Annotated in this window: 56 protein-coding genes, 5 tRNA genes and 1 pseudogene (2 of these 62 running past the window's edge); 19 read left to right on the top strand and 43 right to left on the bottom strand. The window is 62.5% G+C overall.

Annotation, left to right across the window (positions count from 1 at the left end):
- The 8 genes from pabC to JV241A_RS07420 form a co-directional block, all read right to left on the bottom strand.
- A protein-coding gene (pabC, locus tag JV241A_RS07455) for an aminodeoxychorismate lyase (protein ID WP_134061784.1) crosses the window boundary here: on the bottom strand, positions 1-436 show its 5' portion. Its footprint begins 380 nt before the window's first position; only the first 436 of its 816 coding nucleotides appear in the window; it begins with the start codon at positions 434-436; the stop codon falls past the left edge of the window.
- Positions 436-1,680, bottom strand: a complete 1,245-nt coding sequence (fabF, locus tag JV241A_RS07450) for a beta-ketoacyl-ACP synthase II (protein WP_115085927.1) — start codon at positions 1,678-1,680, stop codon at positions 436-438. Before fabF ends, pabC begins: the two co-directional genes overlap by 1 nt.
- A gap of 104 nt (positions 1,681-1,784) precedes the next feature.
- Positions 1,785-2,021: an acyl carrier protein gene (acpP, locus tag JV241A_RS07445; RefSeq protein WP_003175607.1), complete on the bottom strand. Its 237-nt coding sequence runs from the start codon at positions 2,019-2,021 to the stop codon at positions 1,785-1,787.
- 196 nt (positions 2,022-2,217) lie between these two features.
- Entirely contained in the window at positions 2,218-2,958 is a 741-nt protein-coding gene (gene fabG / locus JV241A_RS07440) for a 3-oxoacyl-ACP reductase FabG (RefSeq protein WP_134061782.1), read from the bottom strand.
- Positions 2,959-2,974: 16 nt separating this feature from the next.
- The gene (gene fabD / locus JV241A_RS07435; protein ID WP_134061780.1) at positions 2,975-3,913 is read right to left on the bottom strand and encodes an ACP S-malonyltransferase; all 939 of its coding nucleotides are present in this window, start codon (positions 3,911-3,913) and stop codon (positions 2,975-2,977) included.
- Positions 3,914-4,042: 129 nt separating this feature from the next.
- Complete coding sequence (plsX, locus tag JV241A_RS07430) at positions 4,043-5,053, bottom strand: phosphate acyltransferase PlsX (protein WP_115085924.1); 1,011 nt, start codon at positions 5,051-5,053, stop codon at positions 4,043-4,045.
- 3 nt (positions 5,054-5,056) lie between these two features.
- Entirely contained in the window at positions 5,057-5,239 is a 183-nt protein-coding gene (gene rpmF / locus JV241A_RS07425; protein ID WP_010223221.1) for a 50S ribosomal protein L32, read from the bottom strand.
- Between the two features lie 13 nt (positions 5,240-5,252).
- On the bottom strand, positions 5,253-5,780 hold the full coding sequence (locus tag JV241A_RS07420; RefSeq protein WP_115085923.1) for a YceD family protein: 528 nt from the start codon (positions 5,778-5,780) through the stop codon (positions 5,253-5,255).
- Positions 5,781-5,875: 95 nt separating this feature from the next.
- On the opposite strand from JV241A_RS07420, the gene JV241A_RS07415 reads away from it, so the two are divergent.
- Positions 5,876-6,454, top strand: a complete 579-nt coding sequence (locus JV241A_RS07415) for a nucleoside triphosphate pyrophosphatase (protein ID WP_134061778.1) — start codon at positions 5,876-5,878, stop codon at positions 6,452-6,454.
- A 104-nt stretch (positions 6,455-6,558) separates the two neighbouring features.
- On the opposite strand, the gene JV241A_RS07410 is transcribed toward JV241A_RS07415, so the two are convergent.
- The 3 genes from JV241A_RS07410 to rluC are packed head-to-tail and all read right to left on the bottom strand — an operon-like array spanning position 6,559 to position 9,173.
- Positions 6,559-7,542: a S49 family peptidase gene (locus JV241A_RS07410; protein WP_115085921.1), complete on the bottom strand. Its 984-nt coding sequence runs from the start codon at positions 7,540-7,542 to the stop codon at positions 6,559-6,561.
- Positions 7,535-8,227, bottom strand: coding sequence for an HAD family hydrolase (locus JV241A_RS07405; protein ID WP_115085920.1), 693 nt, complete (start codon positions 8,225-8,227; stop codon positions 7,535-7,537). The genes JV241A_RS07410 and JV241A_RS07405 overlap by 8 nt, the downstream gene beginning before the upstream one ends.
- A complete protein-coding gene (gene rluC / locus JV241A_RS07400; protein WP_115085919.1) occupies positions 8,217-9,173 on the bottom strand; it encodes a 23S rRNA pseudouridine(955/2504/2580) synthase RluC in 957 nt (318 codons plus the stop codon). Before rluC ends, JV241A_RS07405 begins: the two co-directional genes overlap by 11 nt.
- A gap of 745 nt (positions 9,174-9,918) precedes the next feature.
- On the opposite strand from rluC, the gene rne reads away from it, so the two are divergent.
- Positions 9,919-13,065 carry a ribonuclease E gene (gene rne, locus JV241A_RS07395; RefSeq protein ID WP_240047840.1) on the top strand — a complete coding sequence of 1,049 codons (3,147 nt, stop codon included), beginning with the start codon at positions 9,919-9,921 and terminating at the stop codon, positions 13,063-13,065.
- 164 nt (positions 13,066-13,229) lie between these two features.
- Here rne and murB read toward each other — a convergent pair whose 3' ends face one another.
- The 8 genes from murB to JV241A_RS07355 all read right to left on the bottom strand — a co-directional run bounded on the left by murB (position 13,230) and on the right by JV241A_RS07355 (position 20,061).
- Positions 13,230-14,249, bottom strand: coding sequence for a UDP-N-acetylmuramate dehydrogenase (murB, locus tag JV241A_RS07390; RefSeq protein ID WP_134061774.1), 1,020 nt, complete (start codon positions 14,247-14,249; stop codon positions 13,230-13,232).
- Complete coding sequence (locus JV241A_RS07385) at positions 14,246-14,710, bottom strand: low molecular weight protein-tyrosine-phosphatase (RefSeq protein WP_115085916.1); 465 nt, start codon at positions 14,708-14,710, stop codon at positions 14,246-14,248. The genes murB and JV241A_RS07385 overlap by 4 nt, the downstream gene beginning before the upstream one ends.
- Entirely contained in the window at positions 14,710-15,474 is a 765-nt protein-coding gene (gene kdsB / locus JV241A_RS07380) for a 3-deoxy-manno-octulosonate cytidylyltransferase (RefSeq protein ID WP_115085915.1), read from the bottom strand. The genes JV241A_RS07385 and kdsB overlap by 1 nt, the downstream gene beginning before the upstream one ends.
- Entirely contained in the window at positions 15,471-15,656 is a 186-nt protein-coding gene (locus JV241A_RS07375) for a Trm112 family protein (RefSeq protein ID WP_038994143.1), read from the bottom strand. The genes kdsB and JV241A_RS07375 overlap by 4 nt, the downstream gene beginning before the upstream one ends.
- 38 nt (positions 15,657-15,694) lie before the next feature.
- A complete protein-coding gene (gene lpxK / locus JV241A_RS07370) occupies positions 15,695-16,705 on the bottom strand; it encodes a tetraacyldisaccharide 4'-kinase (RefSeq protein WP_115085914.1) in 1,011 nt (336 codons plus the stop codon).
- A complete protein-coding gene (locus JV241A_RS07365) occupies positions 16,705-17,136 on the bottom strand; it encodes a biopolymer transporter ExbD (protein WP_010223210.1) in 432 nt (143 codons plus the stop codon). Before JV241A_RS07365 ends, lpxK begins: the two co-directional genes overlap by 1 nt.
- The gene (locus JV241A_RS07360; protein ID WP_166675661.1) at positions 17,133-17,768 is read right to left on the bottom strand and encodes a MotA/TolQ/ExbB proton channel family protein; all 636 of its coding nucleotides are present in this window, start codon (positions 17,766-17,768) and stop codon (positions 17,133-17,135) included. Before JV241A_RS07360 ends, JV241A_RS07365 begins: the two co-directional genes overlap by 4 nt.
- Before the next feature lie 70 nt (positions 17,769-17,838).
- Positions 17,839-20,061, bottom strand: a complete 2,223-nt coding sequence (locus tag JV241A_RS07355) for a DNA internalization-related competence protein ComEC/Rec2 (protein ID WP_134061773.1) — start codon at positions 20,059-20,061, stop codon at positions 17,839-17,841.
- 143 nt (positions 20,062-20,204) lie between these two features.
- Between JV241A_RS07355 and JV241A_RS07350 the strand changes: the two genes are divergently transcribed.
- Complete coding sequence (locus JV241A_RS07350; protein WP_115085911.1) at positions 20,205-20,747, top strand: DUF2062 domain-containing protein; 543 nt, start codon at positions 20,205-20,207, stop codon at positions 20,745-20,747.
- On the opposite strand, the gene JV241A_RS07345 is transcribed toward JV241A_RS07350, so the two are convergent.
- The 3 genes from JV241A_RS07345 to JV241A_RS07335 form a co-directional block, all read right to left on the bottom strand.
- Complete coding sequence (locus tag JV241A_RS07345) at positions 20,715-21,494, bottom strand: ABC transporter permease (RefSeq protein ID WP_115085910.1); 780 nt, start codon at positions 21,492-21,494, stop codon at positions 20,715-20,717. The two genes, JV241A_RS07350 and JV241A_RS07345, sit on opposite strands and share 33 nt — an antisense overlap.
- Positions 21,491-22,423 carry an ABC transporter ATP-binding protein gene (locus tag JV241A_RS07340; RefSeq protein ID WP_115085909.1) on the bottom strand — a complete coding sequence of 311 codons (933 nt, stop codon included), beginning with the start codon at positions 22,421-22,423 and terminating at the stop codon, positions 21,491-21,493. Before JV241A_RS07340 ends, JV241A_RS07345 begins: the two co-directional genes overlap by 4 nt.
- A 139-nt stretch (positions 22,424-22,562) precedes the next feature.
- Positions 22,563-23,186, bottom strand: coding sequence for a glutathione S-transferase (locus JV241A_RS07335; protein WP_134061771.1), 624 nt, complete (start codon positions 23,184-23,186; stop codon positions 22,563-22,565).
- Between the two features lie 183 nt (positions 23,187-23,369).
- Here JV241A_RS07335 and JV241A_RS07330 point away from each other — a divergent pair, with 183 nt between their 5' ends.
- Together JV241A_RS07330 and JV241A_RS07325 are read left to right on the top strand one after the other, a co-directional pair.
- Complete coding sequence (locus JV241A_RS07330) at positions 23,370-25,817, top strand: acyl-CoA dehydrogenase (RefSeq protein ID WP_134061769.1); 2,448 nt, start codon at positions 23,370-23,372, stop codon at positions 25,815-25,817.
- Between the two features lie 68 nt (positions 25,818-25,885).
- Positions 25,886-26,293 carry a PA2817 family protein gene (locus JV241A_RS07325; RefSeq protein ID WP_045195203.1) on the top strand — a complete coding sequence of 136 codons (408 nt, stop codon included), beginning with the start codon at positions 25,886-25,888 and terminating at the stop codon, positions 26,291-26,293.
- Positions 26,294-26,400: 107 nt separating this feature from the next.
- Here JV241A_RS07325 and JV241A_RS07320 read toward each other — a convergent pair.
- The 5 genes from JV241A_RS07320 to JV241A_RS07300 all read right to left on the bottom strand — a co-directional run bounded on the left by JV241A_RS07320 (position 26,401) and on the right by JV241A_RS07300 (position 26,983).
- Positions 26,401-26,476 (bottom strand) — tRNA-Gly (locus tag JV241A_RS07320).
- Between the two features lie 92 nt (positions 26,477-26,568).
- Positions 26,569-26,644, bottom strand: a tRNA-Gly gene (locus JV241A_RS07315).
- 6 nt (positions 26,645-26,650) lie between these two features.
- Positions 26,651-26,726, bottom strand: a tRNA-Glu gene (locus JV241A_RS07310).
- A gap of 103 nt (positions 26,727-26,829) precedes the next feature.
- Positions 26,830-26,905 (bottom strand) — tRNA-Gly (locus JV241A_RS07305).
- A 2-nt stretch (positions 26,906-26,907) separates the two neighbouring features.
- Positions 26,908-26,983 (bottom strand) — tRNA-Glu (locus JV241A_RS07300).
- A gap of 336 nt (positions 26,984-27,319) precedes the next feature.
- On the opposite strand from JV241A_RS07300, the gene JV241A_RS07295 reads away from it, so the two are divergent.
- Positions 27,320-28,087, top strand: a complete 768-nt coding sequence (locus JV241A_RS07295; protein ID WP_115085906.1) for a hypothetical protein — start codon at positions 27,320-27,322, stop codon at positions 28,085-28,087.
- A 94-nt stretch (positions 28,088-28,181) separates the two neighbouring features.
- Here the strand turns inward: JV241A_RS07295 and JV241A_RS07290 are convergent, their stop codons facing one another.
- Entirely contained in the window at positions 28,182-28,664 is a 483-nt protein-coding gene (locus JV241A_RS07290; protein ID WP_115085905.1) for a GAF domain-containing protein, read from the bottom strand.
- A complete protein-coding gene (locus tag JV241A_RS07285) occupies positions 28,661-29,551 on the bottom strand; it encodes an ATP-binding protein (RefSeq protein ID WP_115085904.1) in 891 nt (296 codons plus the stop codon). Before JV241A_RS07285 ends, JV241A_RS07290 begins: the two co-directional genes overlap by 4 nt.
- Before the next feature lie 82 nt (positions 29,552-29,633).
- Here JV241A_RS07285 and JV241A_RS07280 point away from each other — a divergent pair, with 82 nt between their 5' ends.
- Positions 29,634-31,994, top strand: coding sequence for a response regulator (locus JV241A_RS07280; protein ID WP_115085903.1), 2,361 nt, complete (start codon positions 29,634-29,636; stop codon positions 31,992-31,994).
- Here JV241A_RS07280 and JV241A_RS07275 read toward each other — a convergent pair.
- Complete coding sequence (locus JV241A_RS07275; protein WP_115085902.1) at positions 31,987-32,472, bottom strand: glutathione peroxidase; 486 nt, start codon at positions 32,470-32,472, stop codon at positions 31,987-31,989. The genes JV241A_RS07280 and JV241A_RS07275 overlap by 8 nt on opposite strands.
- Positions 32,473-32,487: 15 nt before the next feature.
- Complete coding sequence (gene msrB / locus JV241A_RS07270) at positions 32,488-32,880, bottom strand: peptide-methionine (R)-S-oxide reductase MsrB (RefSeq protein WP_115085975.1); 393 nt, start codon at positions 32,878-32,880, stop codon at positions 32,488-32,490.
- Positions 32,881-33,047: 167 nt separating this feature from the next.
- Between msrB and JV241A_RS07265 the strand changes: the two genes are divergently transcribed.
- Complete coding sequence (locus JV241A_RS07265) at positions 33,048-34,259, top strand: pyridoxal phosphate-dependent aminotransferase (protein ID WP_010226289.1); 1,212 nt, start codon at positions 33,048-33,050, stop codon at positions 34,257-34,259.
- Positions 34,260-34,484: 225 nt separating this feature from the next.
- The gene (htpX, locus tag JV241A_RS07260; protein WP_036996500.1) at positions 34,485-35,372 is read left to right on the top strand and encodes a protease HtpX; all 888 of its coding nucleotides are present in this window, start codon (positions 34,485-34,487) and stop codon (positions 35,370-35,372) included.
- Between the two features lie 48 nt (positions 35,373-35,420).
- Here htpX and JV241A_RS07255 read toward each other — a convergent pair whose 3' ends face one another.
- Positions 35,421-36,071, bottom strand: a complete 651-nt coding sequence (locus JV241A_RS07255; protein WP_115085901.1) for a thiopurine S-methyltransferase — start codon at positions 36,069-36,071, stop codon at positions 35,421-35,423.
- 105 nt (positions 36,072-36,176) lie between these two features.
- Between JV241A_RS07255 and JV241A_RS07250 the strand changes: the two genes are divergently transcribed.
- Positions 36,177-36,944, top strand: coding sequence for a class III extradiol ring-cleavage dioxygenase (locus JV241A_RS07250; RefSeq protein ID WP_115085900.1), 768 nt, complete (start codon positions 36,177-36,179; stop codon positions 36,942-36,944).
- A gap of 313 nt (positions 36,945-37,257) precedes the next feature.
- Here JV241A_RS07250 and JV241A_RS07245 read toward each other — a convergent pair.
- Positions 37,258-38,953 (bottom strand): annotated as a pseudogene (locus JV241A_RS07245) (DEAD/DEAH box helicase).
- Positions 38,954-39,275: 322 nt separating this feature from the next.
- Positions 39,276-40,031, bottom strand: coding sequence for a spermidine synthase (locus JV241A_RS07240; protein ID WP_115085899.1), 756 nt, complete (start codon positions 40,029-40,031; stop codon positions 39,276-39,278).
- A 129-nt stretch (positions 40,032-40,160) separates the two neighbouring features.
- On the opposite strand from JV241A_RS07240, the gene JV241A_RS07235 reads away from it, so the two are divergent.
- A complete protein-coding gene (locus JV241A_RS07235) occupies positions 40,161-41,507 on the top strand; it encodes a 3-deoxy-7-phosphoheptulonate synthase class II (protein WP_134061765.1) in 1,347 nt (448 codons plus the stop codon).
- Here JV241A_RS07235 and JV241A_RS07230 read toward each other — a convergent pair.
- Positions 41,488-42,729 (bottom strand): crosslink repair DNA glycosylase YcaQ family protein, encoded by a 1,242-nt coding sequence (locus JV241A_RS07230; protein ID WP_134061763.1) that lies wholly within the window; start codon positions 42,727-42,729, stop codon positions 41,488-41,490. The genes JV241A_RS07235 and JV241A_RS07230 overlap by 20 nt on opposite strands.
- 58 nt (positions 42,730-42,787) lie before the next feature.
- Complete coding sequence (locus tag JV241A_RS07225; protein WP_345789712.1) at positions 42,788-43,018, bottom strand: DUF1127 domain-containing protein; 231 nt, start codon at positions 43,016-43,018, stop codon at positions 42,788-42,790.
- A gap of 97 nt (positions 43,019-43,115) precedes the next feature.
- Between JV241A_RS07225 and JV241A_RS07220 the strand changes: the two genes are divergently transcribed.
- Positions 43,116-43,970 (top strand): LysR family transcriptional regulator, encoded by an 855-nt coding sequence (locus JV241A_RS07220; protein WP_115085896.1) that lies wholly within the window; start codon positions 43,116-43,118, stop codon positions 43,968-43,970.
- Here the strand turns inward: JV241A_RS07220 and JV241A_RS07215 are convergent.
- Complete coding sequence (locus JV241A_RS07215) at positions 43,960-44,709, bottom strand: sulfite exporter TauE/SafE family protein (RefSeq protein ID WP_134061759.1); 750 nt, start codon at positions 44,707-44,709, stop codon at positions 43,960-43,962. The two genes, JV241A_RS07220 and JV241A_RS07215, sit on opposite strands and share 11 nt — an antisense overlap.
- A gap of 110 nt (positions 44,710-44,819) precedes the next feature.
- On the opposite strand from JV241A_RS07215, the gene JV241A_RS07210 reads away from it, so the two are divergent.
- The 3 genes from JV241A_RS07210 to JV241A_RS07200 all read left to right on the top strand — a co-directional run bounded on the left by JV241A_RS07210 (position 44,820) and on the right by JV241A_RS07200 (position 46,850).
- Positions 44,820-45,776, top strand: coding sequence for a LysR family transcriptional regulator (locus tag JV241A_RS07210; RefSeq protein WP_134062053.1), 957 nt, complete (start codon positions 44,820-44,822; stop codon positions 45,774-45,776).
- Between the two features lie 56 nt (positions 45,777-45,832).
- Entirely contained in the window at positions 45,833-46,294 is a 462-nt protein-coding gene (locus tag JV241A_RS07205) for a MarR family transcriptional regulator (protein WP_115085894.1), read from the top strand.
- Between the two features lie 127 nt (positions 46,295-46,421).
- Positions 46,422-46,850: an organic hydroperoxide resistance protein gene (locus JV241A_RS07200; RefSeq protein ID WP_115085893.1), complete on the top strand. Its 429-nt coding sequence runs from the start codon at positions 46,422-46,424 to the stop codon at positions 46,848-46,850.
- Between the two features lie 68 nt (positions 46,851-46,918).
- Here JV241A_RS07200 and JV241A_RS07195 read toward each other — a convergent pair whose 3' ends face one another.
- Both JV241A_RS07195 and earP read right to left on the bottom strand, forming a co-directional pair.
- Entirely contained in the window at positions 46,919-47,491 is a 573-nt protein-coding gene (locus JV241A_RS07195; protein WP_038994110.1) for an elongation factor P, read from the bottom strand.
- A gap of 48 nt (positions 47,492-47,539) precedes the next feature.
- Positions 47,540-48,673: an elongation factor P maturation arginine rhamnosyltransferase EarP gene (gene earP / locus JV241A_RS07190; protein WP_134061757.1), complete on the bottom strand. Its 1,134-nt coding sequence runs from the start codon at positions 48,671-48,673 to the stop codon at positions 47,540-47,542.
- Between the two features lie 122 nt (positions 48,674-48,795).
- On the opposite strand from earP, the gene JV241A_RS07185 reads away from it, so the two are divergent.
- A complete protein-coding gene (locus tag JV241A_RS07185) occupies positions 48,796-49,182 on the top strand; it encodes a hypothetical protein (RefSeq protein WP_134061755.1) in 387 nt (128 codons plus the stop codon).
- 4 nt (positions 49,183-49,186) lie between these two features.
- Positions 49,187-49,669, top strand: coding sequence for a transcription elongation factor GreAB (locus JV241A_RS07180; protein WP_115085890.1), 483 nt, complete (start codon positions 49,187-49,189; stop codon positions 49,667-49,669).
- Positions 49,670-49,804: 135 nt separating this feature from the next.
- On the opposite strand, the gene JV241A_RS07175 is transcribed toward JV241A_RS07180, so the two are convergent.
- Positions 49,805-50,737, bottom strand: a complete 933-nt coding sequence (locus JV241A_RS07175) for a LysR family transcriptional regulator (RefSeq protein ID WP_115085889.1) — start codon at positions 50,735-50,737, stop codon at positions 49,805-49,807.
- A gap of 123 nt (positions 50,738-50,860) precedes the next feature.
- Between JV241A_RS07175 and JV241A_RS07170 the strand changes: the two genes are divergently transcribed.
- The gene (locus JV241A_RS07170; protein ID WP_115085888.1) at positions 50,861-51,610 is read left to right on the top strand and encodes a 3-oxoacyl-ACP reductase family protein; all 750 of its coding nucleotides are present in this window, start codon (positions 50,861-50,863) and stop codon (positions 51,608-51,610) included.
- Between the two features lie 6 nt (positions 51,611-51,616).
- Here JV241A_RS07170 and JV241A_RS07165 read toward each other — a convergent pair whose 3' ends face one another.
- Positions 51,617-52,504 (bottom strand): LysR family transcriptional regulator, encoded by an 888-nt coding sequence (locus JV241A_RS07165; RefSeq protein WP_134061753.1) that lies wholly within the window; start codon positions 52,502-52,504, stop codon positions 51,617-51,619.
- Between the two features lie 106 nt (positions 52,505-52,610).
- On the opposite strand from JV241A_RS07165, the gene JV241A_RS07160 reads away from it, so the two are divergent.
- A complete protein-coding gene (locus JV241A_RS07160) occupies positions 52,611-53,804 on the top strand; it encodes an MFS transporter (RefSeq protein WP_115085886.1) in 1,194 nt (397 codons plus the stop codon).
- Here JV241A_RS07160 and JV241A_RS07155 read toward each other — a convergent pair.
- The gene (locus JV241A_RS07155) at positions 53,801-55,129 is read right to left on the bottom strand and encodes a TolC family outer membrane protein (protein WP_166675667.1); all 1,329 of its coding nucleotides are present in this window, start codon (positions 55,127-55,129) and stop codon (positions 53,801-53,803) included. The genes JV241A_RS07160 and JV241A_RS07155 overlap by 4 nt on opposite strands.
- Positions 55,130-55,153: 24 nt before the next feature.
- On the bottom strand, positions 55,154-55,286 hold the end of the coding sequence (locus JV241A_RS07150; protein ID WP_134061751.1) for an HlyD family type I secretion periplasmic adaptor subunit. Its footprint extends 1,166 nt past the window's final position; only the last 133 of its 1,299 coding nucleotides appear in the window; its start codon lies off the right edge, out of view — the gene reads right to left on this strand; the stop codon is at positions 55,154-55,156.

Here is a 55,286-nt window from a genome sequence, read left to right as displayed (position 1 = left end):
CGAGGCGGTTGAGGTGTTTCAGGCCAGCCAGCAACGGCTGCTCGGCCAGGCGCGTCTGGCAATCGAACAGGCGAACGCCCTGCTCGGCATGTTGTGCGGGATAACCGGGCAAGGGATTGCCCTGGAGAATACGCCGTGGCGCCACGCCAGCGGCCGGCGCATAGCCGCGCTGGCTGTCGCCGCGGGTAACAATAAGCTTGAGTACGCCGTCACCCAGCAAGCTGGCGTAACGGCATAGCTCGTCGCGAATCAGGCCGTGATCGGCGCTGATCGCCAGGCGCTGGCAACCCAGCGCCAGGCGCTCGAGGTGGTACTCGAGCAACGATGACCGACCGGCACGTACGACGAGGGTCTCGAACAGACCATCGCCATAGGCCAGCCCCCGGCTTTGCAGCGTTAGCGCATCTGCCGGCAGGCCATCGACCCAGCTGTGCATCAGCCGGCGAACCGGCGGAACACCAGCGAGCCGTTGGTGCCACCAAAACCGAAGGAGTTGGACAGCACCACCTCGATCGGCATGGTCCGCGCCTGGTGTGGCACGAAGTCGAGGTCGCAACCTTCGCTCGGCTCATCCAGGTTGATGGTCGGCGGCGCCACCTGACTGTTGATCGACAGCACGCTGAAGATTGCCTCAACAGCACCGGCAGCACCCAGCAGGTGACCGGTCATCGACTTGGTCGAGCTGACGGCCAGCTTGTAGGCGTGGTCGCCGAACACCGACTTGATCGCCGAGGACTCTGCCAGATCGCCTGCTGGCGTCGACGTGCCATGTGCGTTGATGTAATCAACGTCACTGGCGTTCAGGCCGGCATCGCGCAGGGCGTTAACCATGCAGCGCGCAGCACCGCTGCCATCTTCTGGCGGCGAGGTCATGTGGTAGGCATCGCCACTCATGCCGAAACCAACCAGCTCGGCATAGATGGTCGCGCCGCGGGCCTTGGCGTGCTCGAGCTCTTCGAGTACCAGCGCACCGGCACCGTCGGCGAGGACGAAGCCATCACGGCCCTTGTCCCACGGACGGCTGGCACGGGTCGGGTCGTCATTGCGGGTCGACAGCGCCCGCGACGCACCGAAACCGCCCATGCCCAGACCGCAGGCAGCCATTTCCGCACCGCCGGCGATCATCACGTCGGCTTCACCGAAGGCAATGTTGCGCGCGGCCATGCCGATACAGTGGGTACCGGTGGTGCAAGCGGTGGAAATAGCGTAGTTAGGCCCCTGTACACCCAGATGGATCGACAGGAAACCAGAAATCATGTTGATGATCGAACCCGGTACGAAGAATGGCGAAATGCGCCGCGGGCCCTGATCATGCAAGGTCCGGCTGGTTTCTTCGATGTTGGTCAGGCCGCCGATACCCGAGCCCATGGCCACGCCAATGCGCTCGCGGTTGGCATCGGTCACTTCCAGGCCGGCATTACGCACTGCCTGAAAACCGGCTGCCAGGCCGTACTGGATGAACAGATCGAGCTTGCGGGCTTCCTTGACCGACAGGTACTGCTCGACTTCAAAGCCCTTTACCGAGCCGCCAAAACGGGTGGAGTAGGCAGACAGGTCAGTATGCTCGATCAGACCTATGCCACTGCGGCCAGCCAGAATGCCCTGCCAACTGCTCGGCACATCCGTACCCAGTGGCGACAGCATACCCATACCGGTGACCACGACGCGTCTACGCGACACAGCACTCTCCTTATTCAATTGACTACATCTCTTGTAAAGAAAAAACCGCACGCCGGCGAAGGCAGTGCGGTTTTTCCATGACAAGAAGCGACGACTACAACGTCTTAGGCCTGGTGGCTGGTGACGTAGTCGATAGCAGCTTGAACAGTAGTGATCTTCTCGGCTTCTTCGTCAGGGATTTCGGTCTCGAATTCCTCTTCCAGAGCCATCACCAGCTCAACGGTGTCAAGGGAATCGGCACCCAGATCTTCGACGAAGGAAGCAGTGTTCACTACTTCTTCTTCTTTAACGCCCAGTTGCTCGGCGACGATTTTCTTGACGCGTTCTTCGATGGTGCTCATACCTTGTTTTCACTCCTAATGGACATATGTCAGGCAGCTGGCCGGTGTGTAAGTGTATAGAAAGACGTCTGCTTTTCAAGCGCAACACGCCTTACGAGACCACACCCGCCAACCAACTAGAATCTGATTGCAGCTTTATAACGGATTTTAGACAGCTCGTATGACATTTTTTTGAAGCAATCCGTCACATTCGATTTTACATGTACATGCCGCCGTTGACCGGAATGGTCGCGCCGGTCACATAGCCTGCACCTTCAGAGGCCAGGAAAGCCACCACATTGGCGATTTCCTGAGCCTGGCCCAGACGTCCCAGAGGGATCTGGGTCTGCAGGGCTTCACGCTGAGCTTCAGGCAGCTCGCGAGTCATGTCAGTGTCGATGAAACCCGGGGTCACCGAGTTGACGGTAATCGCGCGCGAACCGACTTCACGCGCCAGAGCGCGACTGAAACCTTCCAGGCCCGCCTTGGCAGCAGCATAGTTGACCTGGCCGACGTTACCCATGGCACCGACCACCGAGCCGATGCTGATGATACGACCCCAACGCGCCTTGGTCATGCCACGCAGAACGCCCTTGGACAGACGGTAGAGGCTGTTCAGGTTGGTGTCGATGACGTCGAACCACTCGTCGTCCTTCATGCGCAGCATGAGGTTGTCGCGGGTGATGCCAGCGTTGTTGACCAGGATGGTCGGTGCGCCGAACTGCTCCTGGATCTTGGCCAGGGTGGCGGTGACCGACTCGTCGCTGGTCACGTTCAGTTCCAGGCCGGTACCGGTGACACCGTGCTCCTTGAGGGTCGCGGCGATACGCTCGGCGCCCGAAGCGGAGGTGGCGGTACCGATCACGGTAGCGCCCAGACGGCCCAGCTCCAGGGCGATAGCCTGGCCGATACCACGGCTGGCGCCGGTAACCAGGGCAACTTTACCTTGCAGGCTCATGCAAGTTTCTCCTAAATCAGGCCTGCGCCGCGAGGGTCGCGGCGAAAGCATCCGGGGTATTGAGGTTAGAGGTGTTGACGCCGTCGGCGCAGCGCTTGTTCAGGCCGGCCAGAACCTTGCCCGGGCCGCACTCGACCAGCTGTACCGCACCATTGGCGGCCAGGGTCTGCACACACTCGACCCAACGCACCGGCTTGTACAGTTGCTCCAGCAGGTCGCGCTTGAGGGTGTCGAGGTCCGCCGCAACGGCGGCACTGACGTTCTGCACCAGCGGGATCTGCGGGGCCTGCCAGTCGATGGCATTGACCGACTCGGCAAAGCGCTCGGCAGCCGGGCGCATCAGTTCACAGTGCGACGGCACGCTGACCGGCAGCGGCAGTGCACGCTTGGCGCCGGCAGCCTTGCAGGCTTCCATGGCGCGCTCGACGGCCGCCTTGGCACCGGCGATCACGACCTGGCCAGGCGAGTTGAAGTTGACCGCACTGACCACTTCGCCCTGGGCAGCTTCAGCGCAGATCCCCACGACGACAGCGTCGTCCAGGCCGAGAATTGCCGCCATGGCGCCCTGCCCGGCCGGAACGGCCTCTTGCATGAGTTCGCCGCGACGCTTGACCAGCTTCACAGCGTCACCCAGGCTCAGGCTGCCAGCGGCAACCAGGGCGCTGTATTCGCCCAGGCTGTGGCCGGAAACGAATGCCGGGCGCGCGCCGCCCTCGGCCAGCCACAGGCGCCACAAGGCGATCGAAGCGGTGAGGATGGCCGGCTGGGTTTTGTCGGTTTGGTTGAGTTGCTCTTCCGGACCGTTCTGGGTCAGCGCCCAGAGGTCATAGCCCAGAGCCTCGGAGGCCTCACGGAAGGTATCAATGACCAGCGGATACTGGGCGCCCAGCTCGGCGAGCATGCCGAGGGACTGCGAACCTTGACCGGGAAAGACGAATGCGAGGGATGCAGACATTGAACAAGCCCCTAGTGATCTTGTCGTCGGAAATAAAGCGCCCAGCACCAGGCTGAGCACAAGAAACTGAAGAGTTGGATGGTAACGAGGACCAAGCGGTCACATTTAACCACTTCCTGAGGCATATGCCTAAAGCAACAGGTCTTCCAGGCGACCGTGCAGGCGTTGCGGCAGGTTCTCCTGGATCTCGATCAGCGCCCGCTGGATGGCGCTCTGGAAGCCCTGCACGCCGGCAGAACCATGACTCTTGATGACGATGCCCTGCAGGCCGAGGAAGCTTGCGCCATTATGTCGCGCCGGCGCCAGGTCAGCCTGCAACCGGCGCAGCAGCGGCATGGCCACAGCCCCGGCCAGGCGCGCGCCAAGCCCGCCCTTGAACAGGGCCTCGATGCGCGAGCCGATCATGGTCGCCAGGCCTTCGCTGGACTTGAGCAGGATATTGCCGACAAAGCCGTCGCACACCACCACATCCGCCTCGCCACGGTACAGTCCGTCACCTTCGACGAAGCCGATGTAGTTCAGACCGCGGGCGTTCTGCAGCAGATTGGCAGCAAGCTTGACCTGCTGATTACCCTTGATGTCTTCGGTGCCGACGTTGAGCAAGGCCACACGCGGCCGGGAGATCCCCAGGGCCTGGGCGGCCACCGAGCCCATCACGGCGAACTGGTAGAGGTTTTCCGCGCTGCAGTCGACATTGGCGCCCAGATCGAGCAGCTGACAATAACCGGTTTGGGTGGGAATGGCGGCAACCATGGCCGGGCGATCGATGCCGGGCAGGGTTTTCAATACATAGCGCGACAACGCCATCAGCGCACCGGTGTTGCCGGCACTCACGCAGGCGTGAACCTTGCCATCACGCAATAGTTCCAGGGCCACGCGCATGGACGAATCGGGCTTGCCGCGCAGCGCCTGGGACGGCCGCTCGTCCATGCCGATCACTTCGCTGGCGGCCACGATCTGCAGGCGCGCGCGATCCGCTGCCGACTGGCCAGCGATAAGATCTTCAAGGAGGGAGGGTTGACCGACGAGGGTCAGGTGCAGCGAGGGGGTAGCCGACAGGCAAGCAATACTCGCCTGAACAATGCTGCGGGGACCGAAGTCCCCGCCCATTGCGTCAATCGCGATGATCTGAGCGGACAAGGATTACTCGTCAGCGCCCTTGTCGATCACTTTACGACCACGGTATACGCCTTCTGGCGATACGTGGTGACGCAGGTGCACTTCACCAGTGGTTTTCTCTACGGACAGAGCGTTTTCCGAGAGGGCGTCGTGCGAACGGCGCATGTCACGGGCAGAGCGGGATTTTTTGTTCTGCTGAACAGCCATAATTGATTAACTCCTAAACGTTTGGGTCACGCTTTAACTGCGCCAATACACTGAACGGGTTGGACCGTGTTACCTCGTCCTTGCTCGGTTCGGGCTCATCGGCGCCCGCCGGCTGCTGGCATTCTTCCGGATGATGAGCAGGCACGATAGGCAAGGCGAGCAGAAGCTCCTCCTCGACCAAGGCCTGCAGATCCAAAGGATCTTCGCCCAGTTCCAGCACGTCATAACCTTTCGGCAACGACTGGGTATTCGCACCCTCCTTCACCACGGCGTATGTAGTTTCGCTGTGGATCGGCAGGGTGACCAGCTCAAGACAACGCTGGCAAACCATCTTGACCTCGACGTGCAGGTCGGTGTGGATAACCACAGCCTTTTGCTCGTCGCGCTCAAAATCGAATTTAGCCTGCACCGTACCGACAGTGTCGGAAAGCGGGTCGCAGAGTCTCTCCAAATCGGCGAGTTGCAGTGTTCCTTCGAGGGAAACACCACGATCGGCCAATTTGCGCGGGTCAACGTGAGGTGGAATCGGGTCATTCAACATAGGCGCAGCATTCTAGGGATGACCCCCGCCCCTGTCAAAGGAAATTCGGCCCCGTTCAGCATGTTAGAATCGTTTCACCTGCCCAGGAGTCTATCATGCTGCCTTTATTACTGGCTTCCAGCTCACCTTACCGGCGCGAACTGCTCGAACGCCTGCGCCTGCCATTTAGCTGGGCGTCCCCGGATATCGACGAACAACGCCTGATTGAAGAACCCGCCCTTGACCTGGTCAAACGCCTGGCCCGGGAGAAAGCCCAGGCCCTGGCCGACAGCCACCCCAGACACCTGATCATTGGCTCCGACCAGGTCGCCGTGCTTGGCGAGCAGATCCTCGGCAAACCCCACACCTTTGAACGCGCCTGCGAGCAACTGCTGGCCGCCAGCGGCAATCACGTCACCTTTCTAACCGGCCTGGCGCTGCTCAACAGCGCTACCGGCCACTGCCAGGTCGACTGCGTGCCCTTCACGGTGAACATGCGCGAGCTGGACCTGCCGCGCATCGAGCGCTATCTGCGCGCCGAGCAACCCTACGACTGTGCCGGCAGCTTCAAGGCCGAAGGCCTGGGTGTGAGCCTGTTCCAGAGCACCCACGGGGTGGATGCCACCAGCCTGATCGGCCTGCCGCTGATTCGCCTGGTGGATATGCTGCTGACTGAAGGCGTGAACCTGCCCTGACACCTGCGGGAGCGAGCGGTCATATCGATATCACAGGGCAAGCCCGCCCCTACACAAATAAAAAGCCGACCTCGAAGGGTCGGCTTTTTCAATGCACCAGACAATCAGCGCAGCGATGGCCCCTGGAAGCCCATCCACATGGCCAGGTGCTCGGCAACACTGGCACCCAGGCGCTTGGAGAAGCGGTCGAACGGCGACTCCTCGACAGTGAAGTCAACCAACTCCTTCTCCCCCACCACCTCGCGCGCCACATAGCCAGCACTGCCCAGGCCATCCACCAACCCCAGCGCCAATGCTTGCTCGCCCGACCAGATCAGGCCACTGAACAGTTCAGGGTGTTCTTTGTCCTTGAGGCGCTCGCCACGGCCCTGCTTGACGCTGGCAATGAACTGCTTGTGGGTGGTTTCCAGCACACCCTGCCAGAACGCCGTCTCCGCAGGCTTTTGCGGCTGAAACGGATCGAGGAAGGCCTTGTGCTCACCCGCGGTATAGGTACGGCGCTCGACACCCAGCTTCTCCATGGTACCGACAAAACCGTAACCGGCCGCAGTCACACCGATGGAGCCAACCAGGCTGGCCTTGTCGGCGTAGATCTGATCAGCAGCACTGGCAATGTAATAGGCACCGGAAGCCCCCAGGTCACTGATGACCGCGTACAGCTTGATTGCCGGGTATTCGGCGCGCAGACGGCGAATTTCATCGTAGATGTAACCCGACTGCACCGGACTGCCACCCGGGCTGTTGATGCGCAGGATCACCGCCTTGGTTTTCGGGTCCTTGAACGCTTCACGCAGACCACCCACGATATTGTCGGCGCTGGCTGGCTCCTGGTCAGCGATCATGCCGCGCACTTCGACCAGCGCGGTATGGCTGACACTGCGCGAGGCCGTCTTGTCCATGTCCATCAATGGAGTAAACAGGGCAAGGATGCCGAACAGATAGACGAAGGTCAGCAGCTTGAAGAAAATCCCCCAGCGCCGGGCCCGACGCTGCTCCTGAACGCCGGCCAGCAGGGTTTTCTCCAGCAGCTTCCAGCTCTTCTGCTCTTCGTTGCCTTCGGCGCTGGGCGCCTTCCACTCGTCAGCCATGCTCACCTACCCTGGAATGTGCCGCCACAGGCGAGCGACGAAGCCAGGCCTGCAACTGCGAAAAATGATCGATACACACCTGTGGCCCGAAGGCGCTCAAGGCCTCCAGCGACATGGCGCCGTAGCCAACCGCGACCGAATGCATGCCGGCATTGCTGGCCATCAACAGGTCGAATGATGAATCCCCGACCATCAACGCACGCTGCGGCTCGACCTGGCAATGAGCAAGGATCTCCTCGAGCATCTGCGGGTGCGGCTTGCCGCGACTCTCGTCGGCTGCCCTGGTGATGTCGAAGTAACCCTCCCAACCGTTGGCGCGCAACACCCGATCAAGCCCGCGGCGGGCCTTGCCGGTAGCCACCGCCAGGCGATAGCCCTCGGCACGAAAGCCCTCCAGCGACTCGACCACACCGTCGAACAGTGGTGAAGGCTGGTCGTCCAGAGCCATGTAGACGTCAGCGTAATGCTGGCGGAACGCAGCCACCTGGACAGCATCGAGGTGCGGATACAGCACACTGATGGCTTCGGGCAACGCCAGGCCAATTATACCCTTGACCGCCTCGTCATCGCAGGTCGCATAGCCCGCGCGACCGGCGGCCAGGTGCATGGCCTCGACAATCCGGCCAATGGAATCGGCGAGGGTGCCGTCCCAGTCAAAGATCAGCAGGTCGTAATCACGCTGCACTCAGGCGCTCCACGGTCTTGGCCCACATATCGTCCACCGGCGCCTCGAGCTTGAGCTCGCCGCCATCAGGCAGCGGCACGGTCAGGGCGTAGGCATGCAGGAACAGGCGCTTGCCACCCAGGTCGCGGATCTCGCGGGTGAAATCTTCATCGCCATACTTGCTGTCGCCGGCGATGCAATGCCCGGCATGCAGGGCATGCACGCGAATCTGGTGGGTGCGCCCAGTGATCGGCCGCGCCTCGACAATCGTCGCGAACTCGCCGAAACGGCGCAGCACACGGAAGATCGTCAGCGCCTCTTTACCCTCGTCGTTGACCTCAACCATGCGCTCGCCGGAGCGCAGGTTGCTCTTGAGCAACGGGGCATTGACCTGCTTCTTGGCGGTAGCCCAGTGACCGCGAACCAGCGCCATGTAGCGCTTGTCGACACCATCACCACGCAGGGCGGCGTGCAGGTGACGCAACATGCTGCGCTTCTTGGCGATCATCAACAGGCCAGAGGTGTCGCGGTCCAGGCGATGGACCAGCTCCAGCTCCTTGGCATCCGGACGCATCTGACGAAAGGCTTCGATCACACCAAAATTCAGGCCGCTGCCACCATGCACGGCAATGCCGGCGGGCTTGTTGAGCACAATCAGGGCCTTGTCTTCGTAGACGATCGCCGCCTCGAGACGTTGAAGCAAACCCTGGGCCACCGGCACCGGTTCGTCGCGCTCAGGCAGACGAACGGGCGGCACGCGCACGATGTCACCGGCCTGCAACTTGTACTCGGGCTTGATCCGGCCCTTGTTCACGCGCACTTCGCCTTTACGCAAAATGCGGTAAATCAAGGTCTTGGGAACACCCTTGAGCGCAGTGATGAGAAAATTATCGATTCGTTGGCCGGCAAGTTCCGGCGCGACCTCGATCAGCTGGACGCCGGAGGTCGGAGGGGCATTAGTCGTCATTTGCCAATCATAACAATTTTTTATGGATTTGAAGCACTTAATGATTGCTGCTATAGTCGCGAACGCCGCCAAAAGCGGCTGGCCAGCGGACTCACGGCTTATAGCCGGCCCTGACCGACGCAATTCTCGAGGACGCGAGGCCGTCCGACGGGGCTTTCGCCAGTTTACAGAAATGCCTGGAATCGCCACCAGCGCCGCGCAGAGAAGACCGATAAAAAACTACAAGAGCGGTATTTCACCCTCCCCCACGTTTTTTTTCGCTGCCACTCTGTCAGTGCCGTCAATTTCACGCAGTCATGGCGACGGCTTCGGAAATACCAGCCTTGGACATAAAAGGCGCGGGCTCCCGTATGGAGCTGGCGAAAATGCAACCCGTTGCGGATTCAGCGCGCGGCAGCACCCGAATTATCAGGGATACGTGTAGGGTGGAGATGCACAACCGTCGGACCGTGTAGCACTGCGTCCAGTCCACCGGCCTATTGGCCAGGCGACCGGACCCGGTCTTGATCAAGATGCCCCACGGGCGTCCACGGCCGAAGGCTGATTCCTCCTCCTGACTGAGTGCATTTGACACCACAGCAAGCAGGACGCGTCGTCGCGACTTCGGCAGTACTGGGTGACCAGTCGGACTCGAAAGTTGCTGGACACGGGGGTGGCCCGCCACCCCTTGCGCACCTGACACAGACCGTGAGAAGTCGTGTGTGCCGAACGCCGTTTCCGGCAGCCCGGAAACCGACGGTATTACATGAAAAGAATGCTGATTAACGCGACTCAACCCGAAGAGTTGCGTGTAGCTCTGGTGGACGGCCAACGTCTCTACGACCTGGACATCGAGTCCGGCGCGCGTGAGCAGAAGAAGGCCAACATCTACAAAGGCCGGATCACCCGGATCGAACCTAGCCTTGAAGCCGCTTTCGTCGACTTCGGCTCCGAGCGTCACGGCTTCCTGCCGCTGAAGGAAATCTCCCGCGAATACTTCAAGAAGTCGCCCGAAGGCCGGGTGAACATCAAGGAAGTGCTCAGCGAAGGCCAGGAAGTCATCGTCCAGGTCGAGAAAGAAGAGCGCGGCAACAAGGGCGCCGCCCTGACCACCTTCATCAGCCTGGCCGGTCGTTACCTGGTACTGATGCCGAACAACCCGCGTGCCGGTGGCATCTCCCGTCGCATCGAAGGCGAAGAGCGCAACGAACTGCGCGAAGCCCTCAACGGCCTGGTCGCCCCTGCCGACATGGGCCTGATCGTGCGCACTGCCGGCCTTGGCCGCAGCAGCGAAGAAATGCAGTGGGACCTCGACTACCTGCTGCAGCTGTGGACCGCGATCAAGGAAGCCTCCCAGGACCGCGCCGCGCCATTCCTGATCTACCAGGAAAGCAACGTCATCATCCGCGCCATCCGTGACTACCTGCGTCAGGATATCGGCGAAGTACTGATCGACAGCATCGACGCCCAGGAAGAAGCCCTGACCTTCATCCGCCAGGTGATGCCGCAGTACGCCAGCAAGATCAAGCTGTACGAAGACAGCGTGCCGCTGTTCAACCGTTTCCAGATCGAAAGCCAGATCGAAACCGCCTTCCAGCGCGTCGTCGACCTGCCGTCCGGCGGCTCGATCGTCATCGACCCGACCGAAGCCCTGGTCTCCATCGACATCAACTCGGCGCGCGCCACCAAAGGCAGCGACATCGAGGAAACCGCCCTGCAGACCAACCTGGAAGCGGCTGAGGAAATCGCCCGCCAGCTGCGTCTGCGTGACATCGGCGGCCTGATCGTGATCGACTTCATCGACATGACCCCGGCCAAGAACCAGCGCGCCGTGGAAGAAAAAGTCCGCGAATGCCTGGAAGCCGACCGTGCCCGTGTACAGGTTGGCCGCATCTCGCGCTTCGGCCTGCTGGAAATGTCCCGTCAGCGCCTGCGCCCATCGCTTGGCGAAAGCAGCGGCATCGTCTGCCCACGCTGCAGCGGCACCGGCATCATCCGTGACGTCGAATCGCTGTCGCTGGCCATCCTGCGCCTGATCGAAGAAGAAGCCCTGAAAGACCGCACCGCCGAAGTCCGCGCCCAAGTGCCGATTCCGGTTGCAGCCTTCCTGCTCAACGAAAAACGCAATTCGATCACCAAGATCGAGCTGCGCACCCGGGCCCGTATCGTCATTCTGCCGAACGATCACCTGGAAACCCCGCATTTCGAAGTCCAGCGCCTGCGCGACGACAGCCCGGAAGCCCTTAGCGGCCAGTCCAGCTACGAAATCACCGCCGCCGAGACCGAAGAAGTCCAGCCGACTGCCGCCACCCGCACCCTGGTGCGCCAGGAAGCCGCCGTCAAGACCGCTCCGGCCCGCGCCAACGCCCCGGTACCTGCCGAAGCTGCCGCACCAGTGGCCGCTCCAGTCCAGCACACACCTGAGCCAAGCCTGTTCAAAGGTCTGGTGAAGTCGCTGGTCAGCCTGTTCGCCGGCAAGGACGAACCTGCCGCCGCAGCGCCTGTGGTTGCCGAGAAGCCTGCCACCGAACGCCCGCAGCGCAACGAAGAACGCCGCAACGGTCGCCAGCAGAGCCGCAACCGCAACGGCCGCCGTGATGAAGACCGCAAACCGCGTGAAGAACGTGCCGAGCGCGCCCCACGTGAAGAGCGTCAGCCACGCGAAGCCCGCGAAGAAGCACCTGCCCGTGAAGAGCGCGCACCACGTCAACCGCGTGAAGAGCGTCAACCACGCGCACCACGTGAAGAACGCCGCCCCCGCGAGGACCGTCCGGTCCGCGAACTGCGCGAGCCACTGGACGCAGCCACCCCGGCCGTAAGCGAAGAACGCCCTGAACGCGCCCCGCGCGAAGAGCGTCAGCCTCGTGAAGAACGCGCACCACGTGAAGAGCGCGCACCGCGCGAAGAACGTGCTCCGCGTGAAGAACGTGCCCCACGTGAAGAGCGCCAACCGCGTCCGCCGCGTGAAGAGCGTCAGCCTCGCCCAGCCGAACAGGCTGCTGAAGCTGCTGAAGAGCAACTGCCGAACGAAGAGCTGCTGCAGGATGACAACCTGGAAGGCACCGAAGGCGAACGCCCTCGCCGCCGCTCCCGTGGCCAGCGTCGCCGCAGCAACCGTCGCGAGCGTCAACGCGATGCCAACGGCAACCTGGTAGAAGGTTCGGAAGAAGGCAGCGAAGAGCAGCCGCAAGCCACCGAGCTGGGTGCTGAACTGGCCGCTGGCCTGGCCGTGACTGCCGCTGTTGCCACCAGCAACATCAGCGCCGCTGCCGAAGCCGAAGCCAACCAGCAGGCCGAACGCGCCACTGCCACAATCGAAGAGCCGGCTGTTGTTGAAGTTGCTACCAGCGAAACCGTCGTCGTCGAAGCTGCTCAGCCAGTGGTTGAAGCCTCTGAAGTCGCCGAAGTGGTTGAAACCGCTCAGGCTGCTGAAGTCGCTGCCGCACCGGTTGTCGAGCAACCCTTTACTGCCCCGGTCGAAGCACCAGCAGCAGTAGAAGCCAGTATCGCTCCAGTAGTCGAAGCCCCTGTTGCTGCGCCAGCTGAAGTGGTCGAGCCTGTTGCCGCGGTCGAGCCAGAGCCTGAAGTCCAGGCACCGGTTGTGGCCGAGCCAGTGGTTGCCGTCGAAGCAGTCGAAGCGCCTGCGCCAGTTGTCGAGCCAGCACCGGTTGAAGAGCCGGCACCTGCTGTCGAAGCACCGGCCAGCGCCCTGACCAGCAGCGGTCGCGCGCCGAACGATCCACGTGAAGTACGCCGTCGCAAGCGTGAAGCCGAAGCTGCCGCAGCCGCCGCTGCAGCGGTCGCCGCCGAAGCCAGCGCTGCCGTAGTCGCTGAAGAAGCGCCTGCTGCACCGGCTGAACAAGTGGTCGAAGAGAAACTGGAAACCGCAGAAGAGCATAAACCGCTCGTCTGATCATCCAGGCTGAAAAAAAGCCCCGCCAGGTAACTGGCGGGGCTTTTTTTATGGCCTGTGGGAGCGGGCTTGCCCCGCGATATTGCCAGTGTAGCCAGCACAGCAGGCAACACCTGTACCTCAATCGCGGGGCAAGCCCGCTCTCACAGAACAACACAGCGTATTCAGTACAGGTTCGGCTCCATTTCCAGCTCAACCCCGAAGCGCTCAAGGATATCGGCCTGGATTTTCTGCGCCAGCTGATGCAACTGCACCCCGGTCGCCTGGCCATAATTGACCAGCACCAACGACTGCAAGCGGTGCACCCCGGCATCGCCTTCACGATGGCCCTTCCAGCCCGCCTGCTCGATCAACCAACCGGCAGCCAGCTTGAACTGGCCATCAGCCTGTGGATAAGCCACCAGCCCCGGATACTGCAAACGGATCCTGTCGGCCAGCACTGCAGCCACCACCGGGTTCTTGAAGAAACTCCCGGCATTACCCAGCTCAAGCGGATCGGGCAGCTTCTCCCGCCGAATGCTGCAAATCGCATCACTGACGTTTTGCGCGGTCGGCTGACTGACGCCCTGCTCGCTCAGGCGCTGACGCACCGGGCCGTAATCCAGATGGGCATGCATGACCCGACTCAAGGCAAAGCGCACACGCAGGATCACCCAGCGCCCCGGATTACGCTTGAACAGGCTGTCACGGTAGGCAAAGGCGCACTCTTCCAGGCTGAAGTCGCGCAGTTCACCGGTCTGGCGATCCAGCGCGGTAAGCCCGGCGAACACATCCTTGATCTCGACACCGTAGGCGCCAATGTTCTGCATCGGCGCGGCGCCCACCGTGCCGGGGATCAAGCTGAGGTTCTCCAGCCCGGCCAGCCCCTGGGACAAGCTCCACTGCACGAACGGATGCCAGGGTTCGCCAGCTTCGGCCTCGACCACAACCCGCTCGCCGCGCTCAGTCAGGATGCGCAGGCCACGGCTGGCCATGCGCAGCACCAGCGCCTGGATATCGGCGGTCAACAGCAGGTTGCTACCGCCACCCACCACCAGCACCGGCACACCCTGCTCACCCGCCTGGGCCAACGCCTGCCGCACCTCATCGTCGTTGTGGGCTTCGGTGAAGTACCGAGCCCTCACATCGATGCCAAAGGTGTTATACGGCTTGAGCGATACCTGTTGCTGCCACTGCACGCTCATAGACGACCCTTGAGTTCGATGACCAAACGACTGCAGGCGGCTTCGATCAGGTCGAGGACCTCTTCGAAATCCTGCTCGGCGCCGTAGTAAGGATCCGGCACCTCGTCCAGCGCGCCTTCATAGCGGCGCAGGAACAGGTCCAGCTCGGCCTTGGCCCCGGCCGGGCGCATGGCCTGCAGATGGCCAAGATTGCTCTTGTCCATGGCCAGGATCAGGTCGCATTCATTGAAGTGCGCGGCCTTGATCTGCTGCGCACGCTGTTGCGACAAGTCATAGCCACGCATGCGCGCAGTGCGGCAGGTGCGGGTATCCGGCTGCTTGCCGACATGCCAGTCACCGGTACCGGCCGACGCCACTTCGATCAACTCACCCAGACCTTCAGCCTGCAATTGTTGCCGCAGCACGCCTTCGGCGGTGGGCGAGCGGCAGATATTGCCCAGGCACACGAACAAAACCCGCATCAGGCCTCCAGCAAGCGCCGTACGCGCTCCAGGTCTTCAGGGGTGTCGACCCCCACCGGCGGCGCATCGATGGCATCGGCAACGTGAATACGCACGCCATGCCAGAGGGCCCGCAGTTGTTCCAGCGATTCGGTCTTCTCCAGCCAGCACGGACCCCAGGCGACGAAATCCTGCAGGAAGCCGGCCCGGTAGGCGTACATGCCGATATGACGGCGGTACGGCACACCTTGCGGCAGTTGCTCGCGGCTCTGCGCCAGGGCATCCCGCGCCCAGGGCAACGGTGCGCGGCTGAAGGTCAGGGCCAGACCGTTGCAATCGCTGACCACCTTGACCGCATTGGGGTTGAACAGCGCTTCGACGTCGCTGATCGGTTCGGCCAGGGTGGCGATACCCGCCTCCGGATGGGCAGCCAGGTTGGCCGCCACCTGATCGATGATCACCGGCGGAATCAGCGGCTCGTCACCCTGGACGTTGACCACGATGGCATCGGCAGCCAGGCCCAGCTTGGCAGCCACTTCGGCCAGGCGGTCGGTACCGGAGTCATGGTCTTCGCGGGTCATCAGCACTTCGGCGCCGAAGGCCTCGCAGACCTTGAAGATGCCCGCGTCATCGGTGGCAATTACCACGCGGCTGGCGCTGCTTCTGCGCGCCTGTTCCCAGACGTGCTGGATCATCGGCTTGCCGGCGATCGGCAGCAATGGCTTGCCCGGCAAGCGCGTGGAGCGCAGCCGCGCCGGAATCACAACGGTAAAGGCCAGGCTCATTTGTCCAGACGCTCGTCATCGGTCAGGGTGCGGGCTTCGCTTTCAAGCATCACCGGGATGCCGTCGCGGATCGGGTAGGCGAGACCGGCACCCTTGCTGATCAGCTCGGTCTTGTCGGCGCTGAGCTTGAGCGGGCCCTTGCAGATCGGGCAGGCAAGGATATCGAGCAATTTGGTGTCCATGGAAATTCCTCAGGCCAGTGGCCGGAAAAAGAAACGAATCAGGAGGGCCGCGACCCGGGCAGCAAGCGTGCAAGCTGAGCATCGAACCAGGCCTGGAAGGCTGGCGAAGGCACAGCATCGACCGCAAGGTACCACCAGTCGTCGGCAGCGAAGGCGCGGCATTTGACCGCGTCCTTCTCGGTCATGACCAAAGGCAGCGCAGGGGTGAAGCTCAGGGCCTGCTCGCTGTACTCGGCATGATCGGCAAAAGGGTGTGGCACAGGCCGCCAGTTTAGCCCCTGCAGGGTATTGAAGAAACGTTGCGGGTTACCAATTCCGGCCACTGCGTGCAGGGCCTGGCCGGGCGGAAAACAGTCGAGGCCGTGACGCTCGCCACTGCGCAGATTGACCAGCGCGGTGGGCTGCAGGGCAAAGGCAAAACCATCTGCCCGGTCCGCCGTGGCGCCGTTGTAGAGCACCGCATCGACGTCCTGCAAGCGCTCCACCGGCTCGCGCAAGGGGCCGGCCGGCAGGCAGCGGCGATTGCCCAGGCCGCGGGCGGCGTCGATCAGCACCAGCTCCAGATCACGGGCCAGACGGTAGTGCTGCATGCCGTCATCACAGAGGATCAGGTCCAGCGGCTCGCTGGCCAGCAAGGCTTGCACCGCACGCGAACGGTCCGGGTCGATCATCAACGGCACGCCGCTGCGCTGAACGATCAGCAAAGGCTCATCGCCCGCCTCGGCCGCGCTCTGCTCGGCACGCACGCGCCACGGCAGCTGCGGCGGCTTGGCGCCATAACCACGGCTGACCACGCCGACGCGCAGGCCTTGCTGGCGGCAATGCTCGATCAACCAGAGGATCATCGGGGTCTTGCCGGTACCGCCGACGGTGATGTTTCCCACCACGATCACCGGCACTGGCGCACGGTAACTCTGGCTTTCACCGCTGAGAAAACGCGCGCGCTTGCCCAGCACCACCCGCCGATAGAGGGCTTCGAGCGGACGCAGCAGCCCTAGGGCCGGATGCCCGGCGTACCAGGCATCGAGCAGGCGATCGGCAAAAGCCATCAGGGTGTCCCCTGGGCCGCCTCGACCGTGGTCATGCGCAACTGGCTGAAACCGAGCTTGCCGGCCGCATCCATGGCAGTCACCACCGCCTGATGCGGGGTCTTGCCGTCGGCGCTGATCGACAACGGCAGTTTGGTATCACCTGCGGATTCCTGCTGCAGGGCTTCGGTCAGGGTCGCCAGGTCGCTCTTGGGCAACAGGTGGTTGTTCACCGAGTAGACGCCATCGGCGCTGATGGTGATGTCCAGTTGCTTGAGCTCCGAATCCGGTGCCGGCGCGCCGCTTACCGACTCCGGCAGTTCGACGCGCAGCTGGGTTTCGCGGGTGAAGGTGGTGGTGACCACGAAGAACAACAGCAGGATGAACACCACGTCGATCAACGAGGCCAGGTTGATGTCCACGGTCTCCCGTGGCTTGCGCCGGAATTTCACGCCTTGCCCTCGGCCAGGTCGACATCGCGGTCGCCCTGCACCACTTCGACCAGCTTGATCGCTTCCTGCTCCATGCCAACCACCAGCTCATCGATACGGCGTTGCAGGAAACGGTGGAAGAACACCGCCGGGATACCGACCATCAGGCCGGCTGCCGTGGTGATCAGCGCCTTGGAGATACCACCGGCCAGTACTGCGGCGTTGGTGGACATGCCGGTGCCCATGAAGGCACTGAAGATATCGATCATGCCCAGCACGGTGCCGAGCAGGCCGAGCAGCGGCGCCATGGCGGCGATGGTGCCCAGGGCATTGATGTAGCGTTCCAGTTCGTGGATGACCCGGGCGGCGGCCTCTTCGATGCATTCCTTCATGATTTCGCGGCCATGGCGCGAGTTGGCCAGGCCCGCGGCAAGGATCTCACCCAGCGGCGAGTCGGCGCGCAGGGCCTTGAGCTTGTCACTGGTGAGCTGTTTGTCCTTGATCCACATCCACACCTGGCCAAGCAGGTGCGGTGGCGTGACCCGGCTGGCGCGCAAGGTCCAGAGACGCTCGGCGACGATCGCCATGGCAGCGATGGAGCTCAGAATGATCGGCAGCATCATCCAGCCACCGGACTTGACCAATTCCCACACAGTAAGCATCCCCTCAAAAAAGTCCGCCACTTTACCATAGGACCCCAGGGGGCTCATCTGCCGAAGGTCGTCATCTCGGTTCGCGCCAGAAACGCCGTTGTGCGCGCAGGCCCTGCGGCTCGCCGAACGCGCCCAGTTGCAGGCGCAGCGCACCGTGCTCGACATTGTCGTAGGCCTGGATACCGTGCGTCCGATAGCGTGCCATCACCTCCCGGTGAGGGTGACCGAAGGCGTTGTAACGCCCGCGGGAGATCAGCACGCCACGCGGCGCAGTCGCCTTCAACAAGGCCTCGCTGGATGAGCTGCGACTGCCGTGATGGGGCGATTGCAGCCAGTCGATCCGGCCCGCCTGCCAGTCCCGCGCCCACGCCCGCTCGCCACGGGCATCGAGATCGCCGGTCAGCAGCAGCTTCTCGCCTTGCGCCTCGACCAGCAGCACACAGGAATCCTGGTTGCTGTCGCCAGCCTCATGCCATTGCCAGAGGGAAAAACCCACCCCGTCCCACTGCCAGTGTTCGCCACTGCTGCAAGGCTGCGCCTTCAGCACCTCAGGCAAGGCCGCGGCTTCCCCGCCAAGCACCCGCAACACCGGCAAGCCGCGTTGCACGGCGCGGGCACCACCGGCATGGTCGGCGTCAGCATGACTGAGCAACATCAGGTCAAGCTTGCGCACACCCAGCTTGCGCAAGCTGGGCAACACCACCCTCTCACCCAGATCGAAATCGCCCATGGCGGGGCCCGCGTCATAGAGCATGGCGTGGTGACGGGTGCGCAAAACAAAAGCCAGCCCCTGGCCGACATCGAGCTGCCAAACCTCGACCTGCCCCACCGGCACGCGCTCTCTCGGCGCAAACACTGCCAGCAGTAGCAATGGCCAGCCGAGCACCCGCATAGGCAAGCCGCGCGGTAACAGCAGCAGGAACGCCCCCAGGCACACCAATAACCAGGCCCAGAAAGGCAGCGGTTGAGGTAGCCATGCCGGTCGCCATAAAGCGACTTCAGCCAGCAAGCGGACCAAGCCATCGAGCACACCACCAGCCAGCCATAGCAGCCCCTCCCCCAGATACGGCACGGGCAGCAACAGGGTGCCGAGCAACGCCAAGGGCAAGACAGCAAGACTGATCCACGGTACTGCCAGCAGGTTGATCAGTGGTGCCGTCAGGCTCACCGGCAAACCTTGCGCCAGCAACACCGGCAACAAGCCGACGGCGATCAACCACTGGGCGCGACTCCAGGCCAGCCAGGGGTTCCAGGCGCCAAGGCGGCCGCTGAAGGTGAAGATCAGAATGGCCACGGCCATGAATGACAGCCAGAAACCTGGCTGCAAGCTGGCCAGTGGCTCCCACAGCAGCACCGCATTCAGCGCCAGCAACAGCGGTAAGCCAACGCCCAGGTGGCGAAAACGCAGGCGCCAGAGCAGCACCATGGCTAGCATCATGCACGCCCGCTGCACCGGCACCTGAAAACCGGCCAGCAAGCCGTAGGCCAGCGCCGCGGCAAATGCCAGCGCGCACGCCCAAGGCAGCCAGGGCAGCCTTTGCGGCCACCAGCCCAGGCGCGCAAGCCCGGCAATCAAGGCGTACACCAGCCCGGCCAGCAGGCCCACGTGCTGACCAGATATCACCAGCAAGTGCACCGTGCCAGTAGCCTGCAGCACTTGCCAGTCTTGCCGCGCCAACCCGCCACCATCGCCCAGAATCAACGCCACCAGCGCCGCCTCTCGGCCCTGGGCATCGACCGCCAGCAAGCGCTGGCGCAGGCCATCACGCCATGCCGCTGTCGCTGGCAGCAGACGCTCCCCGGCCTTGACACTACCGGTCGCGCCGATACGTCGCGCCAACAGGCTGGCTTCCTGATCCGGGCCGTGAGGATTGAGCAAGCCAGAGGGGCGTTTGAGGCTGACGGCCAATCGCCAATATTCACCGCTGTTGACCGCTGGCCCACCGAACCAGCTGAGCTGCAGCCGTGGCGGCAATTGTCCGCGACGCGACTCGGCGTCGCTCAACTCGAACCGCACCGAGCGCACCCCCTGCTCCGGCAAGCCGGTGACCCGGCCTTCTATCCACAGGGTACGGCCATCGAGCTGCGGCGCCAGGCGCTCATCCAGCGCCAATTGCGCCGAGACACAGGCCCAGCTCAGTCCCAACAGAAACAGCCCGATTGGCCAGAGCCTTGAAAGCAGACTGGAAAGCCCGATAAATGTCAGCAGGACAAGTGTCCAGACGGACGGCACGACCGGTAGGAACCCGAGGCTGATCAGCCCGAGTGCAAGCGCCAACATCCCTGTGCGCATAAGCGTGAAGCTCCAGAAGTAAACCACCCCCTGAGGCTTAGATCAGTGACAGCAACAGCTCGCTAAATAATTGTCACAAAGTCTGAATAAGGCAGTTTTAGAATCCGTGCATACTGGCACCCTTCAGATTGCCGAGACCCCACATGCCGCGTCGTCTCTTCAAACGCTACATGCCCGATCCGACCAGCATCAGGGAACACAAATCCTTACGCTTTCTCGGCCGGCTGTTGCACGACCCCAACCTCTGGCACCTCAACCGGCATTCGGTTGCGCGCGCCATGGCCGTCGGCCTGTTCGCCGCCTTCATTCCGATTCCGATGCAGATGCTGCTGGCCGCCAGCCTGGCGATCATGGTGCGCGGCAACATGCCGATCGCGGTCAGCCTGGTGTGGCTGACCAACCCGATCACCATGCCGCCGGTGTTCTTCTGCACCTACCAGATGGGCGCCTGGCTGATGCAGATCCCACCGCGCACCCTGCCTGAAGAACTGACCTTCGAGTGGATCACCGACCAGCTGTCGACCTTGTGGCAGCCGTTCTTGCTCGGCTCGGTGGTGTGTGGCGTGTTGCTCGGCGCCCTCGCCTACTGCCTGACCATGCTCTATTGGCGCTGGTGGGTAGGCCGGCAGTGGCGCCGGCGCAAGGTCAAGCAATCAGGTGCGCATTCCTCGCCCGCTGACCAGTAGGCGCGCGCATCCGACGTACAGTACCGCAGTGGCGACCAGCATGAAGCTGATGGCTACGCCAATACGGATATCCGACACGCCGAGAATGCCATAGCGGAACGAGTTGACCATGTGCAGCACCGGGTTGGCCATCGACACGGTCTGCCAGAATGGCGGCAGCAGGGTAATCGAGTAGAACACCCCACCCAGGTAGGTCAACGGCGTGAGCACGAAGGTCGGAATGATCGAGATATCATCGAAATTGCGTGCGAACACGGCGTTGATGAAGCCCAACAGCGAGAAAATCGTCGCCGTCAGCAGCACCACGACTATGGTCACGCCCAGGTGATGCACCTGCAGGTCGGTGAAGAACAACGACAGCAAGGTCACGATCACCCCCACCGCCAGGCCGCGCAACACGCCGCCCAGGGTGTAGCCGACGAGGATGGTGTGCGGCGACACCGGCGACACCATCAACTCCTCGATCGAGCGCTGGAACTTGCTCCCGAAAAAGCTCGACACCACGTTGCCGTAGGAGTTGGTGATCACCGACATCATGATCAGCCCCGGGACGATGTACTCCATGTAGGTAAAGCCGCCCATGTCGCCGATCTGACGGCCGATCAGGTTACCGAAGATCACGAAGTACAGGACCATGGTGATCGCCGGGGGCAGCAGGGTCTGCGGCCAGATCCGGGTGAAACGACGCACTTCGCGGTAGACGATGGTGTTGAGGGCGACCAGGTTGGCGCTCAGTTCCGAACTCATACCGCCACCTTTGCCAGGTTTTTCTCAACCAGGGACACGAACAGCTCCTCGAGACGATTGGTCTTGTTGCGCAGGCTCTGCACCTCGATGTTCTGTAGTGCCAGCTGGCCGAACAGCGCAGTGATGCCCACTTCCTTGTCGACTTGCACTTCCAGGGTGTGCGGGGTGATCAACCGGCACGGATAACCGACCAGGCTTGGCGCCTGGGGCAGGTCCTGCTTGAGGTCGAGCAGGAAGGTCTCGACGTGCAGCTTGCTGAGCAATGCCCGCATGCTGGTGTTCTCGACGATGGTGCCGTGGTCGATGATGCCGATGTGACGGCACAGCTGTTCAGCCTCTTCCAGGTAATGGGTGGTGAGGATGATGGTGATGCCTTTCTGGTTGAGCTCGGTAAGAAAGCTCCACATCGAACGGCGCAGCTCGATATCGACGCCCGCGGTCGGCTCGTCGAGAATCAACAGGCGCGGCTCGTGGATCAGGGCGCGGGCGATCATCAACCGGCGCTTCATGCCGCCGGACAGCGAACGCGACGGTACATCGCGCTTGTCCCACAGACCGAGCTGGGTCAGGTACTGCTCGGCACGCTCCCTGGCCACTTTGGCCGGGATGCCGTAGTAACCGGCCTGGGTCACGACGATGTCGAAGGTCTTTTCGAACTGGTTGAAGTTGAATTCCTGCGGCACCACGCCGATGCAGCGCTTGAGCGCGGCGGGTTGGCGATCGAGGTCGTGACCGAAGATGTTCACGCTGCCACTGGTTTTGTTGACCAGGGTCGAGAGGATGCCGATGGTGGTGGATTTGCCGGCGCCATTGGGGCCGAGCAAGGCGAAGAAGTCACCTTCGGCGACATCCAGGTCAATACCCTTGAGGGCCTGGAAACCGTTGCCGTAGGTTTTGGTTAGCTGCCTTATGGACAGAGCAGAACTCATAGCGGGTCGCGTACCAGTTTGGAAGGTTCTAGACGCAGCCGGGCAAGGCCAGCCGCAGTGAATATGATCATGGTGCTTGTCCGTGCCAGACAAGTACAGTCATGTATATCGATAATAACTATCAGGTTGACCGCCTTGATCAGGTCAGCGCGGTCATCACCGCCGCCTGGTAGGCCGGACGCTCCTGCAAGCGCTCGTACCAGGCACGCAAGTGGCGCATCTCGGGGCGCTCGATGGGCATCTCGAACCAGGCGTAGGCAAAGCAGCCCAGGGGGATATCGCCCATGCCCAGGACGCTGCCGGACAGGTACGGCTTATGCGCCAGGGCCTGGTCAGCAATCGACAGCAACTGCGCGCAGGTCTTGTGCGCGGCATTGATGGCCACCCAGTCTTGCTGCTCGGCAGGCGTACGCAGGATGCCCCAGAACAACGGGCGGAACGGTGTGGCCAGGGAAGAAGTGACCCAGTCCATCCACTTGTCGGCCTCGGCGCGCTTGCGCGCATCCGCCTCATACCAGCCAGACGCGCTGCCATACTGCGCCGACAGGTAACGCACGATGGCATTGGACTCCCAGAGCACCAGGCCACTGTCTTCGATCATCGGCACCAGGCCGTTGGGGTTCAGTGCCCGGTACTGCGGCTCGTTCACCAGGCCGAAGGCGCCACCGGCATCGATCGACTCATATTCAAGACCCAGCTCTTCGGCGCACCACAGTGCTTTCCTGACATTCGACGAATTCTTCCTGCCCCAGATCTTGAGCATGATATTTCCCTGATGATTTGGCTGGTCGCCCAGTCTACTCCAGGCGGTCGCGCTGGCAATCGTTTGGCATCCAGGCGAACTCCTGAGTTCATGTCCTGTCACTGTTCAGACAAGCCGTTTAGCGGATGCGGTCTAAGCTTCGATGGATGGCGAAATGCCCCAATGTTTCACGGAGGAATTCCTATGTTGCTGTTGTGGTTAGTGGTCCTGGTGATCGGCGTGGCGTACCTGGCCCACCGTCGCATCGCCGCCTTGCCGGCGCTGGGCATCGTTGCCCTGTACCTGCTGGCGATGGGCATTTTCAGCCACGCGCCAGGCTGGCTGCTGACGATTTTCTGGCTGCTGCTGGCCGCAGTGGCTGCCCCCCTGCTGCTCCCCGACCTGCGCCGCAAAGTGCTTACCGCACCGCTGTTCGGCTGGTTCCAGCGCACCCTGCCGCCGATGTCGCAGACCGAACGCGAAGCCATCGACGCCGGCACCGTGTGGTGGGACGGCGAGCTGTTCAGCGGCCGCCCGGACTGGAACACCTTGCTCGGCTACTCCAAGGCCGAACTCACGGAAGAAGAACAGGCGTTCATCGATGGCCCCACCGAAGAACTCTGCGCGATGGTCAGCGACTGGCAGATCGGCCAGGACCTGGACCTGCCGCCAGCCGCCTGGGAGCACATCAAGAGCCACGGTTTCTTCGCCCTGATCATTCCCAGGGAATACGGCGGCAAGGGCTTCTCGGCCTACGCCCACTCGCAGGTGGCGATGAAGCTTGCAACCCGTAGCGGTGACCTCGCCTCGACCGTGATGGTGCCCAACTCCCTGGGCCCGGCCGAACTGTTGCTGCACTACGGCACCGACGAGCAACGCAATCATTACCTGCCACGCCTGGCCCGCGGCGACGAGATCCCCTGCTTCGCCCTCACCGGCCCGCTGGCCGGCTCCGACGCCGGCGCCATGCCCGATACCGGGATCATCTGCAAAGGCCAATGGCAAGGCGAGGAAGTTATCGGCCTGCGCCTGAACTGGGAAAAGCGCTACATCACCCTCGGCCCGGTCGCCACCCTGCTCGGCCTGGCGTTCAAGGCCTACGACCCTGAGCACCTGCTGGGCGACAAGGAAGAGCTGGGCATCAGCCTGGCACTGATTCCCACCGACACCCCCGGTGTCGAGATCGGCAAGCGCCACCTGCCCCTGGGGGCCGCTTTCATGAACGGTCCCAACAGCGGCAAGGATGTATTTGTGCCGCTGGACTTCCTCATCGGCGGCCAGGACATGCTCGGCAAGGGCTGGATGATGCTGATGAACTGCCTGTCGGTTGGCCGCTCGATTTCCCTGCCGGCCGTGGGTACCGGCGCAGCCAAGTACACCAGCCTGGTCACCGGCCAGTACGCCCGCATCCGCGAGCAGTTCAATGTGCCGCTGGCAGCCTTCGAAGGCATCCAGGAATCCCTGGCCCGGATCGGCGGCAACGCCTTCCTGATGGATAGCGCGCGCCTGCTCACCGCCAAGGCCGTGGACCTGGGCGAGAAGCCTTCGGTACTCTCGGCGATTCTCAAGTACCACCTTACCGAGCGCGGCCGCGAATGCATCCAGCACGCCATGGATGTGCACGGCGGCAAGGGCATCATCATGGGCCCGAACAACTACCTGGGGCGCAATTGGCAGGGAGCGCCGATCTTCATCACCGTCGAGGGCGCCAACATCCTCTCGCGCAACCTGATGATCTTCGGCCAGGGGGCAATTCGCTGCCATCCGTTCGTGCTCAAGGAAATGGCCCTGGCCGGTCGCGAAGACCACGACCAGGCGCTCAAGGAGTTCGATCACCTGCTGATGCAGCACATCGGCTTCGCCGTGGGTAACGCCGCCAGCACCCTGGTGCTCGGCCTGGGCCTGGGTCACTTCGAGAAAGTCCCAGGCGACGCCTTGAGCCAGGGCTACTTCCGCGCGCTCAACCGCCAGGCGGCGGCCTTCGCCCTGCTCGCCGACCTGTGCATGATGCTCCTCGGTGGCGAGCTCAAGCGTCGCGAGCGTTTGTCGGCACGCCTGGGCGATGTGCTCAGCCACCTGTACCTGAGCTCGGCGGCGCTCAAGCGTTACCACGACCTGAATTCGCCCGAGCACCTGCAACCATTGCTGCGCTGGGCCCTGGAAGAGAGCCTCGGCCAGGCTGAAAAAGCCCTGGACCGGCTGCTCGACAACTTCCCAAACCGCTTCCTCGGCTGCGCCCTGCGCCTGGTGGTATTCCCCTTCGGCCGCCGTCACACCGGGCCAGGCGATGAACTGGACGCCGAAATCGCCGAGCTGATCGGCCGGGCCAAGGGCGACCCGACCCTGGAAGAGCTGCTTGCCGGTTGTTACCGGCCACAAGCGGACGGTGACCCGGTTGCCGCCCTGCAACAGGCTTACGATCAACTCAGTGCAGGTGAGCCACTGCGCAAAAAATTGCATCAGGCACTCAAGAGCGGCCAGGTTGTCCCTGCTCCGGGCGAGTCGGTAATCGACGCGGCCCTGCATGCCGGCGTACTCCAGGCCAGCGAGGCGCAAAGCCTGCATGCCGCTGAGTCGGCACGCCGGCGGGTGATCGACGTCGATGCCTTCGACAAGGAGCAACTGCTACCGGCTGACGGCAAGATTCGCTAAGGGCCGGGACATCGGGCGCCGGGAGCCGTATACTCCCGCGCCCGTTTTTGCTCAAGAGGACTGCCTGCATGGCTACCGATCGCCTGGAATACCATCTCGCCCTGCTCACCCACCTGCGCACCATCCTGGTTGCCCTGGGCGAAGCCGAGCAGGTGCCGGAAGAAAGCCACGCGCTGTTTCTGGAGCGCTTCGACGATCTGATGCTGCAACTGCCCGTCGACCCGGAAAGCACCTATCTTGGCCAGGACCTGATGTGCCAGGTCATCCAGCGCTATCCACAGGTCGCGCACCTGGTGCCACGCGACCTGCTGTGGTTCTTTGGCGGCGACTGCCTGCACTTCATGCCGGAGAACGAACTGGACATGTACCAGGAACTGGAAGAGCGCCGCTTCGAAGCCGAGCAGAATGACGAACCCTTCGACTGGAACCAGGAAAAACAGCTGCTGAGCATGTCGGACGACGACAGCAAGCATTAAGCGATGAAGGTGTGCAGGGCTGACAAACAGCCCTGCCGCCCACAGCCAGCGATTAAATAATCGAGACGAAAAAAAAACGCCGTTCAAACGAACGGCGTTTCTTTATTTGGAGCGGGAAACGAGACTCGAACTCGCGACCCCGACCTTGGCAAGGTCGTGCTCTACCAACTGAGCTATTCCCGCAAATTTTGTAGCGACCGGTAAACCCGGCAAAAACAAGCGCTGTTGCACTTGCTCCATCACTACAGCGTTATCAAACGCTGGAGCACCATATTTGGAGCGGGAAACGAGACTCGAACTCGCGACCCCGACCTTGGCAAGGTCGTGCTCTACCAACTGAGCTATTCCCGCAAAAAATGGCGTCCCCTAGGGGACTCGAACCCCTGTTACCGCCGTGAAAGGGCGGTGTCCTAGGCCACTAGACGAAGGGGACGACGCCCGAAACATGCAATGCATGCTTCAGTTACCAACTCAAACCATAACGATTTGACGCTGGGTTTTTACAAGCCCTGCCGTTAAGCAAAGCCTTTGTAAACTGGAGCGGGAAACGAGACTCGAACTCGCGACCCCGACCTTGGCAAGGTCGTGCTCTACCAACTGAGCTATTCCCGCATTGGCGTCCCCTAGGGGACTCGAACCCCTGTTACCGCCGTGAAAGGGCGGTGTCCTAGGCCACTAGACGAAGGGGACACGCTACAACATTCACTCCCTGCCGCGTTTCGCTGTGTGCTTTACGCTGCAAGTGGCGCGCATTCTAGGGATGCTTTGATAAGTCGTCAACCCCTCTGTATAAATTTATTTAAATCAATGACTTCGCGGCGCCTAGCGCTGTTGAACCATGACTTTGCGCGCCGGGGTCTTGACGATTATTTTCTGACACCCCTACCCGCCTGCGGCCCAGCAGCCACGGCAATCTACAAGCAAAAGGCCATCAATTGCCCACGAGCAACCGCCAAACAGCTCTATCCGGCTAAAAGCTTAGCCACTACACTCAAACAGTAAATCATCCTGTATGAGGCGTTAACGGTGACACCACTTCTGATCACCCTGCTTATAGTAGCGGGGATCGCATTATTGATCGTGATCGGCTACCTGAACAATGTGGTCGAGAACAACAAGCTCGAGCGTGCCCGGCTGAAGATCGAGCTGGCCGAGCGCTTGCGCCGTTGTGGCGAAATCACCGAAACCTTCCCCGGCCAGTTGATGACTCCAGCGCTCAAGCTGCTGCTGACCCGCCTGGAGCTCAACCTCAACCAGCGTCGGCTGACCCTGGACAAGCACAGCCGGGATATCAAGGCGCGGATTGCCGAACTCGAAGGCTTGATCGCCAAAGGCGAAGCACTGCCGGTGAACAACCCGCCAATGCCGATCCAGACCGAAGCCCGGGCCAAGGATGTGCGCTTCCTGCTCGAGGGCATGCACAACCAGATCACCCGCGCCGCCCAGGAAGGCTTCCTGCCGACCAACGAAGCCAAGTACTGGGTCAAGGAAGTCCGTCACATTCTGGTGTTGTTGCACATCGAGTTCTTCAACAACCTCGGCCAGCAGGCGCTGCAACAGAACCAGCCGGGGCATGCGCGCCTGGCGTTCGAGCGTGGCGTGCAGTACCTGCGCAAACAGCCTGACCCGGCGGTTTACCGCGAGCAGCTGGAATACATGGAGAAGCTTCTGGCCCGGGCCAATGCCCAGGTGCTGAGCCAGCTGGAACCGGCCGAGGACGAAACCAACGCCCTGACCGAAGGCTTGAAGACCGACACCACCGAAGACTGGAAGAAAAAGGTCATTTACGACTGACAAGCTTCGCGGGGCAAGTCGAGGCGTCGCACCGCCGCTCCTACAGGATTCGCACTTGTAGGAGCGGGCTTGCCCCGCGATCAAAGTTCACTCGTCAGCAATCAGTCAAACGCAGAAAAATCCCCGCCAAACGCTCCAGCCCCACCTGATCCGCCTCACTGAAACGCGCAAGCTTCGGGCTGTCCAGGTCCAGCACGCCAAGCAACCGCCCGTCCTTGACCAGCGGAATCACCAGCTCGCTGTTCGACGCACTGTCGCAGGCAATGTGCCCGGGAAACGCGTGCACATCTTCCACCCGCTGGGTTTCCTGGCTGGCCGCTGCCGCCCCGCATACTCCACGGCCGAAAGGGATGCGCACGCAGGCCACCTGCCCCTGGAACGGCCCGAGGACCAACTGCTCGTTACGATTGAGGTAGAAGCCGGCCCAGTTCAGGTCTTCGACCTGGCTGTAGAGAAACGCCGAAAACTGCGCGGCGTTGGCAATGAAGTCGCGCTCATCGGCAAGCAGGGCTTCCAGCTGTGCCGCCAGCAGGCCATAACCTTCAAGGCCGGCGCCGGTAGCGTTGAGATCGATCATGGTTTTTGCTCCAACAGTTTCAGCCCGACCCAATAGCGGGCGAACTGGTAGGCACAACGGCCGTTACGGTTGCCGCGGCCGGTGGCCCAGCGCACAGCGAGTATGTCCAGCTCTGCATCGCGGCTCCAGGCCAGGCCCGCGCTTTCGGCCAACTGGGTGATCCAGTGCTCGACCACGTTGAGGAAATGCTCCTGGGTGAAGGGGTAGAACGACAGCCACAGGCCGAAGCGGTCAGACAGGGCAATCTTGTCCTCCACCGCCTCGTTGGGGTGCAGTTCGCCGTCGACCATCTTCCAGTTTTCGTTGTCGCTCTGCTTTTCCGGCACCAGGTGCCGGCGGTTCGAGGTGGCGTACAGCAGCACGTTGTCCGGCGCCTGCTCCAGCGAGCCGTCGAGCACGCTCTTGAGCACCCGGTAGTCACCCTCCCCGGCTTCGAACGAGAGATCATCGCAAAACAGCACAAAGCGTTGCGGCAGCTTCTGCAGTTGCTCGACCACCCGCGGCAGGTCGGCCAGGTGATCACGCTCGATTTCGATCAGACGCAGGCCGGCCTTGGCATGCTCGGCCAATAACGCCCGCACCAGCGACGACTTGCCGGTACCACGCGAGCCCCACAGCAGCGCATGGTTGGCCGGCATGCCATCGAGAAACTGGCGGGTGTTGCGCCCCAGTTGTTCGCGCTGCTGATCGACACCGATCAGGTCGGACAGACGCATGTCGAGGCTGACCTCCAGCGGCAACAGATAACCGCTACGGCCATCGCGCTGCCAGCGCGCGGCCAGGCACTGCGACCAGTCGATGCTCTGGCGCGGTGCCGGCAACAAGGGTTCAAGGCGGGCGAGCACGGTTTCGGCGCGCTCCAGAAAAGCGTTCAAACGAGAGTCCACAAGACTTCCTCTAGACAGGTGCAAGGACAAAAGCACAGCTGAATGTGTGACAGGGCGTGCCAGCAGCCGGGACTGATCGGCTATGCTTGCGCAGCGCACGGAACGTGAAACTGGCTCGGGACTCATGGATATCAAGTTCACCAATCGCCTGTCCTACAAGCAAGCCCGGCTGACGGTCCTGGTCGGCTTCATCCTGGGTACATTGCTCAGTCTCATCCAGATCGGTATCGATTATGCCAGTGAAGACGCCTCCATCAACCGCGAGATGCAGGCGTTGCTGCAAATCAGCCATAACCCGGCCTCGCGCATCGCCTACAACATCGATGCCGAGCTCGCCCAGGAACTGACCCGTGGCCTGCTGCAATCACCGGCCATCACCCGCGCCCGGCTGATCGACAATAACCAAACAGTACTCGCCGACGTGCAGCGCCCGCGCCAGGAAAGCGGTTATCGCCTGATGAGCGATTTTTTGTTCGGCGACAATCGTGAATTCCAGGACCGGCTGTTTCTCAGCCACATGCCCGATGATTACCTCGGCACGCTGTTCCTGGAAGTCGACACCTTCACCTTCGGCAGCCGCTTTCTCAAGCGTGCCGAGGTCACCCTGCTCAACGGTTTCATGCGCAGCCTGATCCTTACCGGCATTCTCCTGGGTCTGTTCTACATCATGCTGACCCAGCCGCTGGTGCGGGTGATCAGCGCCCTGAGCAACAGCGACTCGCGCAATCCGGCGCAGTCCAAGCTGTCGTTCCCGCCCGGTCACGAACACGACGAGATCGGCGTGCTGGTCAAGGTTGCCAACCAGCAGTTCGTCAGCATGGCCACCGAGATCCAGCAACGGCGCAATGCCGAGAACCGCCTGACCGATTACCTCAACGAACTGGAAAACATCGTCTCGGCGCGCACCAACGAGCTCAAGGCCAGCAACACCCGCCTGAGCCAGTCCAATGAAGAGCTCGAAGAAGCCCGGCGCCGCGCCCTGGACATGGCTCAGGCCCGCGCCGCCTTTCTGGCCAACATGAGCCATGAAATCCGCACACCGCTCAATGGCCTCTTGGGCATGATCGCGCTTTCCCTGGACAGCCCGCTCAATGCCGAACAACGCCAGCAGCTGTCGATTGCCCACGACTCGGGCAAGGTGTTGGTGGAACTGCTCAACGATGTTCTCGACCTGTCCAAGTTCGATGCCGGGCAGCTGGAGCTAGAACGCATCCCCTTCGACCTTGGCGCCCTGGTCGAAGATACCGCCAACCTGCTGTCGCAGAACGCCGCACCCAGCGTCGAGCTGACCTGCCTGATCGACCCGCAGTTCCCTTCGATGGTGCTCGGCGACCCGACCCGGGTGCGGCAGATCGTCAGCAACCTGCTGTCCAATGCCTTGAAATTCACTCGCTTCGGCCGTGTCGATGTGCGCCTGAGCAGTTACCCCGGCGGCGTTCGTCTGGAGGTCTGCGATACCGGCATCGGCATCCCCAGCGAAGCCCAGGTAAGGATCTTCCAGCCCTTCACCCAGGCAGGTGCCGGCATCACTCGCCAGTACGGCGGTACCGGCCTGGGCCTGGCGCTGACCAATAACCTCTGCGAGGCCATGCAGGGGCGCCTGAGCATCAGCTCCGAAGCCGGCTTCGGCAGCCAGTTCAGCGCCGAACTGCCCTTGCCCAGCCATACGGCGGCGGTACCTGCGCAAGCCTTGCGCGGCAGTGTTGCGGCAATCAGCAATGCCAGCAGCGGCCTCGCCGAATTGCTACAGACGCTGCTGCCCGGCTGGGGCCTGGACTACCAACGTTACGACAGCCCCGAGCAACTCAAGAAGGCAACGCCAGACCTGCTGATCACCGATGACCTGGACTGCCTGTTCAACCTGCGTCCACTGATCAGCGCACCGATTCTGCTGGTTACCGCCTATGGCAACTTCCTGCCCGGTGAACAGGCAGCACACCTGGCCCCTCTACAGCAGCAGGCACGGCCGCTGGCGCGCAACGCCCTGTACCAGACCCTGCGGCGCACGTTGCACGGGGCCGACAGTATCAACCAGTCACCACTCAGCGGCGCCCAGTACAGCGAGCGCCGTGCGCGCATTCTGCTGGTCGAGGACAACCCGGTAAATCAACTGGTGGCCAAGGGCATGCTGGCCAAGCTCGGCTGCGAGGTCAGCGTCGCCGCCCATGGTGCCGACGCGCTTGAACAGCTGGAGCAGTCACCCTTCGACCTGGTACTGATGGACTGCAACATGCCAGTGATGGACGGTTATGAAGCCAGCCGGCGGATCCGCCAGAGCGGACGCTGGCCAGACCTGCCGATCGTCGCCCTGACCGCCAACGCCATGCCCGAAGAGCGCGAACGCTGCCGGGCGGCGGGAATGAGCGACTACCTGGCCAAGCCGTTTCGCCGCGAAGAGCTGCTGGCACTGATCGATCACTGGGTGCCGTTGACGACTACCTGAGCAGTTTTTCGATTGAGCCGGTCAAGGCGTCCGGCTTGGTGCTCGGCGCATAGCGGGTGACTTTGCCGGTGGCCGGGTCGAGCAGAAACTTGGTGAAGTTCCACTTGACCCCTTGCGAGCCGAAAAAGCCGGGGGCGCGCTTTTTCAACTCGACAAACAGTGGATGGGCGCCGGCGCCATTGACCTCGATCTTGCGAAACAACGGGAAACTGACGCCGAAGTTCAGCTCGCAGAACTGCGCAATTTCGTGCGCATCGCCCGGCTCCTGCTTGCCGAACTGGTTGCAGGGGAAGCCCAGCACCACCAGCCCCTGCTCGCGATAACGCTGCCAGAGCTGTTCAAGGCCTTTGTACTGCGGGGTAAAACCGCACTGGCTGGCAGTGTTGACCACCAGCAGCGCCTTGGCAGGGTAATCGGCCAGGGCTTTTTGCTCACCGGTAAGGGTAATGCAGGGAATCTTCAGCAGTGCGTCGGCCATGACCTTTCTCCTTTATCAGCGGGGAACCAGGTCCAGGCAGACCGAGTTGATGCAATAACGCAGCCCGGTCGGCGGCGGACCGTCAGGGAACACATGCCCCAGGTGGGCATCACATTTGGCGCAGGTGACCTCGGTTCGGATCATGCCGTGGGAAGTGTCGCGAATCTCGATCATCGCGCTGTCGGCAATCGGCTCATAGAAGCTGGGCCAGCCGCAACCGGAATCAAATTTGGCTTGCGAATCGAACAGCGCTTCGCCGCAGCAGATACAATGGTAGACGCCATCGGTCTTGGTGCCATTGTATTTGCCACTGAACGGCCGCTCGGTGCCCTTCAGGCGGCACACGTTGTACTGCTCGGGGTCGAGCATGGCGCGCCATTCTTCCAGGGTTTTCTCGAGTTTTTCCATCATCAGGCCTCATCTGTCCAAAAACCCCGCGCCATGGCTTTTCCACAGAGCGGGTGGCACGTATATTATTGCGCCTCATCAGACATCAGTCTGGCACCCGCGTCATACGCATTTCAAACGTTTTCACAGCGCAATGCGCGGCGATCTTTTCTAATCGGGATCACATCATGCAGGTCAGCAAATCGAACAAGCTCGCCAATGTCTGCTATGACATTCGCGGCCCGGTGCTCAAGCACGCCAAACGCCTGGAAGAGGAAGGTCATCGCATCCTCAAGCTGAACATTGGCAACCCGGCACCCTTTGGTTTCGAGGCGCCGGACGAGATCCTCCAGGATGTGATACGCAACCTGCCGACCGCCCAGGGCTACAGCGACTCCAAAGGCCTGTTCAGCGCGCGCAAGGCGGTGATGCAGTACTACCAGCAAAAGCAGGTCGAAGGTGTCGGCATCGAAGACATCTACCTGGGCAACGGCGTCTCCGAGCTGATCGTGATGTCGATGCAGGCGCTGCTCAACAACGGCGACGAAGTGCTGATCCCGGCCCCGGACTACCCGCTGTGGACCGCCGCAGTCAGCCTGGCCGGCGGTAACCCGGTGCATTACCTGTGCGATGAGCAGGCCGACTGGTTCCCGGACCTTGACGACATCAAGGCCAAGATCACCTCCAACACCAAGGCCCTGGTGATCATCAACCCGAACAACCCGACCGGTGCCGTGTACTCGCGCGAGCTGCTGCTGGGCATGCTTGAGCTGGCCCGCCAACATAACCTGGTGGTGTTTTCCGACGAGATCTACGACAAGATCCTCTATGACGAAGCCGTGCACATCAGCACCGCTTCGCTGGCCCCGGACCTGCTCTGCCTGACCTTCAACGGCCTGTCCAAATCCTACCGGGTAGCGGGCTTCCGCTCCGGCTGGCTGGCCATCTCGGGGCCCAAGCACCACGCCCAGAGCTACATCGAAGGCATCGACATGCTGGCCAACATGCGCCTGTGCGCCAACGTACCGAGCCAGCACGCCATCCAGACCGCCCTCGGCGGCTACCAGAGCATCAACGACCTGGTGCTGCCGCAGGGCCGCCTGCTGGAACAGCGCAACCGCACCTGGGAACTGCTCAACAGCATTCCCGGGGTCAGCTGCGTCAAGCCGATGGGTGCGCTGTATGCGTTCCCGCGCATCGACCCGAAAGTCTGTCCAATCCACAACGACGAGAAGTTCGTCCTCGACCTGCTGCTCTCGGAAAAGCTCCTGATCGTCCAGGGTACCGCCTTCAACTGGCCATGGCCGGACCACTTCCGCGTGGTGACCCTGCCACGGGTCGACGACCTGGAGCAGGCCATCGGCCGTATCGGAAACTTCCTGAAGACATATCAGCAGTAACCTACATTTGATATCGAATCGTCTGCGCCACTCCCGGCGCAGACCTTACAGAGCAAGCGTTCAGCCCTGACATCACCCGCCGCTCTGGCGTGCGGGTTGCTGGAATTCGTCTGTAATACAGGCAAGTACACAGTTTGAAATAGTCGCCCTGTTGAATCACCGCAGCGCGCACCTTATATACCCCGCATACGTGACACTTTTATCCGTCAGGAGAACGTAACAACCATGATGCGCATCTTACTGTTTGTGGCCACCAACCTCGCGGTTGTGCTGATTGCCAGCATTACCTTGAGCCTGTTTGGCTTCAACGGGTTCATGGCGGCCAACGGGGTTGACCTCAAACTCGACCAGCTGCTGATTTTCTGTGCGGTGTTCGGCTTTGCCGGCTCGCTGATCTCGCTGTTCATCTCCAAGTGGATGGCGAAGATGAGCACTGGCACGCAAATCATCAGCCAGCCGCGCACCCGCCACGAACAATGGCTGCTGCAGACCGTCGAGGAACTGTCCCGCGAAGCCGGCATCAAGATGCCGGAAGTGGGTATCTTCCCGGCCTACGAGGCCAATGCCTTCGCCACCGGCTGGAACCGCAACGATGCACTGGTAGCGGTCAGCCAGGGACTGCTGGAGCGTTTTTCGCCCGATGAAGTACGCGCTGTACTGGCCCACGAGATTGGCCACGTAGCCAACGGCGACATGGTCACCCTCGCCCTGGTGCAAGGGGTGGTCAACACCTTCGTGATGTTCTTTGCCCGCATCATCGGCAACTTCGTCGACAAGGTGATCTTCAAGAACGAAGAAGGCCAGGGTATCGCCTACTATATCGCGACCATCGTCGCCGAACTGGTACTGGGCATCCTGGCCAGCATCATCGTCATGTGGTTCTCGCGCAAACGCGAGTTCCGCGCCGACGAAGCCGGTGCCCGCCTGGCCGGCACCAACGCAATGATCGGCGCCCTGCAGCGCCTGCGCTCGGAGCAAGGTGTACCGGTGCACATGCCCGACACCCTGAACGCCTTCGGCATCAACGGCGGCCTCAAGCAGGGCCTGGCCGGCCTGCTGATGAGCCACCCGCCGCTGGAAGACCGTATCGAAGCCCTGCGTCGTCGCGGCTGATCGGACACCCGCTACAAAAAAGGGCGACTTCGGTCGCCCTTTTGCATTTCAGCGCTGCAGCCGGTACACCCGCTCGAACAGCAGCGGCACCCCGGCCTGAACGAACTTGGGACTCTCGGCGAGAATGTCCCGCGCCTCCAGCGCCTGCGGCTGCCAGCCAGCGAACAGCTGCCGCACCTCTGCATCGACCACCGCAAAGGGCGGCCCCTCCAGCAGGGCCTGGTCGTAATCCATGGTGATCAGCAGGCCTTGGCAATCTTGCGACAGGTATCCAGTCAGCAGCGCTGCATAGCGCTCGCGCGACGCCGGCGGCAAGGCAATCACCGCCGCCCGGTCATACAGTGCACTGCAGTCGGCGATATCTTCGACCTGCAAGGCGAAGAAGTCACCACACCACACCTCCAAAGGGCCGCTTCGATAGGTCTTGAACGCGCCCCGCTGGCCGACCTCGGGCTGCAACTGCTGCTCGCTGAAAAAGTCCTCCACCGCACGCTGGGAAAGCTCGACACCGAGCACCTGATGGCCCTGCCCGGCCAGCCAGGCCAGGTCCAGGCTCTTGCCACACAAGGGCACCAGCACCTTGCTACCGGGCGCCAGGCCCAGCGTCGGCCAGAACTGCTGCAGGTAGCTGTTGACCCGCCCCTGATGAAAGCCGATCTGATTGTCCGCCCAGCGTTTGTGCCAGAACTCTGCCTGCATGGCATACCTCGAATTATTCGATGGGTTTATGCGAAAACTTATATTGGAATCAGATCAATGATCTGCCGGAAGATGGACTCATCTTAACCGCCAGGAACCCTTTCCATGCTGCCTAGCCTGTTTATTTCTCACGGCTCGCCCATGCTCGCCCTTGAACCTGGCGCCAGCGGTCCGGCCTTGGCACGCCTGGCCGCAGAGCTGGCGCGACCCAAGGCCATCGTGGTGGTCTCGGCGCACTGGGAGAGCCGTGAGCTGTGGGTGTCCGGCCACCCCCACCCCGAAACCTGGCATGACTTCGGCGGTTTTCCTGCCGCCCTGTATGCCGTGCAGTATCCCGCCCCCGGCGAACCGGCGCTGGCCGAGCGACTGACGAGCCTGTTGTGCGATGCCGGACTACCCGCGCGCCTTGACCCCAAACGCCCTTTTGACCATGGCGTGTGGGTACCGCTGTCACTGATGTATCCAGCGGCCGACATCCCCGTGGTACAGGTCTCTCTCCCCAGCCAGATGGGCCCGCAGTTGCAGGAACGGGTGGGCAAGGCCCTGGCGCAACTGCGCGAGGAAGACATCCTGTTGATCGGCTCCGGCAGCATTACCCACAACCTGCGCGAACTGGACTGGCATGCCGGCCCGGAAAGCGTCGAGCCCTGGGCCCTGGCGTTTCGTGACTGGATGATCGACAAGCTGGCAGCCGATGACACCCCTGCCCTGCACGACTACCGCCAGCAAGCGCCGTTTGCAGTGCGCAACCATCCAAGTGATGAGCACTTGTTGCCGCTGTACTTCGCCCGGGGTGCGGGTGGGCGCTTCGGGATTGCCCACCAGGGGTTTACGCTGGGGGCGCTGGGGATGGATATCTACCGGTTCGACTGATCCTGCGCGCTCGATCGCTGGCAAGACCAGCTCCCACAGGATTGGCGCAAGACCTGTAGAAGCGCTGGCAAGTCCCGCCCACAGAATTGGCGCCGCTCTTGAGAGCGGTGCCGGACCTGTGGGAGCTGGCTTGCCAGCGATGAGGCCAGCCCCGCCAGCACATCAGACGGCGCCTGGATTACGACCGCTGCGCGCTCGATCGCTGGCAAGACCAGCTCCCACAGGGTGGATACACCCCCACGGACAGCTCCACAGACCGGCACAGGCAAAAAAAATCCCCGAACCAGTCGGGGATTTTTTTATCGCTCGCGGATCAGTCTTCGCGGTAGCGGCGCAGCTTCAGCTGCTTGCCGGCAACACGGGTGTCCTTGAGCTTGGTCAGCAGACGCTCCAGACCTTCCTCCGGCAGCTCGACCAGGCTGAAGCTGTCGCGCACCTGAATGCGGCCGATGGCTTCGCGGGCCAGGCCGCCTTCGTTGAGGATGGCGCCCAGCAGGTTCTTGGCGGCGATACCGTCACGTGCACCCAGCGCGGTACGGCAACGGGCACGACCTTCACCCAGCGGCATCGGTGCACGACGCTCACGCTCGCCACGCTCTGGACGATCGCCAGTGCGCTCACGCGGAGTGTAGGTCGGAACCAGCGGCTGCTCTTTCTCGACCGCTTCCAGGGTCAGGGCCTGACCGTTGGTAGCCTTGCGCAGCAGAGCGGCGGCCAGGGCACGTGGGCTGCAACCGATGTCGGCAGTCAGGCGATCAAGCAGATCACCGTGGGTCGACTCGGCGTCAGCAACCAGCGGCGCCAGGCTGTTGGTCAGCTTCTTGATGCGGGCATCGAGAACGGCCTGGGCGTTAGGCAGGCGAACTTCAGCCACTTTCTGACCGGTAACACGCTCGATCACCTGCAGCATGCGACGCTCGCGCGGGGTAACCAGCAGCAGCGCACGGCCTTCGCGACCGGCACGGCCAGTACGGCCGATACGGTGAACGTAGGACTCAGGGTCGTACGGCATGTCAACGTTGAACACGTGAGTGATGCGCGGTACGTCCAGGCCACGAGCAGCGACGTCGGTAGCGACGACGATGTCCAGGCGGCCATCCTTGAGCGAGTCGATGACGCGCTCGCGCTGGTTCTGGGCAATGTCACCGTTCAGCGCAGCGGCTTTGTAGCCTTTGGCTTCCAGGGCGCTGGCCAGGTCCAGGGTGGCTTGCTTGGTACGCACGAAGGCGATCAGCGCGTCGAACTCTTCCACTTCCAGCAGACGCAGGACAGCGGAAACCTTCTGGTCGGCGTGGACCATCAGGTGGGCTTGTTCGATCGCGGTAACGGTCTGGGTCTTGGTCTGGATCTTGACGTGCTTCGGCTCGCGCAGGTGGCGCTCGGCGATGGCACGGATCGAGGCTGGCAGAGTGGCCGAGAACAGTACGGTCTGACGGCTTTCCGGCATGGCCTTGAAGATTACTTCGAGGTCATCCATGAAGCCCAGCTTGAGCATTTCGTCGGCTTCGTCGAGCACCAGGTGGTTGACGGTTGCCAGGACCTTCTCGTCGCGACGCAGGTGGTCGCACAGACGGCCAGGGGTAGCAACGACGATTTGCGCGCCGTTACGGATTGCTTTCAGTTGTGGGCCCATCGGGGCACCACCGTATACGGCCACCACGGTAACGCCCGGCATCTGCTTGGCGTAGGTTTCAAAAGCGGTGGCTACTTGCAGCGCCAACTCACGGGTTGGCGCCAGGATCAGGGCTTGCGGCTCGCGCTTGCTCGGGTCGATGCGGTGCAGGATTGGCAGAGCGAAGGCGGCGGTTTTACCGGTACCTGTCTGCGCCTGACCAATCATGTCGTGACCGGCAAGAATAATCGGGATCGATTGCTGCTGAATGGCCGATGGCTCTTCGTAGCCAGTAGCCACAACGGCGGCAACAATACTTGGATGAAGATCGAGAGCGGCGAAGCCGCCGGTTTCCTGGGTCATGGGTCTGCCTCTAAGTGCATCCGCAAAGACCCATGCTCCAAAGCTGCACATGCCTTGTAAGACCCGAAGGTCACCCTGGCAGCTTTGTCGGCGGGGATTTGCGAAAACGATTGAAGAAAAAAAGGAACGTCAAGGAGAGTCCGCGATGCGGACGCGCAGCCGAAGCTGGCTTCGGGGAATTGCACTACCTTAAACGAGGTCCGGTGAAAGACCGGCGCGTACTATACCTGAATTAGCCGTTCACGGGAGATTTTTTTAATGAAACACGCCAGCGCCAGGCCACGTTGCGGCGGGCCCGGGAAGTTAACGAGGCTGGCGGCTGAATCGATTTTCCGCCAGTGACACAGTGACGCGCCTCAGGACGCCGGGCGAATCGCGCCGATCAGCGGTTGCAACGAGTAGCCCAGTTGTGGCGCCAGGGCCTCGGCCCGGGCGGTCAGGCCTGGCAGATCGAGCTGCTGGTCCAGGTCAGCCGGTACCATGAGGATCACGTTGCCCTCCTTGACCGGCAGCTCCCAGTAATGACGGTGATAGAGGCCACGCAGCAACGCCGCACCCAATGGCTTGCCGTCGTCACCGGCCCATTGATTGATCACCAGCCAGCCCCCGGGGTTCAGACGCTTCTGACAGTTTTCCAGAAAACTCCAGGCCAGGTGCGCGACGCCCGGACCATGGTCGGTATACAGGTCGACGAAGATCAGGTCGGCGCATTCGGCCGTCTCCAGCAACTCCATCGCATCACCGATACGGATATACAGGCGCGGGTCATCATCCAGGCCCATGTACTCGATGGCCAGGCGCGGCACATCCGGGCGCAGTTCAATGGCCTCGACGTCTTCCAGCGGCAGGAACTTCAGGCAGGCCTGAGTCAGGGTGCCGGCACCCAGGCCCAGAAACAGCGCGCTTTCCGGTTCAGGGTGGGCCAGCGCACCAATCAGCATGGCACGGGTATAGTCGTACTCAAGCCAGCTCGGGTCGGCGGTGAACACGCAGCTCTGCTCGATCGCCTCGCCGAACTCGAGGAAGCGATAGTCCTCGACTTCCAGCACGCTGATAGTGCCGTACTGGTCATGCACCTGGGCCAGCAGCCGCTCTACCCGTTCCTCTGTCATGCTGTCTCCCGGCAGGCGCCGCTGTACCACGCAAAAACCGCCATTGTCCGTCAATGGCGCCAGTGCAACAAGGCGCGCCGCAACTGTTAACATGGCAGACAGCCCTTTTCCGACCAGATCGAGCCCGTGATGAACCACCCCTGGAGTCCTGACAGCTGGCGCGCCCTGCCGATCCAGCAACAACCGAGCTACCCTGATGCTGCCCGCCTGCTCAATGTCGAGCAGACCCTGGCCAGCTATCCGCCGCTGGTATTTGCCGGCGAGGCCCGGGAACTGCGCCGTCAGTTCGCCGAGGTTACCCAGGGCCGCGCGTTCCTGTTGCAAGGCGGCGATTGCGCCGAGAGCTTCGCCGAGTTCTCGGCAGCCAAGATCCGCGACACCTTCAAGGTACTGCTGCAGATGGCCATCGTCATGACCTTTGCCGCCGGTTGCCCGGTGGTCAAGGTCGGTCGCATGGCCGGGCAGTTCGCCAAGCCGCGCTCAGCCGGCGATGAAACCATCGGTGGGGTCACCTTGCCGGCCTACCGTGGCGATATCGTCAACGGCATCGGCTTCGACGAGAAGAGCCGGGTGCCGGACCCGGAGCGCCTGCTGCAGGCCTACCATCAGTCCACCGCCAGCCTTAACCTGCTGCGCGCCTTTGCCCAGGGTGGGTTTGCCGATCTGCACCAGGTGCATAAATGGAACCTGGACTTCATCGCCAACTCGGCGCTGGCTGAAAAGTACAGCCAGCTGGCTGACCGCATCGATGAAACCCTGGCCTTCATGCGCGCCTGCGGCCTGGACAGCTCGCCGCAACTGCGCGAAACCAGTTTCTTCACCGCCCATGAGGCGCTGCTGCTGAACTACGAAGAAGCTTTCGTGCGCCGGGACAGCCTGACCAACGACTATTACGACTGCTCGGCGCATATGCTCTGGATTGGCGACCGCACCCGCCAGCTCGACGGCGCCCATGTCGAGTTCCTGCGCGGGGTGAACAACCCGATCGGGGTCAAGGTCGGACCCAGCATGAATACCGACGAGCTCATCCGCCTGATCGATGTGCTCAACCCGGACAACGACCCGGGCCGCCTCAACCTGATCGTGCGCATGGGCGCGAACAAGGTCGGCGAGCATCTGCCAGCGCTGATTCGCAGCGTCGAACGCGAAGGTCGCCAGGTGCTGTGGAGTTCCGACCCGATGCACGGCAACACCATCAAGGCCAGCAGCGGTTACAAGACTCGCGATTTCGCCCAGATTCTCAGCGAGGTCAAGCAATTCTTCCAGGTCCATCAGGCCGAAGGCAGTCACGCCGGTGGCATCCATATCGAGATGACCGGACAAAACGTCACCGAGTGCATCGGTGGCGCGCGACCGATCACCGAAGACTCCCTCTCCGACCGCTACCACACCCATTGCGATCCACGGATGAACGCCGATCAATCGCTGGAACTGGCGTTCCTGATCGCCGAGACCCTCAAGCAGGTACGTCGCTAAAGCGGCTGCTGGCCAGTGCCACGCGCAAGCGTGCGGCGCTGGCCCGCGGGCAATTCAACTGCACTTCGGCCAGGCCCAGCCAGGCGGCCATGCGTTGCAGGCTCTCGGCCAGGGCCTGCATGCCCGCTTCATCCAGCCCTGGCTGTTCCTCATGCACCGCGTGTACCGTCAGGCGCTCATGGGCACGCTCGGCACGCAGGTCTACACGGGCGGCAATGCGTTCGTTGTGCAGGAACGGCAGCACGTAATAGCCGTAGACGCGTTTGTGCGCCGGCGTGTAGATCTCCAGCCGGTAACGGAAATCAAAAAGACGCTCGGTGCGCTCGCGCTCCCACACCAATGAGTCAAAGGGCGAAAGCAACGCGCTGCTGCTCACTGTGCGCGGCACCCGCAGCGACGCCAGGCAGTACGCCGGTTGCGGCCAGGCCTGCACCGTACAGGCCTGCAAAGCGCCCTCCTCGAGCAACTCGGCCAACCGCGCACGGCTGTCGCCGGGGGCCAGGCGAAAATAGTCACGCAGGTCCTTCTCGGTGGCCACTCCCAACGCACCTGCGGCATGCAGTAAAAGCCCGCGTTGAGCGGCGGCCTCATCCATGGGCGGTTGCTCAAGCAGTGCAGCCGGCAGCACCCGCTGCGGCAAATCGTACAGGCGCTCGAAACCGCGGCGGCCGGCGACATTTACCAGCCCGGCGGCAAACAGCCATTCCAGCGCGTGTTTCTCGGCACTCCAGTCCCACCAGGGGCCGGCGCGCTCCTGGCGGGTCGACAGGCTGCCAGCGCCCAGGGCGCCCTGTTCGGTCACCGCCGCCAGCACCCGGGCGATGGTCGGTTGTTGTTCGCGGCCGAAGCGCGCCAACTGTTGATAAATGCCCTGGCCCTGGCGCGCTCGGTCCATGCGCCAACGCAGCAGCGGATACAGCTCCAGCGGCAGCAGCGAGGCCTCATGCCCCCAGTATTCGAAAAGTTTGCGCTGCCGGTTGCGCCCCCAGGCCAGTTGATCGAGCAACGCCTGTGGATAACTGCCGAGACGGGAAAACAGGGGAAGGTAGTGTGAACGCACCAGGGCATTGACCGAGTCGATCTGCACCACACCGAGGCGTTCGATCATCCGGTTCAGCTGCGCGGCACCGATCGACCTGTTCGCCTGCCGGTTGTTGAAGCCTTGGGCGGACAACGCCAGGCGGCGCGTCTGGGCCTGGGAAAAGGACTGTGTGGTGGGCATGCCCGGCTCCTTGTGAACAAGCCCACTTACATTAGTCGTGGCACTTCGATGACGCGACTCATTTTCTCAGCGGGTCATCCCAGAATGGACGCTCCACCTCGCGCAGAATATCCGCCCGGCTCAGGCCGATATCATCCAGCGCCGCATCACTCAGGCGCGCCAGTTCGCGGCGCTCGCGGTGCAATTGCCGCCAGCGCGTCAGTTGCTGACTGAAGCCTTGGGTGAATTGGTGGAACCAGCTGTGCCGGAACGTTGAGTACTGCAGAACAAGCGATTTCTGACCTTTCATCGTCTTACCCTCCTGTTGGGATGACGACAGTGTCTGACCCGGCATAAGATCAATCCAACGAATGTTTCTTATGTCATACATCTAGGAGATTGATGCCTTGTCCCAGTACCAGAGTATCGATTCCGACGTCCTGCGCACCTTTGTCGCCATCGCCGAACACGGCGGCTTCACCCGCGCTGGCGAAGTAGTCAACCGTACCCAGTCGGCGGTGAGCATGCAGATGAAGCGCCTGGAGGAGGACATCATCCAGCGCCAGCTGTTCGAGCGCGATGGCCGCCAGGTGCGCCTGACCGCCGAGGGCCAGGTGCTGCTCGGCTATGCCCGGCGCATCCTCAAGTTGCACGGCGAGGTGTTCAATACCCTGCGCATGCCGCACATGGTCGGCGTGGTGCGCATCGGCACTCCGGACGACTACGCCATGCGCTTTCTGCCAGGCATCCTTTCAAGCTTCGCCCAGGCCTATCCGCTGGTTCAGGTCGAGGTCCATTGCGAAAGTTCGCGGCAGTTGATGCAGCGCCAGGACCTGGACCTGACCATCATCACCCGTGAACCGGGCAACGAAATCGGTCAGTTGCTGCGCCGCGAGCGCGCGGTGTGGGTGCAGGCCCAGGGTTTCTGCCCGCATGAGCACAATCCTCTGCCGCTGGCGATGTTCAACTGCGATTGCTATTGCCGGACCTGGGCCTGCAATGCCCTGGATGCCATCGAGAAGGAGTACCGGATCGCCTACACCAGCGCCAGCACCGCGGCGATCATGGCCGTGGTCAGTGCCGGCCTGGCCGTTACCGCGCAGTTGCAGAGCCTGATCACCAGCGACTTGCAAATCATTGGCGAAGCCGAAGGCCTGCCGCCTTTGCCCACAGCCAGCATCATGCTGCTGCGCAATCGCACAACGCAGTCGGAAATGACCGACTGCCTGGCCGAATACATCATCGAAGGCTTCAGATCTTGAAGGCCAGCATTACCGCGCACAGCACCAAAAAGCCGCAGAACAGCGAACGTAGTGCTTTTTCCGGCAAGGCGTGAGCCAGTTTCACGCCCCAACTGATGCTCAGCAGGCCCCCGACAGCCAGCGGTATGCCCATGCTCCACTGCACATGCTGATGCAGGCCGTAGGTCAGCAACGTGACGGCCGTACTAGGGGCAGCCAAGGCCAGTGACAAACCTTGGGCAACCACCTGGGTGGTGCCGAACACGCCGGTCAGTACCGGCGTTGCCACCACGGCCCCACCGACGCCGAACAAACCGCCCAGCACCCCAGCGCCGCTGCCCAGCACGCCCAGCCACGGCCAGGGCTGGCGCAGCTCACTGGCGGGCTGGGCAGTGCGCATGAACATCCGCGCCAGGTTCCAGGCCGCCAGCGCCCCCAGAAACAGCACAAAGCCAAAGCGCATGGCTTGGGCATCGACGCCCACGGCCCAGATCGAACCGAGCCAGGCGAAGACAAAGCCGGTCGTGGCCAGGGGCAACGCATGCTTGAGTTCGATGCGATTACGCTGGTGATACCGCCACAGCGCCAGCAGCACATTGGGCACCACCATCACCAGCGCCGTCCCCTGGGCCAATTGCTGGTCGAGACCGAACAGCACCCCCAGCGCCGGAATCGCGATCAGCCCGCCACCGATGCCGAACAACCCACCCACCGTGCCCAGTGCCGCGCCCAGCGCTATGTACATCGCCCACTCAATCATTGCCGCTTCTCTGAATTGCCAATCGCTGCATGCTACCGAGCTGGCGCTAGCGGGGAAACGCACAGCAACGCACAATGGCTGTGCCATTTACGCAAAAGCAGATTCGCAGCATGAACCCCGATGCCCTGACCGAACAACTCAGCCTGTTTCTTGATGTTCTGGAAACCGGCAGCTTCTCCGCCACCGCCCGGCGTCATCCGTTGACGCCTTCGGCGGTGGCGCGGCGTATCGACACCCTGGAAAGCGCAGTCGGCAGCCGCCTGTTCGTGCGCAGCACCCATGCGGTACGGCCAACTCCGGCCGGCAATGCCTTTGCCGAACGCGCCCGACGGATCGTCGAAGAGCTGCGCCTGGCCCGCGCGGAAGCGGTATCGCTGAGCAACGCCCCGGAAGGCCTGATCCGCATCGACGCACCGGCCGCGTTCGGTCGCCGCCACCTGGCCCCGGCTATCGCCGATTTTCTCGTAGCCTATCCCGGGCTGGACGTGCAACTGCGCCTGATCGACAGCTTTGTCGACCTTCACGGCTCGCACCTGGGCGAAGTCGACCTGGTGTTGCGCGCCGGCCCTCTGGCAGACACCCGCCTGGTCGCCACGCCATTGGCCTACATGGTCCGTATTGCCTGCGCCAGCCCCGCCTACCTGGCCCAGCGCGGCATTCCCGCCAGCCCGGCTGAATTGCCCGAACATGACGGCCTGGACTGGGACGGCCTGGCCCCGCCCTTCGCCTGGCGCTTCGCGGCCGACGGGCAAATGCGCCTGTACCGCCCGACGCGCATGCGCATGAGCGCCAACAATGCCGAAACCCTGCTGTTCGGCGCCCTCGCCGGCTTGGGTATCGCTCACCTGCCCACCTGGCTGATCAGCGAATACCTGCTGCGTGGGGAATTACTACCGCTATTCTGTGACAACGGCCTGCCCAGCGCCGAAAGCAGCGGTATCTATGCCCTGCGCCTGGAACATGAAACGAACTCTCGCAGCCGTTTGTTGCTCGAATTCCTCAAGAGCCGCTTCAGCCCGATTCCGCCCTGGGACCTGGCGCTGCAAAGCGAGCTGCGCTGGCAGTAAGTGCGCTAATGACCTGCGTGCTAAATTTAAAGGACTTAACGAAATAAAGGATGTGCATGAACGCCGACCCGAAAGCGCCTGTTCCCTGCGACGAACTGCTCCTGGATAACCAGGTGTGCTTTGCCCTGCACTCGACCTCGCTGCTGATGACCAAGGTCTACAAGCCGCTGCTGCACAAGCTCGGGCTGACTTATCCGCAGTACCTGGCGATGCTGGTGCTGTGGGAACAGGATGGTTTGACAGTCGGAGAGATCAGCCAGCGTCTGCTGACCGATCCAGGCTCGCTTACACCTTTGCTCAAACGCCTGGAAGCCGAAGGCCTGCTCAAGCGCACCCGCAGCCGCGAAGATGAGCGGGTAGTACTGGTGCAGTTGACCGAGCAGGGTCACGCCCTGCAAGCCCGGGCAAAGGATGTACCGCACTGCATCCTCGCCGCCAGCGGCGAGAACCTCGAACGCCTGCAACAGCTGCAGGCCGACTTGCTGGCGCTGCGCGCCAACCTGCAAAAAAGCCTCTGAGCGCTATGCTGAGAAATGACCGTTCGTAGGTCGACCGAAAAATTATCTTGCGCACTAAATAATTGCGCGCTAATTTAATTTCCGTACCCACTCAGCGCCACGGCGCAACTCACAAGCGAGGCTCAACATGCAAAAGGTCACTCCGCTGTACATTGCTGAAGCCAAATCCACCGGTGGCCGCGACGGCGGTTCGCGTTCCAGCGACGGCAAGCTGGAAGTCAAGCTGAGCACCCCCAAGGAACTGGGCGGCGCGGGTGGTGACGGCACCAACCCCGAGCAGCTGTTTGCCGCCGGCTACTCGGCCTGCTTTATCGGCGCCCTGAAGTTCGTCGCCGGCCAGCAGAAAAAAGCCCTGCCCGCAGACAGCTCGATCACCGCCAAGGTTGGCATCGGCCAGATTCCGGGTGGTTTCGGCCTGGATATCGACCTGAACATCAACCTGCCAGGCCTGGAACAGGCTGAGGCGCAAACGCTGGTCGAAGCTGCCCACCAGGTCTGCCCGTACTCCAATGCCACCCGTGGCAACGTCGACGTGCGCCTGAATGTGACGGTTTGATCGACAAGTTCCAGGCATAAAAAAACCCGGCCAAGGCCGGGTTTTTCGATTTCGCAGGTACGCCAGGCTTAGACCTTGGCACGGCCCTTGTAGGAACCACCTTCGCGAGTATCGATTTCGATCCAGTCGCCGATTTCGATGAAGTCAGCAACGCTCAGCTCGGTACCGTTCTTCAGCTTGGCTGGCTTCATGACCTTGCCCGAAGTGTCGCCGCGAGCGGAACCTTCGGTGTAGTCAACCTGACGCACGATGGTGGTTGGCAGGTCAACCGAAACCAGGCGCTCTTCGAAGAACACTGCTTCGCAGACGTCTTCCATGCCTTCTTCGATGAACGGCAGAACGGCCTCGATGTCTTCGGCGTTCAGCTCGTACATGGTGTAGTCAGTGGTGTCCATGAACGTGTAGGTGTCGCCGTTGATGAACGACAGGGTCGCTTCTTTGCGATCCAGGATCACGTCGTCCAGCTTGTCGTCGGCCGAGTAGACGGTTTCAGTCTTGTAGCCGGTCAGCAGGTTCTTCAGCTTGGTCTTCATGATCGCGCTGTTACGGCCCGACTTGGTGAACTCAGCCTTCTGAACCAGCCATGGATCGTTGTCGATACGGATCACGGTACCGGGTTTCAGTTCTTTACCAGTTTTCATTGCGATATATCCGAATTTGGATGGATTTACAAAAATCGAGGCCGCATATCATAGCCAATTTCGGTAAAACTGTACCAGCGCCGCGGCAAGGTCCGGCTGAGCGGCCTGTACCGCGCTCCAGCGGCGGGCATGCCGGTCCAGTTCGTCCCAGTGCGCCAGCACCTCTTGCCAGGCCTGGCCCATGTCGCTGTCCATGTTCCAGGCTCGCCACAATTGCACCAGCGCAGCCCCCGCCGGGGCGGACAATTCCAGGATGTACAGGTCGAGAAACGCCTCGAGTTTTTCCCAGTGGGCGTATTCTTCCTGCACATAGATATGCCAGAGCAGCGGCCGTGCCGCCCACTGCGCACGGACGAAAGAATCTTCGCCACGCACCGCATTGAAATCGCAGCACCAGAGCAGCCGGTCGTAATCGTCCTGGCTGACGAAGGGCAGGATCTGCACGGTCAGCGCACCGCGCCGGGCAATATTGCCCACGCTCAGCGCCTGTTCGCCAAGCCAGGCCTGAACGTCACCCAGCACGCGCCCTTCGGGTACCAACAAGTGGTTGGGGCGGCTGTCGGCGGCCAGCACGTCCAGCCAACTGGCCACGCCGGGGTTTTCGTAGGCGAACAGCGAAATCAGCCGGGCATTGTTTTCTGGCGTTACGCCCAGGCCCTGCAGAAATGCCTTGCGTGCAGCCGGGTCCTGCTGGAGCGCGTCGCGCTGTGACAGCAGGTTTGCCTCACGCAGCAAGCCGCCGGTTTTCGCGCTAAAGCCCGGAAAGAAAAACACCTTGCGCAAGCCATTGGCCTGGGGCGACGGCAAGCCATGGCAACCTTCGACCCAGTCTTCGGCGCTGAGGTAGTCCAGGTTCAGCCACAATGGCGCACGGGGTTGTTCGAGCATGGCCTGCACATAGGCAGGTGGCAGCTGACAGGCGAAAGCGCCAATCACCACATCGGCTACCGCCGTGTCCTGCCATTCAGATGGCCATTGGCGCACATCCACGCCCTGCTGCCATTGCTGGGCAACGTCGGCCTGGGCTTCGGGACAGATACGCACGAACGCCTTCAGGTCATCTACCCACAGGCGCACCGCCAGGCCCTGCTCAGCCACCAACTGCCGGGCCAGGCGCCAGGTCACGCCGATGTCGCCGTAGTTATCGACGACACAACAGAAGATGTCCCAGTGCGTTTTCATCGCTGGTCCCTTGGAAAAAGCGCCGATTGTCCGGGTAAATCATCGCAGACAAAAGCGTGGCACGAAAAAAACCCGTTGCACCATGCGACAATGGCTGCCCGTGTCCTGGCCAGGAGGCCATCATGCCCCGCCCTCGCGAATTGAAGATCACTCTAAAGCCGCTGCAACTGATCCTGTGCATTGCCCTGGGCCTGTGGCTTGGCGCTGTGGCCATTGCCCTGAGCCTGTGGCTTGCCGGGCGCCTGTTGCCAGCGACGCTGCAGCCGATCGGCCAGGTGCTTGCGCCGCCAGCCATTGCTCCGGCGTCCCCGGCGACGGCAGACCCGCAAAACCAGATGTTCGAACAATACAAACAAATCCTTCGTAACCAGGAAGTACAGCAGGCCGAAGAGCAGGCGCAAGGCAGCCTGCGCAACCTGTCCAACCCCAAGTGCCAGTTCTGGCTGCAACAGAACCGCACCGCGCCGACAGAAAAAAGCCGCGCCCTCGTTCTCGAATTCTGTAACTGAACCCATGACCAAAGCCGACCTGCTGCAACGCATCATCGACACACTGAGCTTTGACCTGGACGTCGCCCAGCGCGCGGCGCAAACCGCCTATGAGGCGGCCACCGCCGAAGAGAACATCGCCGAGAACAAGTACGACACCCTGGGCCTCGAAGCTTCGTACCTGGCCACCGGGCAAGCCCGGCGCATGGAGGAAATCCGCCAGGCGCGGGCGGCGTACCAGCAGTTGTTGCTGCGCGACTATGACCCGCAACGCGGCATTCAGGTCAGCAACCTGGTGACCCTCGAGGCAGAGAACGGCAGTTGCCAGCAGTTGTTCCTCGGCCCGGAAGGCGCGGGGCTGAAAATTGGCCAGGGCGAGCAACTGGTAACGGTGATCACCCCGCGCTCGCCACTGGGTCAGTGTTTGCTCGGCAAGGTTGAAGAGGATGAGGTCAGCCTGGTGCTTGGCGGGGTACCCCAGAATTACTCCATCCTCAAGGTTCTGTGATCAGGAAGGCTGCGCCTTCCATCGCTGGCAAGGCCAGCTCCCACAGGTTCGGCGTGCCCTGATCCAGTCTGGGGTCTGCAGGAGCCCTTACTGTGGGAGCCGGCCTTGCCGGCGATGGGCTGCACAGCAGCCCCCTCATAAAGCGCCCAACGCATCAAAGCGCTGCGCCAACCCCTGCCGGGCAAACTGCTCGATGACAAAATCGACAAACACCCGTGTCTTGCCCGGCAGCAGCTTGTGTTCGGCGTAGTACAGCGAAATATTGCCGTCATCCACGTACCAGTCCGGCAACACCCGCAACAGCCGGCCGGCCTGCAGGTACGGCACGGCAAACGGCATGCTCACCAGCGCTACGCCCAGGCCCTGCTCCGCTGCCGCGCAGGCTGCCTCCGAATCACTCATGGTCATGCGCAAGCGCAGGTCCAACGGGCTCTGCTCTTGCTCGCGACTGGTCAGCGGCCAGGAGCGCACGCGCCCGGTCTGCGGTGAACGAATAAGAATGCCATCCAGCTCGTGCAAATCGGCAGGCTGGGTGATTGGCCGATGCTGCTGCAGATACGTCGGCGCCGCCACCAGAATCCGGTGCGCAGGAGTCAGCTTGCGCGCCACCACGCCCTGGGGCAGATCGAAGCCGCCACCAATGGCGGCATCGAAACCCTGGCCGATCAGGTCGACCTGACGGTTATCGAAATGCCAATCGGGGCTGATCGCCGGGTAGCGCCGCAAGAACTCGGCCAACAGCGGCACGACATACAGGCGACCGAACACCGTGCCCATGCTCACTTTCAGGGTGCCGGCCGGTTGCCCTTCGGCACTGGCCAGGTTAGCCACGGCATACTGGATGGTCTGGAAACTCGCCGCCACCTCTTCAAGAAAACGCTGCCCGGCCTCAGTCAGGGTCAGGCGTCGGGTGCTGCGCTGGAACAAGCGCACGCCCAGGCGCGCCTCCAGCCGCGCGACGTTCTTGCCCACCGCCGCCGGGGTCAGGCTCAGGCGCCGCGCCGCTTCGGCGAAGCTGCCAACTTCGGCGCTGCGGACAAAACACTCGATGCTGCTGAAGGATTCCATACCGTTGATTCCATACTTCTGGTTTACACAGACTATAGCGATTACTGGCTACCGACAGGGTAATCAGCGGCCGATACTGAAGCCCATCCAAGGCATCCGGCCTTGTTCTTTCGGGAGCACAGCATGTCGACCCAATCCAGCCTCCACGGCAAAGTAGCCCTGATCCAGGGCGGTTCCCGCGGTATCGGCGCGGCCATCGTCAAACGCCTGGCCGCCGAAGGCGCCAGTGTCGCCTTCACCTACGCCAACGCCACGGCCCAGGCCGAAGCCCTGCAGCAAAGCATCATCGCCGCCGGCGGCAAGGCCCTGGCCATCAAGGCCGACAGCGCCGATGCCAGCGCCGTGCAGCAGGCGGTGCAAAGCACTGCAGAAGCCTTCGGTGGCCTGGACATCCTGGTCAACAACGCCGGAGTACTGGCGGTGGGGCCGCTTGCGGAGTTCAGCCTGGAGGACTTCGACCGCACCCTGGCGGTGAACGTGCGCAGCGTCTTCGTAGCCACGCAAGCGGCCGCGCGGCACATGGGCCAGGGCGGGCGGATCATCAACATCGGCAGCACCAATGCCGAGCGCATGCCCTTCGCCGGCGGCGGCCCCTATGCCATGAGCAAGTCGGCGCTGGTTGGCCTGACCCGGGGCCTGGCCCGTGACCTGGGGCCACTGGGCATCACCATCAACAACGTCCAGCCTGGCCCGGTGGATACCGATATGAACCCGGCCCAGGGCGAGTTCGCCGAAAGCCTGATGGGCTTCATGGCGGTGGGTCGTTATGGCCACGTCGACGAAATCGCCAGCTTCGTCGCCTACCTGGCCGGCCCGGAGGCGGCCTACATTACCGGCGCCAGCCTGAGCATCGATGGCGGCTTTGCCGCCTGAGGCACGTCAATGACTGTCCCTGCCCGCCAGGCGCTGCTCAATCAACTGGACAAAGGCCTTGGCGGCCGGGGTCGGGTGCGTCGACCAGATCGCATACACGTGACGCACCGGCGCATCCTCAACCGCCACCGACACCACGCCGTTGAAGCAGCGGGCGATCCGCGCCGGCACCAGGCCAACCGCCAGACCGCGCTTGGCGAACTTTTCCACCAGGCGAATATTGGTCACTTCAAACTGCACCCGATGGCGCACCCCTGCAGCGGTAAAGGCCTCGTCGGTTTGCCGGCGGGCGCCGCTACCAGCCGGGAAATCCACCAGCGGCTGCGCTTCGAGATCGGCCAGGGACACACGCGCCGCGCCCGCCAACGGATGCTCGACGGCCATGACCGCCACCAGCTCTTCTTCGGCCAGCAGGCGGTACTCGACGCCCTCCAGCCGCTCGCCCGGCCAGACTCCGATAAATCCTACGTCCAGCCGCCGCTCGCGCACATCGGCAGTCAGCAATTCGCTCTTGGCCATCAGCCAGCGGATATCCACCGACGGGTGCTGAGCATGAAAATCGGCCAGCAGGTCGACCAGGTCCAACTCGGTCAGCGAGGTGATCTCGCCGATGGACAATTGCCCCCGCACTTCACCACAGGCCGCGGCAACATCTTCGGCAATTCGCCGGGTGGCCTCCAGTGCTGGCCGAGCGCTCTGCACGAAAGCTTCGCCAGCCGGCGTCAGGCGCACGCGCCGCGAACTGCGCTCGAACAGGCTGACGCCGAGGGTCTCTTCCAGCCGGGCAATCTGATGACTCAAGGCCGACTGCACCACATGGCAGCGTTCGGCGGCTCGGGTGAAGCTGCCGGTGTCGACCACCGCCAGGGCATACTCAATCTGCTTGAGGTTCATGGGTTGATCTATTTTCAAGATGGATAGAATGAAAACGATGTATTGGCGTCATGCTAGCGCATTTCCGATACTGTCACTTCCCAACTGCCACTGATCGAGACGGTCCATGACCTCTGCCACCCATTCCCTGAGCCGCGGCCTGATTCTGCTGATGGCGACCGCCACGGGCCTTGCCGTCGCCAGCAACTACTACGCACAACCCTTGCTGCACAGCATCGCCGAACATTTTGGCCTGACCACCGCCAGCGCCGGGGCCATCGTCATCGCTGCACAACTGAGCTATGGCGCCGGCCTGTTGCTGCTGGCACCACTGGGCGACCTGTTCGAACAACGCAAACTGATCGTCAGCATGATTGCCATCAGCACCCTGGGCCTGCTGATCAGCGCGTTTTCGCCAAACCTGGCGTGGCTGCTGATCGGTACCACCCTCACCGGCCTGTTCTCGGTAGTCGCCCAGGTGCTGGTGCCCATGGCTGCAGGCCTCAGCGAGCCGTCGCAACGCGGGCGGGTGGTTGGCACCCTGATGAGCGGATTGCTGCTGGGCATCCTGCTGGCGCGCACCGCCGCCGGGTTCATGGCCGAGCTCGGCAGCTGGCGCAGCATCTACCTGCTGGCAGCGGCACTGATGGGGCTGTCGGCGATCGCCTTGTTCCGCGCCCTGCCCGAGCGTCATCAGCATGCCGGGCTCAGCTATCCGGCGCTGCTCGGTTCGGTGTTCCGCCTGTTCGTGGACGAGCCGATCCTGCGCCTGCGCTCGTTGCTGGGCCTGTTGTCCTTCAGCCTGTTCGCCTTGTTCTGGACGCCGCTGGCCTTCCTGCTGTCAGTCGAGCCGTACCATTACTCCGATGCGGTGATCGGCCTGTTCGGCCTGGCCGGCGCCGCCGGTGCCCTGGCGGCCAACTGGGCCGGGCGCCTGGCCGATCGGGGCAAAGGCCCGCTGGGTACCACGGTCGGTTTGCTGGCACTGCTGCTGTCGTGGGTGCCGCTGGCTTACGCCCAGTCTTCGCTGGCGGCATTGCTGATCGGCGTCCTGTTGCTCGACCTGGCAGTTCAACTGGTGCACGTGAGCAACCAGAACGCCGTGATTGTCCTGCGCCCGGAAGCCCGCAACCGCCTGAATGCCGGCTATATCACCTGCTATTTCATCGGCGGCGCCCTTGGCTCGCTGCTCGGTACGCAACTGTTCCAGCGTCATGGCTGGGACGGCATCGTCATCGCCGGCCTGAGCATCGGCGCCCTGGCCCTGCTGGTCTGGGGCCTGGCAGAACGCCAGCGCGTCTTGCGCCTGCGCACCGCCTAACGGCGCACGAACGCTTCATCGACCCGGGCCAGGTGCTCTTCGCGCAAGGTCCCGGCGTAGTAATGCAGTTTGATCCAGGCCAGCAGGTAGTCGTAGCGGGCCTGGGCCAGGTCGCGGCGGGTGGTCGCCAGTTGCTGCTCGGCATTGAGCACATCGAGGTTGACCCGTTCGCCACCGAGCACACTCTGGCGGGTCGATTGCACCAGCGCCTCGGCCGATGTCAGCGCCCGCTGATAGGCACGCAGGCGGCTGACGCCGGACTGACAGGCGTTGTACTGACGGCGCAGCTCGATCAGGGTTGTCCGGGTGTTGCCGTCCAGTTCGTACTCGGCCTGCTCCAGGTTGCGGCTGGCCTGACGGGTGGCCGCCGACACCCCGCCGCCGGCAAACAACGGCAGGCTGACTTCGATGCCGATGGTGTTGGTGTCGTAGCGCTGGTTGTAGGTGTTGCCACTGTCGGACTGCATTTGTCGCGACGTGGCGTAGGCCGTCACCTTGGGCAGATGCCCGGCGCGGTTGCGCTCCACTTCGTACTCGGCCACTTCCAGGGCCTGACGCTGGGACGCCAGTTGCGGGTTGTTGGCCAGGGCCAGCTCATGCCAAGCCTCATAGGTCGCCGGTTGCAGCGTCAACAGGGCAAAACCGTCGTTGAGCGGCGCCAGTTCGTCGATGCGCGCTGATGGCTCGCCAATCAGCGCACCCAACTCGCGCAGGGCCGCATCCTGATCGTTGCGTGCCTGGATCTCCTCGGCGTCGGCCAGCTCAAAGCGGGCCTGGGCTTCGAGAATATCGGTACGGGTGCCCTCACCCTGCTGGAACAGTTGCTGGTTCTGCTGGAACTGCTGTTGATAGGCCTGCTTGCTGGCCACGCTGATGCTGATCTGGTCTTCGGCGAACAGCGCCTGGGTATAACTGGTCATCACCCGGACCAGCAGCTCCTGGCTTTTGCCACGAAACTCCTCATCGGCAAACAGCGCCTGGGCCACCCCCTTGCGGTAACTGGCATAGGCCTCGTAGTCGAGCAACGGCTGCTGGAGGATGAAGGTGGAACCGTAGCTGTTGTAGTGGCGGTCTTCATCCTCGCGCCGCGAATCGCCCAGATAGCGAGCCTTGGAGTCGTTGCGGCCCTTGTTGTAGTTGTACGACAGGCTCGGCAGCAAGCCGGCGCGGCCGATGGCGCGGTTTTCCTGCCCGGCTTCGCGGGCCTTGAGCGCACCGAGGAACACCGGGTCCTTGCGCAGCGCTTGTTCATACACCTGAAACGGCCCCATGGCCTGCGCGCCCGCCCCTGTTGTCAGGGCGAACGCCGCCAGCAGCCCGGTCATCAAGCTTTTCATGCACGGGCTTCCTTATTGTTCGGTCAACGCGGTGCCTGCCCGGTCGAGCAGGGGTTTGAACAGGTAATTGAGCATCGAGCGCTCGCCGGTACGCACGAACAGTTCGGCGGGCATGCCCGGTTTGATTACCAAGCCGTTGAGGCGC

The sequence above is a fragment of the Pseudomonas sp. JV241A genome (assembly GCF_900275665.1).
Taxonomy (GTDB): Bacteria; Pseudomonadota; Gammaproteobacteria; order Pseudomonadales; family Pseudomonadaceae; genus Aquipseudomonas; species Aquipseudomonas wadenswilerensis.
Note: the sequence above shows the minus strand (reverse complement) of the source record. Positions and strands in the feature narration are given on the sequence as shown.

Bases quoted from the DNA above. Each gene is read 5' to 3' on its own strand.
- acpP (WP_003175607.1), bottom strand. From the start codon at position 2,021: ATGAGCACCATCGAAGAACGCGTCAAGAAAATCGTCGCCGAGCAACTG.
- fabG (WP_134061782.1), bottom strand. From the start codon at position 2,958: ATGAGCCTGCAAGGTAAAGTTGCCCTGGTTACCGGCGCCAGCCGTGGT.
- fabD (WP_134061780.1), bottom strand. From the start codon at position 3,913: ATGTCTGCATCCCTCGCATTCGTCTTTCCCGGTCAAGGTTCGCAGTCC.
- rpmF (WP_010223221.1), bottom strand. From the start codon at position 5,239: ATGGCTGTTCAGCAGAACAAAAAATCCCGCTCTGCCCGTGACATGCGC.
- JV241A_RS07420 (WP_115085923.1), bottom strand. From the start codon at position 5,780: ATGTTGAATGACCCGATTCCACCTCACGTTGACCCGCGCAAATTGGCC.
- JV241A_RS07415 (WP_134061778.1), top strand. From the start codon at position 5,876: ATGCTGCCTTTATTACTGGCTTCCAGCTCACCTTACCGGCGCGAACTG.
- JV241A_RS07410 (WP_115085921.1), bottom strand. From the start codon at position 7,542: ATGGCTGACGAGTGGAAGGCGCCCAGCGCCGAAGGCAACGAAGAGCAG.
- rluC (WP_115085919.1), bottom strand. From the start codon at position 9,173: ATGACGACTAATGCCCCTCCGACCTCCGGCGTCCAGCTGATCGAGGTC.
- rne (WP_240047840.1), top strand. From the start codon at position 9,919: ATGAAAAGAATGCTGATTAACGCGACTCAACCCGAAGAGTTGCGTGTA.
- murB (WP_134061774.1), bottom strand. From the start codon at position 14,249: ATGAGCGTGCAGTGGCAGCAACAGGTATCGCTCAAGCCGTATAACACC.
- JV241A_RS07385 (WP_115085916.1), bottom strand. From the start codon at position 14,710: ATGCGGGTTTTGTTCGTGTGCCTGGGCAATATCTGCCGCTCGCCCACC.
- kdsB (WP_115085915.1), bottom strand. From the start codon at position 15,474: ATGAGCCTGGCCTTTACCGTTGTGATTCCGGCGCGGCTGCGCTCCACG.
- JV241A_RS07375 (WP_038994143.1), bottom strand. From the start codon at position 15,656: ATGGACACCAAATTGCTCGATATCCTTGCCTGCCCGATCTGCAAGGGC.
- lpxK (WP_115085914.1), bottom strand. From the start codon at position 16,705: ATGGCTTTTGCCGATCGCCTGCTCGATGCCTGGTACGCCGGGCATCCG.
- JV241A_RS07355 (WP_134061773.1), bottom strand. From the start codon at position 20,061: ATGCGCACAGGGATGTTGGCGCTTGCACTCGGGCTGATCAGCCTCGGG.
- JV241A_RS07350 (WP_115085911.1), top strand. From the start codon at position 20,205: ATGCCGCGTCGTCTCTTCAAACGCTACATGCCCGATCCGACCAGCATC.
- JV241A_RS07345 (WP_115085910.1), bottom strand. From the start codon at position 21,494: ATGAGTTCGGAACTGAGCGCCAACCTGGTCGCCCTCAACACCATCGTC.
- JV241A_RS07340 (WP_115085909.1), bottom strand. From the start codon at position 22,423: ATGAGTTCTGCTCTGTCCATAAGGCAGCTAACCAAAACCTACGGCAAC.
- JV241A_RS07335 (WP_134061771.1), bottom strand. From the start codon at position 23,186: ATGCTCAAGATCTGGGGCAGGAAGAATTCGTCGAATGTCAGGAAAGCA.
- JV241A_RS07330 (WP_134061769.1), top strand. From the start codon at position 23,370: ATGTTGCTGTTGTGGTTAGTGGTCCTGGTGATCGGCGTGGCGTACCTG.
- JV241A_RS07325 (WP_045195203.1), top strand. From the start codon at position 25,886: ATGGCTACCGATCGCCTGGAATACCATCTCGCCCTGCTCACCCACCTG.
- JV241A_RS07290 (WP_115085905.1), bottom strand. From the start codon at position 28,664: ATGATCGATCTCAACGCTACCGGCGCCGGCCTTGAAGGTTATGGCCTG.
- JV241A_RS07280 (WP_115085903.1), top strand. From the start codon at position 29,634: ATGCTTGCGCAGCGCACGGAACGTGAAACTGGCTCGGGACTCATGGAT.
- JV241A_RS07275 (WP_115085902.1), bottom strand. From the start codon at position 32,472: ATGGCCGACGCACTGCTGAAGATTCCCTGCATTACCCTTACCGGTGAG.
- msrB (WP_115085975.1), bottom strand. From the start codon at position 32,880: ATGGAAAAACTCGAGAAAACCCTGGAAGAATGGCGCGCCATGCTCGAC.
- JV241A_RS07265 (WP_010226289.1), top strand. From the start codon at position 33,048: ATGCAGGTCAGCAAATCGAACAAGCTCGCCAATGTCTGCTATGACATT.
- htpX (WP_036996500.1), top strand. From the start codon at position 34,485: ATGATGCGCATCTTACTGTTTGTGGCCACCAACCTCGCGGTTGTGCTG.
- JV241A_RS07255 (WP_115085901.1), bottom strand. From the start codon at position 36,071: ATGCAGGCAGAGTTCTGGCACAAACGCTGGGCGGACAATCAGATCGGC.
- JV241A_RS07250 (WP_115085900.1), top strand. From the start codon at position 36,177: ATGCTGCCTAGCCTGTTTATTTCTCACGGCTCGCCCATGCTCGCCCTT.
- JV241A_RS07240 (WP_115085899.1), bottom strand. From the start codon at position 40,031: ATGACAGAGGAACGGGTAGAGCGGCTGCTGGCCCAGGTGCATGACCAG.
- JV241A_RS07235 (WP_134061765.1), top strand. From the start codon at position 40,161: ATGAACCACCCCTGGAGTCCTGACAGCTGGCGCGCCCTGCCGATCCAG.
- JV241A_RS07230 (WP_134061763.1), bottom strand. From the start codon at position 42,729: ATGCCCACCACACAGTCCTTTTCCCAGGCCCAGACGCGCCGCCTGGCG.
- JV241A_RS07225 (WP_345789712.1), bottom strand. From the start codon at position 43,018: ATGAAAGGTCAGAAATCGCTTGTTCTGCAGTACTCAACGTTCCGGCAC.
- JV241A_RS07215 (WP_134061759.1), bottom strand. From the start codon at position 44,709: ATGATTGAGTGGGCGATGTACATAGCGCTGGGCGCGGCACTGGGCACG.
- JV241A_RS07210 (WP_134062053.1), top strand. From the start codon at position 44,820: ATGAACCCCGATGCCCTGACCGAACAACTCAGCCTGTTTCTTGATGTT.
- JV241A_RS07205 (WP_115085894.1), top strand. From the start codon at position 45,833: ATGAACGCCGACCCGAAAGCGCCTGTTCCCTGCGACGAACTGCTCCTG.
- JV241A_RS07200 (WP_115085893.1), top strand. From the start codon at position 46,422: ATGCAAAAGGTCACTCCGCTGTACATTGCTGAAGCCAAATCCACCGGT.
- JV241A_RS07195 (WP_038994110.1), bottom strand. From the start codon at position 47,491: ATGAAAACTGGTAAAGAACTGAAACCCGGTACCGTGATCCGTATCGAC.
- earP (WP_134061757.1), bottom strand. From the start codon at position 48,673: ATGAAAACGCACTGGGACATCTTCTGTTGTGTCGTCGATAACTACGGC.
- JV241A_RS07185 (WP_134061755.1), top strand. From the start codon at position 48,796: ATGCCCCGCCCTCGCGAATTGAAGATCACTCTAAAGCCGCTGCAACTG.
- JV241A_RS07180 (WP_115085890.1), top strand. From the start codon at position 49,187: ATGACCAAAGCCGACCTGCTGCAACGCATCATCGACACACTGAGCTTT.
- JV241A_RS07175 (WP_115085889.1), bottom strand. From the start codon at position 50,737: ATGGAATCCTTCAGCAGCATCGAGTGTTTTGTCCGCAGCGCCGAAGTT.
- JV241A_RS07170 (WP_115085888.1), top strand. From the start codon at position 50,861: ATGTCGACCCAATCCAGCCTCCACGGCAAAGTAGCCCTGATCCAGGGC.
- JV241A_RS07165 (WP_134061753.1), bottom strand. From the start codon at position 52,504: ATGAACCTCAAGCAGATTGAGTATGCCCTGGCGGTGGTCGACACCGGC.
- JV241A_RS07160 (WP_115085886.1), top strand. From the start codon at position 52,611: ATGACCTCTGCCACCCATTCCCTGAGCCGCGGCCTGATTCTGCTGATG.
- JV241A_RS07155 (WP_166675667.1), bottom strand. From the start codon at position 55,129: ATGACCGGGCTGCTGGCGGCGTTCGCCCTGACAACAGGGGCGGGCGCG.